The following is a 56023-nucleotide window of genomic DNA, read 5'->3' as shown; positions in this document are numbered from 1 at the left end:
TGGGAGGCGGGCAGCCGCCTCCCTCCCGGAATGCCTAGGGGTTGATTCTTATCGGGGTAAGGGGGTAGATTCGGCATAGCGGTTCTCATCGCTGCGCCTTAAACAGACCCCGGCCTGCCAGCCGGGGTTTGTCTTTTCTGCCCCAGAGAGTCTTCTTAGCTCATCTGGAGGACCTCCATGGGCAGATTGGGATCATTGAGCGGTCCGCCGACTGGTTACGGGATCTGCGCCGCGTGATGCATTGAACAACCATTGGGCGAGATCCCTGGATCGGATCATGCGCCCCTTCCTGCCGGGAATGGTCGAGGTTGCTATTCCCAGGCGGTTGTCATACGCCGCGCGCCTGGCCGCGCTGATGCTGTTGTAGCCAAGCAGCATCCACACTTCTGAGAGCCGGACATAGAGCCCGTACTCCTCCGCCACCTGCTCGGCGAGCTGGTCAGGAGTCGTTGCGCGAAGTGCTAGCGTTTGTATCGACAAGGGCACCATGTAGGCGAGCATCACTCACTCTCTTTCATATTGCAAACAGCGAGCACATCTTCTTGCTTGTGGGGCGCAGATTATCTGATCACGTATCAGATCATCTGATATGCATGCTGCTACAGCGGCTGGCATGTCAGATGATTTAGTACGCAATACAGTTTGTGGATTGCGCTAGCATGGGCATGCTGCCGACTGTTGAAAGAGATGTCGGCGCACCTGTAGGCGTGGGGTTGTGCTGCGCCACGATGTGCCTCTAAGGGAGGTTGATTGGAAGATGAGTACATGATGACCATCCCTACAGATGAGCTCAGTCGCGAAGAGCTTTCAGGCTCAGCATTGAGAGCGTTCTTCAACCTCGCTGCGCGATGGCAACTGTCCGGACCTCAGCAGAGAGCTTTGCTTGGAAGCCCACCCGATGCTTTTTATGAGGCATGGGCGCGAGGGGCCTACGAGCATATCGATGCCGAGGTCCTGGTGCGGATTAGCTATCTACTCGGCATTTACAAAGCTCTTCATATCCTTCTGCCTGACCCCATTCAGGCGGATGGCTGGATAAGGCGACCTAACATGGCGCCCATGTTTGCTGGTAACACCGTGCTGGATTTTATTTGTCGCGGAGGCTTGCGCGAACTTCGGGATGTGCGATCTTACTTGGATGGGCAGCACGTCAGCACCTAGGCAAGGGGTGCCATTTACCATGGACGCTGGAATACGGTCGTACTGCTGACTGTTGTTCATGCGCACCTGAAGCGGTCTGACTTTCGTGCAGGTCTGGCTAAAGATCAGAGGGATGTATGAGACCAACCATTCTTGCAATGGACCTAGAAGGAACGCTGATCTCAAATGCGGTCAGCCAGATCCCACGCCCTGGCCTGTTCGCGTTCCTGGAAGCGATGCGGATCAAGTTCAGTCAGCTAGTACTCTTTACGACTGTTCCGGAGTCAAGAGTGCGAGAAATCTGTAGGCTTCTCGTAGCGGAGGGTGTGGCCCCGAGCTGGTTTGGGAAGCTTCACTACGTTTCATGGTACGGACCAACTAAGGACCTGCGATTTGTTACATCTCACGCCGGGGAGGCCCTTCTGCTAGACGATCATGCGCCTTACGTACACCCCGGTCAGGAATGCTGGTGGGTAGAGGTCCCGTTGTTTGGCTCACCCTACGCCAACGATGACACGGGGTTGGATCTGGCGCGGTTAAGAATCGATGAGCGACTAGCTCAGCTCTCGCTTGGGGGAGGGCATTGAAGCAGCTCGGGAAGACTTCAAAGTTGAAAGGTTTCGCTTGGGGTGCAGTCAATTCGAATGCTATGACAGTGTCGCGCTCTCCCCCAATGACATACAGAACTTCCTTCTTGCGCCGCGCATGTGCCCGATGCAGCCGACACTAAACCGGCCTTGAAACGGCGCTAACAATGCGCGATGTGGAGGCTTAGGCAAAGGCATAGCGCTTCGCTGCGAAAGGGAGCGCTTGCAGCGGACATCGGCTTTTCGTCAAGCGGGGATAAGGTGGCTCGGTCGTCGACAAGGTCTCAACCATGTCTCAACCCAGTCGTTTGCAGGACTTTATGCCCGCTACAACGCCCGGACAGATAAGCGGGAGATTGATATGCAGCAGAACAGTGCGATGGAGGGGGTTGCCGCGCGGTGGCCAGAGCGGATCTGGGTGGTACGGCATGGCCAAAGCGCCGGAAACGTTGCGCGAGACCACGCTGAGGCAAATAACATCACCTTAATCGAGTTGGAACACCGCGACGCGGACGTGCCTCTCTCCTCGCTGGGGGAGCGCCAGTCGCAAGCACTGGGTGCTTGGGTACTGGGACTTGCCGAGCACCAACGCCCGCAAATCGTGCTGACTTCTCCATACATGCGTGCAAGGCAGACCGCCCAAGCCGTGGCCGACGCGGTTGGCCCTGGCCACCGTCTAATCATTGATGAGCGCCTGCGTGAGAAGGAGTTCGGCGTTCTGGACCGCTACACCTCCAGTGGCATCGTCGCTACCTTCCCGGAACTGGCCGCGCAGAGACGGCTGGTCGGAAAGTTCTACTTTCGCCCACCGGGCGGAGAAAGCTGGTGTGATGTCATCTTGCGGCTACGCGGCGTTGTCGGGGATCTCCAACGGAACCACGCCGGTGCACGCGTGATGATCGTCGCGCATCAAGTGATTGTGAATTGCATGCGATACCTTCTAGAAGGCATGGACGAGGATGCCATCCTCGACCTTGACCGCGAAGGCGATGTGCCCAACTGCGGGGTCACCGAGTACTACGCTGCTGAAGGTGGGCAGCTTGCCTTGGTGCATGCCAACTTCATTTCGCCTGAACTGGCCGAGGCCCCAACCACCGCTTCGTCGGATCAGCCCGCTGGAGCCAAGTAAGGTACAGCGTCGGGACCCGACCACCTAACCGCCATCTCTCTGCAGACATGCTCGCTACTCGTGCAGAACGTCCGGTTCTGGCCAGAAGCGGGCACTGAGGCAGGTTTCGGCCCGAGCGATGCTAGCCTCCAGTTTCGACTCCAGGGAGACCTCCGCTGAAGGGCTCGCTCCCGCCCTGTTCGTGGTGGGGGTATGCATGTGCTTGATACCCGGACGCAGCGGACATAAGATCGAGCGGTATCAGGGGATAGCCTGCCACAAGGTGCGCTGTGAATAATTCATTTGACCGGACTCTAGGGTCCGGCTACTAGGTAGTCAGGGTCTATGGCAGTAACTAATCCTCTGACAGAATAAGAGCTGGTCGCGCATAGGCGAGGCAAGTGGTCTGTAGCCGGAGTGCCGCATCGCGGCTGGACTTGCGTAGATATTGAGGATCTTGGAGAGCCGCAGATCGATTGCGAGATGTGCGAGTCGCAAACCATCCGCTACGTCCATCACATGGAGCACCCAGATTACCCGAACGTTCTCGAGGTTGGGTGTGTATGTGCCGGCCACATGGAAGGCGACCTGGCGGCCTCGCGAGCCCGTGAAGCCTCTATGAAAAGCAGCGCAGCAAAGCGCAAGCGTTGGACTGCGCGTGCGTGGAAAGTTTCGGCAAATGGGAATCCGCATATCACTTCGGATGGATTCCGCATTACCGTTTACCCGCGCGGCGGAGAATGGGCCTGTACCTTGGCTGCGCTAGACGACTCAACTGTCCTGCACGCTCGCCGCAACTACAAGTCTCAAGCGGAGGCGAAACTCGCTGCCTTCGACCACATCACTCGTCTTCAATCCAAAGCTGGCGCATAGCAGTTCATTCAAGTTGAATCGCCACAAGGTTTTGTGGACTGTGATTGCTAGCATACGCGTAGGTTCCGGCCGAAAGCAGACGAGCTGGCGCCGACGACGCGATCAGGAATGCTAGGGCCCCTATTCGACCCGAAGCGAACACTGCCATGGATGCGAGGTGGCTACAGACAGGCGATCCACCCAAAGGGTGCGGTCCGGGTTGAGCATGATTTCCACGACGTCGGGGTCTTCGAGCGCGGTGGCGATCAGCGGCCCCATTGCCGTGCGCAGCATCTGGATGCGCCGGTCGAGCGACGTGGCGCTCATGGATTGGGGAACGGCGCTCATGACGCACGCTCCCGTGCTTGAGCGGCTGCCGCTGCGTCCTCCATCCGCATCGGGTCGGGGTGCAGTTCCTCCACCACGTCACGCACCAGGCTGCGCCCGCGCATCAGGTGGCGGCCAAGCTGCTCGGTGAACTGCTCGAATCGCGCCTTGCCCTGCGCGCGGGCCGCGTCTTGGTGCGCTTCGGGAACCGGCGTGCTGACGGTGAGGTAGTAGCGGATGAACAGCGCCAGCGTTTCGATGGCGACGTTCTGATCGCGCTCCATGCGCTCGGCTTGGCGCGACAGCCGATCCAATCGCTTGGCGATGGCTGCCTCGCGCTGGTCGGCCGCGTCCGGCGACAGCCAGGACGCCAAGGCGGCGGCGACGATGCTGGATTTGGACACGCCTTATCTGCTGCGGGTGGTCGTCAAGAACATGGCTCACTACTCTCGCTTCGTGCTCGACACGCTGCTCAAGCACCCCAGCGTGCAGGACTGCAAGACAAGCTTCGTGCTGGATCGGGTAAAGAGCACCACGGCCTTGCCCCTATGAGCATTCGGCCGATTGGTGTAGCGGGGATGCAAATAGCGCTTGACCTTCCAACCTTGGCAAGGACCAGACTTCAAACACCCAAACCCGAAAGGAGTTTTCCATGCAATTCCATCTCGAAGACATGACCTGCGGCGGCTGCGCCCGCACCGTTACGAAAACGATCCAAACGATCGACCCCAACGCTAAGATCGTCACGGACCCGCCGACCCGCCGTGTCGAGGTCCAGACCTCGGCCTCGCAAGAGCAGATCGCCGCGGCCCTGAGCGAAGCTGGCTTCCCGCCGCGCGCGTAGTAACACCGCGTCGTGGCCGGCCTGCACACAGGACAACCGATGCGAGCACGTGCGCTGTGCCGTACCTGGCGCGGCGCTCAGTGCATCCCAAGGTAGGCGACCTTGGCCCACATCCACAGGGCCATCGCCACCATCATCAGGTTCTCGGTCAGGGACACGAAGCCCAGCGGCACGTTGCTGTCCCCGCCCACACAGGCGCACTTGAGTTCCCGGCGATCGACATAGACCGCCTTGAAAACCGACACGGCCCCGACGGTCCCGATGAACAGCGCCAACGGAATCGACACCCACATCCCCACGCCCGCGACCATCAGGACGCCTGCGATGGCCTCCGCGAACGGGTAGAAATAGGCATACCGAACCCAGCGCTTGGCCAGCAGGTCGTAGTTGAGGAACATCGTCGCGAAGCCGTCCACGTCCTTGAGCTTCTGCAGCGCCAGGAGACACATGGCAAAGGCCACGAACCACTCTGCCGCCTGAATGCTCCAGAGCTGGCCGAAGGCCGCCCAGCTCGCCGCCAGCGCCATCGCGGCCGCCATGGCGAACAGCGCGATCACAGGGATGTAGGTCACGGCGTTCTTGTCCTTCACGGACATGCCGAAGAATTTGCGCAGGTCGTCGTAGCCGCCCACGCGCCGCCCGTTTATGAAGACCTGGGGCGTGGTCTCGACGCCATGCTCCTTCTTGAACGCATCCGTCTGCTCGCGGCTCGCCAAGTGTTTGTCCTCGACCTCGTAGCCCTTGCGGTTGAGCAGATCGAGCGACTTCAGCCCGTAGGGGCAGGTATGGCCGGGCATGACCATCCGGTAGAGCGTGGCTTGTTTGGGCGCAGACATGCTGGACTTCTCCTGTGGGACTTTTCATGGGCCGGCCGCAGCGCCGACTATCACGGATTGAAGGACTTTGACGACATTTCCAGCCTAACCGGCGGTGGTGCAAGGGGGTGTAGACATCTGGCTCGCGGGTCGGTCGTCAGGCTGCAACGCCGTCAGTCCTCCGTCTGCCAGAGCAACCCCGCCGCAGGCCGGCGCGCCCGCGGCGGCACGCTGGGTCCTAGTGGTTCTCCTTGGCATGGTTGATCGTGTATTTCGGGATCTCGACGGTCAGGTCCTCGTTCGCCACGATGGCCTGGCAGCTCAGGCGCGATTGCGCCTCTAGCCCCCAGGCCCGGTCAAGCAGGTCGTCCTCGCACTCCTCGACCTCGTTGAGGGAATCGAACCCCTTGCGCACGATGCAGTGGCAGGTCGTGCAGGCGCAGCTCATGTCGCAGGCATGTTCGATCTCGATGCCGTTGTCTAGCAGCGCCTCGCAGATCGAGGTGCCGACCGGCACGTTCAGCTCGGCGCCCTCGGGCGCCAGTTCAGGATGGGGCAAGACGGTGATCTTGGGCATGTCTCTCCCGGCTGCTCAGTGCGCACGCGGCTTCGTTGCCGCTGCGTTGCCACTTGTACGCCGTGGCACGGCGCCGGTGCGCGCTTCGGGCTCGTCGTCGCTGGTATCGAGTTGCTCCAGCGTGTGCAGGATCGGGCAGTCGGGCCGTTCGTCGCCGGCGCAGCACCGGATCAGCGCCTTGAGCGTCTCGGCCATCTCCAACATGCTCGCGATGCGCCGGTCCAGCTCGGAGATGTGCTGCTGCGCCAGGCGCTTGACGTCGGCACTCTGGCGCGACTTGTCGTTCCACAGTCCCAGCAGGTCCGTGATCTCGGCCACCGAGAAGCCGAGGTCGCGCGCACGCCGGATGAAGTGCAGCCGGTGTACGTCGTCCTGGCTATAGGCGCGGTAGCCCGAATCGTTCCGGTCGGCCGGGGGAATCAAGCCGATCTGCTCGTAGTAGCGGATCATCTTGGCCGAGACCTTCGAGGCCTTGGATGCTTCACCGATGTTCATGGTGTTCCTCCTTTCTCAATGAGCGGTATCCGCCGCCAGCGGCGGCTGGAAGCGGCGCAGGCGCAGCGCGTTGCCGAGCACGAACACGCTGGACAGCGCCATCGCTCCGGCCGCGAAAATTGGGGACAGCAGCACACCGTATGCGGGGTATAGGACGCCAGCAGCTACCGGGATCAGGGCCGTGTTGTAGCCAAACGCCCAGAACAGGTTCTGGCGGATGTTGCCGATGGTGGCCTTGGACAGCGCGATGGCGTTGGGCACACCCTGCAGGTTGCCGGACATCAGCACCACGTCGGCCGACTCCACCGCCACGTCGGTGCCGGTGCCGATCGCCAGGCCCACGTCGGCCTCGGCCAGCGCCGGCGCATCGTTAATGCCGTCACCCACGTAGCCGATCTGGCCGTGGGTGGCCTTTAAGCGGCGCACGGCTTCGACCTTGCCCTCGGGCAGCACTTCGGCCACCACCTCGTCGATGCCCAGTTGCTTGGCGATGGCCTGCGCGGTACGCGCGTTGTCGCCGGTGATCATCGCCACCTTCAGGCCGAGCTGGTGCAGCGCGGCAATGGCCGCGGGCGTGCTGGATTTGATCGGATCGGCCACCGCGATGATGGCGGCCAGTCGGCCGTCGATCGCGGCGTACAGCGGCGACTTGCCCTCATTGCCCAGGCGCTCGGCCGTGCGAGCGAAGCCGCTCACGTCCAACCCCAGCTCACGCATGAAGCGATCGGCACCGACCTCGACACGCGCGCCGTCCACGGTGGCACGCACACCCATGCCCGTGACCGAATCGAAGTCGGTCATCGTCGGCAGCGCGATGCCACCTTCCACGGCCGACTCGACGATGGCGCGTGCGATCGGATGCTCCGAGCGCGATTCGACAGAGGCGACCTTCGCCAGCACCTGGTTGCGGTCAAAGCCGTCGGCAATCTCCAGGTCGGTCAGGACCGGGCGGCCCTCGGTCAGCGTGCCGGTCTTGTCCACGGCCACCACCTTGGCGTCCTTGAGCAGTTGCAGGGCTTCACCCTTGCGGAACAGTACGCCCATCTCGGCGCCGCGGCCCGTGCCGACCATGATGGAGGTCGGCGTCGCCAGACCCATGGCGCACGGGCAGGCAATGATCAGCACCGCCACGGCATTGACCAGCGCGAAGGACAGCGCGGGCGACGGGCCGAACACCAGCCAGACCAAGAAGGTCAGCACGGCGGCCAGCATGACGGCGGGCACGAACCACAGTGTCACCTTGTCCACCACGGCCTGGATCGGCAGCTTGGAACCTTGCGCCTGCTCGACCATGCGGATGATCTGCGCCAGCATGGTCTGACCGCCCACGGCGGTGGCACGCAGCGTCAGCGCACCCTTCTGGTTGACGGTGCCGCCGACCACGGTGCTGCCTTCCGCCTTTTCCACGGGAATCGGCTCGCCGGTGATCATCGACTCGTCCACGAAGCTGCGGCCCTCGGTCACTTCACCATCGACCGGCACGCGCTCGCCGGGGCGCACTTCCACGATGTCGCCCTGCGCCACGTCGTTGATCGGGATGTCCACGATGCGGCCGTCGCGCAGCACGTGCGCCTCCTTGGCCTGCAGGCCGACCAGGCGCTTGATGGCCTCGGAGGTGCGGCCCTTGGCCCGTGCCTCAAGAAAGCGGCCCAGCAGGATCAGCGCCACGATGACGGCGGCCGCCTCGTAGTACACGTTCACCGTGCCGGCCGGCAGCAGACTGGGCGCGAATGTGGCGACCATCGAATAGCCGAAGGCCGCGGCCGTGCCGACCGCGACCAGCGAGTTCATGTCGGGACCCAGGCGGAACAGCGCCGGGAAGCCCTTCTCGTAGAAGCGCCAGCCCGGAATGGCGAGCACCAGCAGGGTCAGCACGAACTGCAGATACCAACTCTGCTGGATGCCGATGGTGGAAGCCACCCACTCATGCATGCCGGGAATCATGTGCGAGCCCATTTCGAGCACGAACACAGGCAGCGCCAGCACGGCGGCCAGGGTCAGGTCGCGCTTGAGTTCGGCGCGCTCGGCGTCCTTCTTCTCGGCGGCTTCCTCGTCGGCCTGCGCGCCGGTATCCACCGGGTTGGCCTCGTAGCCGACCTTCTCGATGGCAGCGATCAGGTCCGCCACGGCGGCCACGCCGCGCACGGTGGCACGCTCGGTCGCGAGGTTGACCGTGGCCTCGGTGACGCCGGGCACGGCCTTGAGTGCCTTCTCGACGCGGCCCACGCAGGAGGCGCAGGTCATGCCCTCGACCGCCAGTTCGACGGTGCCAGCCGGCACGTCGTAGCCGACCTTCTCGACCGCCTGGATCAACGCGATGCGATCGACAGGACCGGCCAGGCGGATGTCCGCCCGCTCGTTGGCGAGATTGACGGAAACGCTGTCCACGCCCGGCACCTTGGCCAGGGCGGCCTCGACTCGGCCGACGCAGCTCGCGCAGGTCATGCCCTCGATGGGTAGGCTGATCGCTGCTGCGGTGGCACGAGCATCACTCGTTATTGGCATGCTCATGGTTGTTTCCCATAGTTGATATTCGACACGGGGGGAGCTTGGGGTTTACCATCGTGGGAAGGTCAAGCGCTTTTTTCGGGTACTGTCAGGTTTCAGAAATGGCCCGGCGCACGGGGGAAACGAGGGGCCTTGGTCGCCAGGCTCGCCCTGGTCCCGGGCTGTGCGCGCGCTCAAGCGGTCGCAGCCTCGTTGATCCTGAAGGGCACGAACAGCCGTTCGAGGGTAGGAATTTTTGAGAGATGACTCCACGCAAACCAGTCAGTGCCCCACCGAAGGGCCCAAGCACCGATCTGGCCTCCCTGTCACAGAATGACGTGACCATCCTGGCCGAGACTTTCCGGCTCCTGGGCGATCCGTCGCGGCTCAAGGTCATGCTGTGCTGCATGAAGGGGTCCACGTCGGTAAGCGACATCGCGGAAGCCGTCGAACTCTCGCAGTCGTTGGTCAGCCATCACCTTCGACTGTTGCGTGGAGCCCGTCTGGTCAGGGGCGTGCGCCAGTCCAAGCAGATCTTCTATGAGGTAGCGGACAAGCACGTGAGCCAGGTGCTGCTGGACATGGCCATCCACATCGTTGAGGACAACAGCGACGACTAGCCTTGGTGCGAAACAGCCCTTACCGCGTCCCGTGAGGCCTATCCTTTCGGTCAGATCCGGTGCAAGTCATCCACGACCAGCACGTGATGGTGCCCGCCTTGGTTCGCGTGCTGACGCAAGTGGGGGTGATCCGCCGACAGGTTCGGATGGTCATGGGCCAAGTCCGACGGGTCGCTGGCCGGCCACAGCCGAAGCGCCAGCGCCACGCCAGCCAGGCCGATCAAGGACATGACGACGAACGTCGATTGCAGCCCCGTGGCCGCGCCGAAGCGTCCGGCCAGCGGGTAGCAGATGAGCCAGCAGGCGTGCGACAGCGCGAAGTGGGCCGCGAAGATCGCTGGACGGTCCTCGGCGTGGGCCGAGCGGCGCAGAAGACGGCCGGATGGCGTCTGCGCCACGCTGTAGCCAAAGCCGATCACCAGCCACAGCGGCAGCAACAGCACATAGCTCGGCAGCAGTGCGCCGATCGCCGTGCCCACGACGAGGACAGCGGCGCCGGTGAGCATCGCGGGTCGGTCGGCTACTTTCTCCAGTAGGGACGGCAAGACGAAGGCGGCCACCATCGAGCCGCCTCCGAACGCCGCCAGTGCCCACGCCACCTCGACTTCGCCCAGGCCGAAACGCGCCTTCACGAGCACCACCGTGTTCACGAACACCATCGCGCCTGCCGCCGAGACGGCCAGGCTGATCGCCAGCAGGCCCCGCAGGCGTGGCGTGGCGAGGTAGATGCGCGTGCCGCGCGTCGTTCGCTCCCAGATGCCGCGGCGCCGGCCGGGGACGGACGTGGGCAACCGCACGCTGACCACGAGAGCGGCTGAAACGAGGAAACCGAGCACCGTTCCTGCGAACAGGTTGTGAAAGTTGATGACGGTCAGCAGCGCGGCGGCCAGCATCGGGGAAATCAGGCTTTCCAGGTCGTAGGCCAGCCGGGACAGCGACAGCGCCTTCGTGTAGTCCTCTTCGTCGGGAAGGATGTCCGGGATGGTGGCCTGGAAGGTCGGCGTGAAGCCGGCGGACGCCGCCTGCAGAACGAAGATCAGCAGGTAGATCTGCCAGACCTCGGTGACGAAGGGCAGGGACAGCGCGACGGCCGCTCGCACGAGGTCCAGCGCCACGAGCAGCGAGCGCCGCGGGAGCCGGTCGGCGAAGGCCTGCGCGACCGGCGCGACCCCCGCGTACGCCAGCATCTTGATGGCCAGCGCCGTCCCGAGCACCGCGCCTGCATCCGCGCCGGCCAGCTCGTAGGCCAGCAGGCCGAGCGCCACCGTCATCAGGCCGGAGCCGACGAGCGCGATCACCTGGGCGGTGAACAGGTGGCGGTAGGTGCGGTTCTTCAGCACGGAGAGCATCGGACGGCCTCAGAGCAGTTTGGTCAGCGCCTTCATTTCGGTCAGAACGGAGTCCTCGTCATGGGACAGGCAGTGGTCGATGTGGTCGTGGATCAGGACGCGCTTGGCCGCCGTCACCGCGCTTTCCACCGCCGCGAGCTGGCGGGCGATGTCGAGGCAGGTTTCTCCCCCTTCGATCATCCCGATGACGTGCCGCAGATGCCCCTCGGCGCGCTTGAGCCGCTTCACCAGGTCGGGATGGGTGGTGTGCTTATGCATGTCTTCCATGCTGAAATCATATCCCCCCAGGGGGGATATTGCCACTGGATGTTAGATCAACGGCTGCTTGCCAAGCGTGGGGAATGGTCGCCGAGCCAGGCTAAGGCAATTGCCCGGAGCGGCATCCCGGCCGTGGTGAGACGCGGACACAAATGTGCAAATCAATTCACATGAACACATATTCATGTGTTATATTTTGAGCCACAGTCAAAGACCCAGTTTCCCGAGGCCCCATGTCCCAATCCCACGCACATGACCATGACCATGACCATGGTCACGATCACGATCACGATCACGATCACGATCACGATCACGATCATGACCACACCCCGACCGTGACCAGCGCCAACGAGCGCAAGGTCCTGCTGTCCTTTTTCCTGATCTTCGGCTTCATGGTTGTGGAGGCCGTCGGAGGCGTGCTGTCGGGCTCGCTGGCCTTGCTGGCCGACGCGGGCCACATGCTGACCGACGCCGCGGCGCTCGCACTGGCCTACGCAGCATTCCGGTTCGGCCGCCGCGCGGCCGACAGCAAGCGCACCTTCGGCTACCTGCGCTTCGAGGTCATCGCCGGTTTCCTGAACGCCGTGACCCTGTTCGCGATCGTCGCCTGGATCGCGTACGAGGCGTGGGAGCGGCTGCAGGCGCCGCCCGTGATCCTGGCCGGCCCGATGATGATCGTCGCCGTGCTCGGCCTGCTGGTGAACGTGCTCGTGCTGTGGATCATGACCCGCGGAGAGACCGATCACGTCAACGTGAAGGGGGCCATCCTGCACGTGATGGGCGACCTGCTCGGCTCGGTCGGCGCCATCGTCGCTGCGATCGTCATCTACCTCACGGGCTGGACGCCGATAGATCCCATCCTGTCGGTCCTGGTGGCGGCGCTGATCCTGCGCAGCGCATGGAAGCTGCTCGCCAAGTCGATCCACATCCTGCTGGAAGGCGCGCCGGAGGATGCTTCGCCGGAAAAGGTGGAGCAAGGCCTGATGGGCGCCGTGCCGGGCCTGGCGGCCGTCAGCCACGTTCACGTGTGGCAGCTCACCTCCGGGCGCACGATGGCCACGCTGCACGTTCGCCCCAACGTGGACGAGGAAGCACGCGCCGTGGTCAAACGCGTCGAAGCGGTGCTTCGAGAGCAATTCAGCATCGAACACGCCACGGTCGGGATCGACTGGAACTCGGGCACCGACGAGAACGTCTGCAGCTTGCAGCCCACGTCGGAGCGTCAGGACCACAGCGGCCACGATCACAGCGGTCATGACCACAGCGGCCATGATCATGGCAATCACAAGCATGGCGGCGGGCACAGCCACGGCCATGACCACGACCATTCCGCTCCTGGTCACAGGCATTGAGGCCGCGCGAGCCGGCTCGCACTCCACTTGAGGATTTGCATCCATGACGTCCCGCGAAACCACCAGCGCCGACACCTCGCAATGCTCGACCACCAGCCACGACGCGGCGACCGATGCCCTCGCAATGTCGCAAAGTGACGTCGCTGTTCTGGCCGAGACCTTCCGCCTGCTGGGCGACCAATCGCGATTGAAGATCCTGCTGCAGTGCATGCATGGCTCGGTCGCCGTGGGGGACATCGCCGAAGCGCTCGACCTGTCGCAGTCTCTGGTCAGCCATCACCTGCGGCTGCTGCGCGGAGCGCGCCTCGTGCGCGGCGAACGCCAAGCCAAGCACATCTTCTACAGCATCGCGGACCAGCACGTCAGCCAGGTGCTGCAGGACATGGCGGTCCACATTTCCGAGGACAAAGCCGACGACTGACCAGGCCCAAGCACCCAGGCGAATGGCAGGTTGCGAGGCGCCGGTACCCACGCCGCCGGTTAGCCTCAAGGACGTCCTCGATGCGGCCTGGGCGCAACAGCCTAAATCGCGGGCCCTGCCTGGGCGCCGGGATGCCGCGCAGGCACAGCAATGGGCGGCGGCAGCTTGGACGCCTGAGCCTCCCGCGCTCGCAATCACCCACAAGACCGACCGGTTCAACCGCATAACGGCATTCGTGAGCTGGATGTCGGAGTGGCCACGGCGACGACGCGGGGTTCCCCACCACCTTGTCCATGCAGCCTGCCCGCTAGGGCAACCCAAAGGGCTTGACCTTGCCTTCGTTGTAACGCCCAGCCTCCACACAAATTTCTGCAGAGCGCTTCGGAAGGGCCGGAGTCCTGCATCCAAGAAAGGGGCACTTCCATGCGTAAAAAAATCAGAATCGTTGTGGTGGCAGGCCTCATCGCAGCCGTCGGGGGCATAGCGATTGCCGCCCGCGACGCCAAGGACGAGAGCAAGGCCGCGGCACCCCCGGCGGACGCGCCGATGGCGCCGCAGGTGCCCGTGGCCGAGGTCATCACCCGCACGGTCGCGCCATCGGCCGAGTACACCGGCTTCCTGGCCGCGCCCAAGACCGTCGAGCTGCGCTCGCGGGTCGGCGGCGCCGTCGATGCTGTGAGCGTCCCCGAGGGCAGACTGGTGCGCAAGGGACAACTGCTGTTCCAGATCGACCCCCGGCCGTTCCAGGTCTCGCTCGACACGGCTGCGGCGCAACTGCAACAGGCCGAGGTGCTGGCCAGTCAGGCCCAGGCCGACTTCGACCGCGCCGAGCGCCTGGTGGCGACCGGCGCTGTCGCGCGCAAGACCTACGACGATGCCGTCTCCGCGCGCAGTGCGCGCCAGGCCCAGGTGCAAGCGGCCAAGGCCGCCGTCGCTGCGGCGCGGCTGGATCTGTCCTACGCCCGCGTCACGGCGCCCATCGCCGGGCGCGTTGACCGCGTGCTCGTGACCGAGGGCAACCTGGTCAGCGGCGGTGTCGCCGGCGCGGCCACGCTGCTGACCACGGTCGTGTCCATCGACCCGCTGCACGTGTACTTCGACATCGACGAAGCCACGTACCTCAACGTCGTGAGCCGCTCGCGGCCCGCTGCGGACGCCGGCGGCAAGGCCTCGCTGCCCGTGCAGGTCGGGCTGACCACGGACAAGGGTTTCCCGCACAGGGGCGCGCTCGACTTCGTGGGCAACACCATTGACCGAAGCACCGGCACGATCCGCGTGCGCGCCGTTGTGCCCAATCCGGATGGGCGCATGGCACCCGGCATGTTCGTCCGGGCCAAGCTGTCCACCGGCGCGGCGCGCGAGGCCGTCCTGATCGACGATCAGGCCGTGGGCACCGACCAAGGGCGCAACTACGTGCTGGTTGTGGGCGAGAACAACCAGGCCCAGTACCGGCCCATCGAACTGGGGCCGGTGGTGGACGGGCTGCGCGTCATCAACGGCGGCCTGCAGGCCGGTGAGAAGATCATCATCAAGGGCCTCGTGCGCCCCGGCATGGCGGTCACGCCGCGCATGGTGCCCATGCAGGCGCCCGCGGCACCGGCCGCAGGCGCGGCCGGCGCGACCAAGGCTGCGGCAAACGCTCCGGCTCCCGCTGCGGCGCCTGCCAAGGCCGGCGGCGCGGACCCCGCCAAGGCTGACGGCGCGGCCGGCTCGGCGGAGGCCCGCAAATGAATTTCCCCCGCTTCTTCATCAACCGGCCGGTCTTCGCCATCGTCCTGTCGCTGCTGATGCTGATCGCGGGCGCGATCAGCTACTTCCAGCTGCCGCTGAGCGAATACCCGCAGGTCACGCCTCCCACGGTGCAGGTCACCGCTAGCTATCCCGGTGCCAACCCGCAAGTGATCGCCGATACCGTGGCATCACCGCTGGAGCAGGCGATCAACGGCGTAGAAGGCATGATGTACATGCAGTCTCAGATGTCCACCGACGGGAAAATGGTGCTCACCGTCTCCTTCGAGCAGCATATCAACGCCGACATTGCGCAGATCCAGGTGCAAAACCGGGTCTCGCGGGCGTTGCCGCGCCTACCGCCTGAAGTTCAGCGCATCGGTGTTGTCACCGAGAAAACGTCGCCGGACGTTCTCATGGTGGTGCATTTGCTTTCGCCTGGAGGTCGATATGATCCGCTGTACGTCTCCAACTACGCCACACTTCATGTGAAGGATGAGCTGGCTCGTACGCCAGGCGTCGGCGATGTCCTAGTCTGGGGCGCCGGGGAGTATTCGATGCGGGTCTGGCTCGAACCCGCCAAGGTCGCTGCTCGTGGGCTGATCGCGAGCGACGTGGTTGCCGCCATCCGCGAGCAGAACATACAGGTTGCCGCTGGTTCGGTTGGTCAGCAGCCGGATGCCTCGGCGGCGTTCCAGGTCACGGTCAACACTCTGGGCCGACTGTCGAGCGAGGAGCAATTCGGCGAGATCGTCGTGAAGACGGGCGCCGACGGCCAGGTAACTCGCCTGCGGGATGTCGCCCGCATCTCGATGGGGGCCGATTCCTACTCTTTGCGCAGCCTGCTCAATGGCGAGCCGGCGGTGGGGATACAGATCATCCAGAGCCCGGGCGCGAACGCGCTGGATGTGTCTAGCGCGGTGCGCGCGGCAATGGACCGACTCCAAGCCAAGTTCCCCGACGGCATTGAGTATAGCGTCGCCTACGACCCCACGGTCTTCGTGCGCGCCTCGCTCCAGTCCGTCGCCGTCACGCTGCTGGAGGCCATCTTCCTGGTGGTGATCGTGGTGGTGCTGTTCCTGCAATCCTGGCGCGCGTCGATCATCCCGCTGATCGCCGTGCCGGTCTCGCTGGTCGGCACGTTCGCGGTGATGCACATGTTCGGTTTCTCGCTGAACACACTGTCGCTGTTCGGACTGGTGCTGTCCATCGGCATCGTGGTGGATGACGCCATCGTGGTGGTGGAGAACGTGGAGCGCCACATAGCGCTGGGCGAATCACCCAAGGACGCGGCGCGCAAGGCGATGGATGAAGTGACTGGCCCGATCCTGGCCATCACCTCGGTGCTGGCAGCGGTCTTCATCCCCTCGGCGTTCCTGTCGGGGCTGCAGGGCGAGTTCTATCGCCAATTCGCGCTAACCATCGCGTTCTCGACCATCCTGTCGGCGATCAACTCGCTTACGCTGTCGCCAGCGCTGGCCGCCATCCTGCTCAAGCCGCACCACGGCGCGGCCAAGCCCGATCGCGTCACGCGCATCATCGATGGCGTGTTCGGCGGCTTCTTCCGCCGCTTCAACAGCTTCTTCGACCGCGCCTCGAATTCCTACGTCGGGGGCGTGCGCCGCGCGGTGCGCGGCAGCGCCATCGTGCTGCTGCTCTACGTCGGCTTCCTGAGCCTGACCTGGCTGGGCTTCCACAAGGTGCCTGCGGGCTTCGTGCCCGCCCAGGACAAGTACTACCTCGTGGGCATCGCCCAGCTTCCGACCGGCGCCTCGCTGGATCGCACCGAGGCGGTCGTCAAGGAGATGACCAAGATCGCACTGGCTGAGCCGGGCGTCGAAAGCGTGGTGGCCTTCCCGGGCCTGTCGGTCAATGGACCGGTGAACCAGCCGAACACCGCGCTGATGTTCGCCATGCTCAAGCCCTTCGATGAGCGCAAGGACCCGTCGCTGTCGGCCTTCGCCATCCAGGGCAAGCTCATGGGCAAGTTCAGCCAGATCCCGGACGGCTTCGTCGGCATCTTCCCGCCGCCGCCGGTGCCGGGCCTGGGTTCTATGGGCGGCTTTAAGCTGCAGATCGAGGACCGGGCGGGCCTGGGTCCCGAGGCGCTTGCACAAGCACAGGGCCAGATCATGGGCAAGGCCATGCAGGCGCCCGAGCTGGCGAACATGCTCGCCAGCTTCCAGACCAATGCGCCGCAGTTGCAGGTGGACATCGACCGGGTGAAGGCCAAGTCGCAGGGCGTGTCGCTGACCGAGGTGTTCGACACCCTGCAGGTCAACCTTGGCTCGCTCTACGTCAACGACTTCAACCGCTTCGGTCGCACCTACCGGGTAATGGCCCAAGCCGATGCGCAGTTCCGCATGCAGGCTGAGGACATAGGCATGCTCAAGGTGCGCAATGCAGCGGGCGACATGATCCCGCTGAGCGCGATCGCGACCATCGAGCGCAGTTCCGGCCCCGACCGGGTGATGCATTACAACGGCTTCCCCTCGGCCGACATCAGCGGCGGGCCAGCGCCGGGCTACTCATCCGGCCAGGCCACCGCCGCGATTGAGAAGATCGTGAGCGAATCGCTGCCGGACGGTATGACCTACGAATGGACGGACCTGACTTTCCAGGAAAAGCGAGTTGGCAATACTGCTATCTATATCTTCGCGCTGGCGGTGCTGCTCGCCTTCCTGTTCCTGGCGGCCCAGTACAACAGTTGGTCGCTGCCGTTCGCTGTGCTGCTGATTGCACCCATGGCGCTGCTCTCGGCGATCGCCGGCGTCTGGCTCTCTGGGGGGGACAACAACATCTTCACGCAGATCGGTTTCGTGGTGCTGGTCGGCCTGGCCGCCAAGAACGCGATCCTGATCGTGGAGTTCGCCCGCGCGAAGGAAAGCGAAGGGGCCGATCCGCTGGCAGCCGTGCTTGAAGCCGCGCGCTTGCGGCTGCGCCCGATCCTGATGACGTCGTTCGCCTTCATCGCTGGCGTGGTGCCGCTGGTGCTGGCCAGCAGTGCGGGCGCCGAGATGCGCCACGCCATGGGCATCGCGGTGTTCGCCGGCATGCTGGGCGTGACGGTATTCGGCCTGGTGCTGACGCCGGTGTTCTACGTCGTGGTGCGCAAGCTGGCGCTGCGCCGCGAAGCGCGCCATGCCCGTGTCGGCATGACCGACCAGCACGCATGACGGCCAGGAGGACATACGACATGAAAACATCTTTCGCATTCACACGACCCGCCAGGACGCTGGCGCCGCTCGCCCTCGCGACGGCGTTGACTGGCTGCTCCATGGCACCGAAGTATGACCGGCCCGCATCGCCGATCGACACGGCTTATCCCTCGGGCGCGGCCTATGTGGAACCGGCGGCCGCGACGCCCGACGACGCGATCACGGCCGAGATCGGCTGGCGGGACTTCTTCCGCGACCCGCTGCTGCAGCAGTTGATCGGCATTTCACTGGAGAACAACCGCGACATGCGCAAGGCCGCGCTCAACGTGGAGGCGGCTCAGGCGCTGTACCGTATCCAGCGTGCCGAGATGCTGCCGAACCTGGGCGTTTCCGCCCGCGGCGCGTCAGAGCGCGCACCGGCCGACCTCAGCACCACGGGGCAAAGCGACGTGCTCCGGCGCTACGACGTGGCCGGGGTGACGGCCGCCTGGGAACTGGACCTGTGGGGCCGCGTCCGCAGCCTCAGCGACCGGGCGCTGGCGTCCTACCTGGCCCTCGACGAGACCCGCATCGCCACGCAGATGAGCCTGGTGTCCGAGGTGGCCAGCGCCTACCTCACGCTGCGTGCCGACCAGGAACTGCTGCGCCTGACGAGCGACACCCTCGCCACGCAGAAGCGCTCCTACGGGCTGACCACCCAACTGGTGGAAGTGGGCAACTCCACGCAGCTCGACCTGCGCCGCGCAGAGATCGCGCTGCGCACCGCCGAGGCCAACCATGCCGCCTACACGCGGCAGGCGGCCAAGGACCGCAACGCGCTGGTGCTGCTGTTGGGCCAGCCGCTGACGCCGGAGCTGTCCCGGCAGCTTGACGAGGCCATGGCGCTGCCGGACGACATCGTGCCGACCGGCCTGCCGAGCGGCCTGCCGTCCGAACTGCTCGCGCGCCGGCCGGACATCCGCGCCGCCGAGCAGATGCTGATCGGCGCCAACGCCAACATCGGCGCGGCGCGGGCCGCGTTCTTCCCGATGATCAGCCTCACGGGCTCGGCGGGCACGGCCAGCGCTTCGCTGGACGGCCTGTTCGATTCGGGCTCGCGGGCCTGGAGCTTCCTGCCGCAGATCACGCTGCCCATCTTCCGCGGCGGCGCGCTGCGCGCCAACCTGGACGTGGCGCACGTACAGAAGCGCATCGAGATCGCCAACTACGAGAAGTCCATCCAGGCGGCCTTCGCCGAGGTGGCCGACGGCCTGGCGGGCAAGCGCACGCTCGATGAGCAGATCCGCGCGGAGCAGCTCCTGGTGGCGGCCAGCCAGAAGGCCTACGAGCTGGCCGAGCAGCGCTTCCAGGAGGGCGTGGACAACAACCTCACTGTACTCGACGCGCAGCGCACGCATTACGGCACGCAGCAGACCCTGGTGCGCACGCGCCTGACGCGGCTGAACAACCTCATCCATCTGTACAAGGCGCTGGGCGGCGGCTGGACTGAGCACACGGTGCAATCGGGCGCCACGGCGCAGCAGCCCGCCCGGTCGCCGGGATGAGGGCCGGCGCGCAGCGGTGGCGTCCCCCATCGCTGCGCGCGGAGAGCTGGATGAGGATTGGTGAACTCGCGCGCTTGACCGGCACGCCCCTGAGAACATCAGGTTCTACGAACGGGAGGGCCTGCTGCCCGCTCCCGAGCGGTCCCGCAACAACTACCGGCGCTATGGCCCGGCCCATGTCGAGCGGCTTTACCTGATTCGCAACTACCGCGCGTCGGGCATCGGCCTGGATGACATGCGCAACTTGCTGGGCTGGACGCATCGCGAGTCCCCGGAACCCGAGCTGCTGACGCAGGCTGTCCGGGACCATCTCGCCTGTGTCGAGGAACGCATGGCGCAACTGACCCGGGTGAAAGAGCACCTGCTCGCATTGGAACGGCAGGCTGTTTCTTCTGCCGCTCGGGAGATTTGCGAGGAGCGACCAGGCTGCGGCGGTTCATGAGCATCGTATGGCCGAATCATGGTCTAATAACTGAACATATATTCATGTGTGTAATAATTCCGGCCAGACAAACGAACAAGAAGGACCGCCCATGACCGACCAGAGCATCACGCGCCGAAACATCGGCGTTCTCACCGCCGCGCAGGCGCTCGGTGGCGCCAGCGCGCCCATCGTGATGTCGCTGGGCGGGCTGGTCGGCCAGCAGCTTGCCAAGGACTCGGCCTCGATCACCTTGCCTGTGAGCCTGTTCGGCCTGGGTCTTGCCATCGGCACCTTGCCTGCGGCGTTCATCATGCGGCGCCATGGCCGCCGCAACGGATACGTGGTCGGGGTCGGCTTCGGCGTGGCCTCGGGCCTGATCGCCGCGCTGGGCATCATGCTGGCCTCGTTTTGGATCTTCTGCGCCGGCACCTTCCTGGCGGGCTTCTACGGCGCGTATGTGCAGAGCTACCGCTTCGCAGCCGCCGACACCGCCGAGGACGCGCTCAAGGCCAAGGCGATTTCCTGGGTGATGGTGGGGGCTCTCGCGGGTGCCATCATCGGGCCGCAGTTGGTGATCTTCACGCGCGACGCGGTAGCGGGCACGCCCTACGTCGGCAGCTTCCTCAGCCAGGCGCTGCTGCCGCTGATCGCCCTGCCGATCTTGCTGATGCTGCGCACGCCGCGCCAGACCCCGGCCGAAGCCGCCGCCGACAGCGGCCGCACGGTGCTGCAGCTCCTGGCGATGCCGCGCTACGCGCTGGCCGTGGCCGCAGGCGTGGTGTCCTATGGGGTGATGGCGTTCGTGATGACCGCCGCGCCGGTGGCGATGGTCAACCACGGGCATTCGGTGGACAACGCCGCCCTGGGAATCCAGTGGCACCTGCTGGCGATGTTCGGGCCGAGCTTCTTCACTGGGCGGCTGATGGTGCGCTACGGCAAGGAGCGCGTGACCGCCGTGGGCATGGTGCTGCTCGCCGCCTCCGGGGTGGTGGCCCTGGGCGGGCTCGGCCTGTCCCACTTCTGGGGCTCGCTGGCGCTGCTGGGCATCGGCTGGAACTTCAGCTTCATTGGCGCGACGGCGATGGTCACCGATTGCCACACCCCGGCCGAGCGCAGCAAGGCGCAGGGCATGAACGATTTCTTCGTCTTCGCCGCCACGGCAGCCGTGTCGTTCCTCGCGGGATCGATCCTGCACAACTCGGGCTGGCAGGCGGTCAACTGGATGATCTTCCCGGCCCTGGCGCTGATCTTGGTGCCGCTGCTGTGGCAGACCGCGCGAAAGCCGGTGCGGCTAGGTCCGGGCTGATCGGGCCGATGCGGAAGGTGTTCCATCTAGCGGTCACCTCAGGCGCTACATCACCTGCCTCCACCGCTGCAGCTTCGACAGCGCGTTGTCGTAGGCGGCGGAAGTGAAGGACTGGATCTTGCGCCGAGGGTTTTCATCGGCATCAACGGCGAAATGAGGGCCTTGACCTTCCAACAATGGGAGGCCCTACAGTGACTCCATCAACCTCATTCAAGGAGTTTTTCATGAGAGTCAACAAGTTCAGCCTGTTGTTCATTGCGGGCGCCGTCGTGGTCGCCATCGGCCTGAGGGCCGTTCAGAAGAAGGTGGTCCCGTCGGGTGAAGTGATGCAGGCCAATGCGAGCGGAGGTCACCATGGGCACGCGATGCCCTCCAGCGCCTCGGCCAATGACAGTCCTTCCACGACCGCGTATCGCGCCGTGAACGACCAGATGCACGCGGGGATGGGAGCGCAGTTCACTGGAAACGCCGACGTCGATTTCATGCGCGGCATGATCCCGCACCACCAGGGCGCGATCGACATGGCCAAGGTGGCGTTGCAGTACGGCAAGGACCCGGAGGTCCGCAAGTTGGCCGAGGAGGTTATCTCTGCGCAGGAAGGCGAGATCGCCATGATGAATAAGTGGCTTGGAGAACGCGGCCAACAGGCGGGGACCGGCAGCTCGGGCGACGCCTCGACGACCGCCTACCGTGCCGGCAATGACCGCATGCACGCCGACATGATGATTGACTTCAGCGGCGATGCCGATGTGGACTTTATGCGCGGCATGATCCCGCATCACCAGGGCGCGATCGACATGGCCAAGGTGGCGTTGCAGTACGGCAAGGACCCGGAGGTCCGCGAGTTGGCTCAGGAGGTTATCTCTGCGCAGGAAGGAGAGATCGCCATGATGAAGAGCTGGCTTGCCGCTCGGGGAAAGTGAAGGCACGACCATGAACCAAGCCAGCACCCCGCGCATCATCATCTATAGCACTCCAGCCTGCCCGGACTGCCGGGTGCTGAAGGAGTGGCTGTCCCAGCAGAGCATCGTGTTTGAAGAACGCGACCTGACCGACCCGAAGATTTCTGCGGAAGCCAAGTCACGAACCGGCGTGCGCGTGGCTCCGATCACGCTCATCGGTAATGAGGTCTTCTATGGCACCTTTGCGAGCCAGAAGCCGGGGCTGATGAAGGCGCTCGGCCGTTCGACAAGTAGATGAAGGGTCTCAAGAAATACTTGGCCCGCGCTGCCGTCCAAGCTCCCAAGATACGCCGCCACCGCGCACCACGGCGGCGATATGCTGCCCCAGCCGCTGCTCGATCATCGGCCGCCACGGCACCAACCTGAATCCCATGCCGTCGTCCAGCATCGCGTAGCGCCCGCTGGCGAGCATGACGCTGCGCCGGTAGATGCCAGCCACACGCTGCCCGTCGGCCACCGGGCGATGCTCCAGGCCGGTTTCAGCGGCAATGTCCTTCGCGGCCTGTGCCAGTTCCCGGTTGCGCAGCGTGCCCAGCAGGTTGCGCGCCAGGATCACGCGCTGCCCGCGCCGCTCGGCCAGCGCCTGTTCGGCCAGGAAGTCGGCGCGCTGTTGCATGGCCTGGCCTCGCCACCAAAGCCTAGGTCGCCCAGGCCCGAGCCGCCGCCGATCAACTGCTGGTCGAGCCACGTGGCCCCGATCACGCGGGCCTGCCGCTCGATGGGCAAGTGCGATTTCAGCTCCACGGCCACGCCGCCCAGGCGCTGCGCGTCGTACTGGCGGCCACGCTCGGCCAGGTCGTCCGGCACCTTCCATAGCCCTTCGGCAACGCGCTCCACAATGCCGGCCCGACGCAGGGCCCATTTAGTAGATGGAGTGCCGCCGGTCTTAGCCGCATGCAGCGTTAAGGCGGGCTTGATATTAAGGCCTCTGAGAAGCGTCGGAGGTAGCCTAGCGATGTCAGCTTCTGGCATGAAGCAGCCGTGAACTTCAAGAGGAGCGAGGCGCGTCAGCGTACGGCCCGTAGCGGACGAGACTCTAGCGATGTCGACCACTACTAGTCCTGAGTCGCTAAGGCCAACCGCATGCTTCGTCCGACTCCCCGCGAACCCTCGTAGGGCACCTAAAGGGGCTCCTTACTTGTTAAGGACCGACAAGGTTGGACCGATGTCACGGCGGCGCTTGCCTCCTGGGCTGTTGTCGAGGGCCAATCAGCCGCGGACGTCAGCTCTGCCCCTAAGTCACTGCAACCATAGGTTCTCAGCCCTTGCGCAACCATAGGTTCAGCCAAAACGCAAACCTATGGTTGCCCGTCTACAGCAATGCCATGCGGAGTTCCCTGAACGCCAGCCTTATTTATACACCAGTCAGTTCAATATTCAGGGTTGATTAGACCCCCTAACGGATAATTCACACCTGTCGACCGCCTCCTCTCTCTCCCCCTCCCGGGAGGCGGTCGACGAAACCAAAATAATTAAAGGTGTGTCCCGATGAACAAGAATTCGCTGCTTGCCCTGGGTCTTCTGGCTGCTCTGCCGTTCGCTGCATCGGCAACCGATGGCCTGTCGTACAACTACGTTGAAGGCGGCTACGTGAACACCGATGCCAAGGGCGGCGACGCCGATGGCTGGAAGGTGAAGGGTTCCGTTGCGGTGCACCCGAACTTCCACGTCTTTGGCGACTACAGCGCCCAGGAAACCGACAAGTTCAAGAATGACGTCGACCAGTGGCGCCTGGGTGTCGGCTACAACTACGGCATCGCACCGAACACCGACCTGGTGGCCCGTGTTGCGTACCAGAAGTACGACGAGAAGCGCGGCCTGGACTTCAACGGCTACTCCACCGAAGTGGGCGTGCGCACCGCGTTCAACCCGTACGTGGAAGGCTACGTGATGGCCGGCTACGAAGATTTCAGCAAGAAGCACGGCATCAACCCGGACGGCGAGTTCTATGGCCGTGTCGGCGCCACCGCCAAGTTCAACCAGAACTGGGGCCTGAGTGGCGAAGTGAAGCTGGCCAAGGCCGGCGACCGCGAGTGGTTCGTGGGCCCGCGCTTCACCTGGTAACAAACGCCTGTCGTTAGTGCGTGTTGTGCTGGCGTGTGACTCTCTCTCTCTCCCACACGCCAACCGAAGCCCGGCCTCGCGCCGGGCTTCACTTTTATGGGCCCCGTGGCGCCACAATGCGGCATGGGCGACCCTTCCTCTCTTGCAGGCACCGGCACGACCTACCAGGAGCATCTGGCGCCTGCGCCGCTGCGCGGCCACTTCGGCCAGCTGTGGCAGAGCCAGCTCCCTGCCGATGCCGATGGGCACATCACCGTATTGCCCGATGGCTGCGTGGATATCCTCTGGCGCGACGGCGGGCTGTTCGTGGTCGGCCCGGATCGGGTGGCTGCACATCCGGCACTGGCACCCGGTGCACAGGTACTGGGGGCACGCTTCCGACCTGGCCAGGCATTGGCCGCGCTTGGCCTGCCCTTGGCCGAGATCATCGGCCAGGCGGTGCCACTGGCCGATCTGAAGGGCACGTGGGCGAAGAAAGCTGCGGCTTCCATCGGTGACACCGCGCCTGCGCAGCGCCTGCAGCGGATGGCGTACTGCCTGCAGCAGCATATGGGCGCGGCCGCACTCGACACCCCGGCGCAGCGTGCACATGTCCTGTTCCAGGCGCTCGCCGGGGGTCACGCCACGCTGGATACGCTGGCGGCGCACTTGGGCCTGAGCCCGCGCAGCCTGCGGCGTTTCAGCCAGTCGCAGTTCGGCTACGGCGCCAAGACGCTGGAGCGCATCCTGCGCCTGCAACGCTTTCTTCGCCATAGCCGCGCGCTGCCACTGCATTCGTTGGCGATGCTGGCCGCTGATGCCGGCTATGCCGACCAGGCCCATCTCAGCCGCGAGGCGCGTGAACTGGCGGGCATGACCGCCAGCGAGCTGCGCCTGGAGTGGGGACAATGATGGCCGTTTTGTTCAAGACCACTGTGCTGCATTGATCGATGCTGGGCTCCCACCACGGAGCCTCGCCATGAATCCTGCCGCGCCCCACGATGCCGAACGCCGCATCGATAACATCGAATTCAACGTCGCCGACATTGACCGTAGCACGCGCTTCTACGGCGAGGTGTTCGGTTGGCGCTTCACCGACTATGGCCCGGCCTACACCGAGTTCGACGACGGCCGTCTGAAAGGTGGCTTCGTGGCCGACGCGGCGGTGCGTGCCCACGGGGGGCCGCTGGTGATCCTCTACTGCACGGACCTGGCGGATGCACAGCAGCGCGTGGTCGCCGCCGGTGGCGAGGTGGTGCAGGCGGTGTTCGCCTTCCCCGGTGGCCGTCGCTTCCACTTCCGCGATCTGGATGGCTACGAGCTGGCGGTCTGGAGTGATATGGATTGAGGTCTTCGTACCTTCGCCGGTGGACGGAACGAGAACCGCTCCGTCCCCGGTCAGGCGGTTCCGTTATGATCGCCCGCACATCGCCACGCGCGATGCGCCCGCCTCAAGCCAGCAGGAACCGCCGTGAACTCCCAGCCCGCACCGATCACCGCCCTCAACCACACGCTCGACAACGAGCCGCAGCAGATCACCGCGCCGCTCACCCATTCGGCGGCGTTCCTGGTGCTGAAAGTGAAGGATGACGAGGCGTCGATCGCCAAGGCGCGCGAGGTGCTGGCCAGCACCGACGACCTGATCAAGAACACCGCCATCCGCGAGATCGAGCGCACCTTCACCTGCAACGTGGCCATTGGCCACCGCGTGTGGCAGCCGCTGGTGGGTACCACCCCGCCGCGTGAGCTGGCGCCGTTCCGCGAGATCAAGGGCGCGACCCACACCGCGGTGTCCACGCCGGGCGACCTGCTGTACCACATCCGTGCGCGCACCATGGACCTGATCGTGGCGTTCGAGCGCAACCTGCTGATGGCGTTCGGTGATGCGGTGGAAACGGTCGATGACGTGGCCGGCTTCCGCTACTTCGACGGCCGCGACCTGCTCGACTTCGTCGATGGCACCGCCAACCCGGAAGGGCTGTCGCTGCCGGAAGCCACCATCGTGGGCGATGAAGACCCGGCGCATGCCGGTGGCAGCTACGTGGTGGTGCAGAAGTACCTGCACAACCTCGATGCCTGGCGTGCGCAGAAGACCGAGGCACAGGAAGCGATCATCGGCCGCACCAAGCACGACAACATCGAGCTGGACGATGCACCGGCCGATGCGCAGAAATCGCACAAGACGCTGTGCACCATCGAGGATGCCGACGGCGAGCACGAGATCCTGCGTGACAACATGCCCTTCGCCAACCCGGGGCGCGGCGAGTACGGCACCTACTTCATCGGCTACACGCGCCGCCTGTGGGTGATCGAGAAGATGCTCGAGCGCATGTTCATCGGCAATCCTGCGCCGCTGCATGACCGCATCCTCGACTTCTCCACCGCCACCACCGGCGTGACCTTCTTCGCGCCCTCGCGCAAGGTGCTGGCCGACCTCGGCGATTGATCGCGCCGGGCAGTGCCGACCGCCATCTGCCTGTCATCTACCGCGCCGACCATCAGACGTTGGATGGAGGCGCAGGAGACGGGCGATGGCCATGGCAGGAAACAGGACCGGCGTGCGCCGCTGGTGGCGGCCGTTGGCCGCATTGTTCGGTGCGCTCGCACTTGGTAGTGCCAGCGTTTCCGCGCAGGAGGCTCCCGCACACTGGATGGCCTATGCCGCCGCCGTGGGCGGCCAGTTGCAGCAGCGCCTGCAGCAGGAGCAGAACCCGCAGGCGCAGCGCGTGCTGGAATGGCTGCAGGCACACCCTGATGCACCGACGCCGTTGCCGGTGAGCGTGTGGATCGCGGCGGATGGCCGCATTTCGAAACTCGAATTCGACAGCCTGGGCGACGCCCAGATCGACGCCGACCTGCGCGCGACATTGCAGTCCGCGCCGTTGCAGGCCGCGCCACCAGCCGACATGCGTCAGCCGCTGCGGCTGGGCCTGCTGCTTACCCAGTAGATCCACGCCATGCGTGGATGCGCCTGGTAGATGCCGACCTTGGTCGGCACGCGCACGCCAACCAAGGTTGGCGACTACCGGTAGGCCCCCAGCCACGCATGGCGTGGCGCTACTGATCTTGCGGGTGCAGTAGATCCACGCCATGCGTGGATGGGCCTGGTAGATGCCGACCTTGGTCGGCAGGCGTGTGCCAACCAAGGTTGGCGACAACCGGTAAACCCCGGCCACGCATGGCGTGGCGCTACTGCGTTGCTACCTGTGGTTCACGGGCTGCCGCGCTCCATGCGCGCAGGCCGAACACGGCCAGGCCGAGGAAGAACACGTACAGCGCTGCGGTCACGTGCAGCGACTTGAACAGGTAGGCACCCACGTACACCACGTCCACCGCGATCCACACCCACCAGCAGGCCACGTGGCGGCGCGCCTGCCACCACTGGCCGACCAGGCTCAGCGCGGTCAGCATCGCGTCCAGCCACGGCAGCGCGGCATCGGTGAAGGTGTGCATGGCCGCACCCAGCGCCACGCCGCCGCACAGGCCGATGGCCAGGTCGCGCAGCAGCTTGCCGCGCGCCAGCGGCACGATGCGGACGCTGCCCTCGTCGGCGGCGTGCTGCCGCCAGTTGAGCCAGCCGTAGACCAGGAAGCCACCGAAGGCGACCTGCAGCAGGGTGTCCGAGTACAGCTTGGCCTCGGCGAAGACCAGCCCGTACAGCGTCACCGACAGCAGGCCGACCGGCCACGCTACCAGCCGGCGCTTGGCCATCAGCCAGACGCCGAGGATGCTGCACAGCGCGGCGGTCCACTCGAGCATGACGCCGCTCACAGCGCGAACGTCACCGACAGGCGGGCCTGTCGCGGTGCGCCGGGGAACAGGTAGTAGTCACCGCCGCTGCTACCGGTATCGCGCCAGTAGACGCGGTTGAACACGTTGTCCACCGACAGGTTCCAGGTCACCGCGCGCTCGTGCAGGCGATGCTGGAAACGCAGGCCAGCGTCGAACACCGAGTAGTCAGGTGCGCGCACGCCACCGTCGGCGCGGGCAACGTTGGCACCGGCATAGCGCCAGCCGCCGGTCACATCCAGGCCCTGCACGAACGGCAGCGCATAGGCCACGTGCACGCTGGCGCGCACCTTCGGCACGTTCACCAGCTGATGGCCTTCATAGGCCGGGGTGCCGGTGTCGCGCGCGCGCGCCTGCAGCACGCTGGCGCTGGCCACGATCTGCAGCGCATCGGTCAGCTGGCCGTTGGCGGTCAGCTCCAGGCCGGTGTGGGTCTGCGTGCCTTCCTCGACGAAGGTGTAGCCGACGTCGCTGTTGTCCGGCCTGGCGTACTGGTACGGCTGCGAAATGCGGAACACGGCTGCGCCCAGCGTCAGCGCTTCGACCGGCACGTACTTCACGCCCACTTCCAGCTGCCGCGACTGCACCGACGGCAGGAAGGTGTCGGCGTTGCTGGTCCAGAAGGGCGCTTCCTGGCCCAGCGAGATGCCGCGCACGTAGCTGGCATAGGCGTTGAGCTGGTCGGTAGCCTTCCACACCACGGCGGTCTGCGGCAGGAAACGCGACAGGCGGCTGTGCCGCTGCGGGGTGCCACGCTTGTCGTAGGCACGCTCGTCCAGGCGCACGAAGCGGCCGCCGGCCAGCCACTGCCAGTCATCACCGAAGCTCATCCGGTCCAGCGCGAAGAACGCGGTCTGGCGGCTGTCCAGGCGTCGTGCGGACGGCCCTGGCATCTTCGGCGACGGCGCGAACACCGGCACCTGTGCGTCGTGGATGTTGCTGGTGCCGACGTACTCGTTGACGCTCGGGCGCTTGTCCACGGTGCGGCGGAAGTAGTCGGCACCGATGGTCAACTCATGGCCGACGCTGCCGGTCTCGAAGCGGCCACGCAGCTCGGCACGTGCCTGCTGGTTGCGGCGGGTGTCGTCCGGGCTGCGGTAGTCGTACACGTCGTAGTCGCCATTGGGCGCGAAGTAGTTGCCCGGCACGCTGCCATCGGCGCATTGCGTGGCGTAGTAGCAGCCGTAGGCGAAGGCGACGTTGTCATCGATCACCGAGCGGCTGTGGCCGACCGAGACGCGCGACTGCCAGGCATCGTTGAAGTCGTAGGTGTGCAGGGCGGTGATGTTGGTGCTGGCGATATCCACCGGGCGCTGCCACGGCTGGTAGCCGAGCAGGTGCTCGCGGTCGACGCCGCGCGGCAGGTCACGCGCGCCCAGCAGCTGGTAGCCGGACACCGAACGCTGCGAGCTGGTCTGGTAGTTGGCATCCACTTCCAGCTTGCCGCGTTCGCCAATCAGCCAGTCGGCGGCCAGCGAGTAGAAGTTGCGACGGCCATCGGCGTGCTCGACGTAGGAATTGCTGGCATCCCATGCGGCATTCAGGCGCAGGCCGAAGCGCGGGGTGATCCAGTGGCCGACATCGACGGCGACGTAGCGCGAGCCTTCCGAGTCGGTACCGAGCGTGGCGGTGCGCACTTCGGCCGGGCGCTTGCCGATGTAGTTGATGATGCCGCCGGGCGCCATCACACCCGCGGCCAGGCCGGCTTCACCCTTGAGGATCTCAACCGACTGCACGTTCTCCAGCGCCAGGCGCTGTTCGCCGACGATGGACAGGCCGTTGAAGCGGTAGCCGGTGGCGGCATCCAGCGCAAAGCCGCGGATGGCGACGTTCTGGTAGTAGCCCACCGGCGCATACGCATCACCCAGCGAGGCATCGTTGCTGGCCAGCTCGGACAGCGAACGCACCTGGCGGCGGTCGAGGTAGTCGCGCTCGAGCACGTTCACCGAGGCCGGGGTGTCCTTCCAGGACCCACCACCGAAGGCGTTCACGCGTGAGGTATCGGCCTTGGGTTTGCCGGCCTGCACGCGCACTGCCGCCAGTTCGGTGGGCGAGCGCTCGGCGCCGGTGGCAGCCGCATCGGTGGCAGCGTCGGCCTCGCTGGCATGCAGCGGCAAGGCGGCGCAGAGGGCGAGGGAGAGCAGGGTGGGGCGCAGGCAGCGGTTCATTCGGTTCGTCTTCGGACAACAAGGGAGACGAAGCGACGGCGCGCAGGTGCACCGGCCCATGACGGGGGTGTGGCTGCGGCTCAAAGCTCCCTACGCCGGTGCAAACCGGATCAGGTTCCAAGGGACTCTCTCAGCCTGGCAGATCCAGGCACCCCCGCTTCAGGTGACCATTTCACTACAAATGGTACGGATTTGCGAGCCGGTGCCCTTCAGGCTGCCGCGTGCAACGCCTGCAGCAGTGCCTGTCCCGGCGCGCTGTGGAACCACGCCGGATGCCCCAGCATGAACGGCTGCCACGCCACATCCGCGTTTGCGGTGGAGCCAGTGATGCCTTCGAAGTACTCCACTTCGGACAGTGCGAAGTCGAAATGGACCATCGGCAGCAGGTCGGCCAGCAGGTGCACGCGTGCCGCCGACAACGGCAGCAGCTGGCGGTAGCCGTCGAGCAGGGCCAGTGCGATATCGATGCGCACCGCCTCCATGCCGCGCTCCAGTTCCAGCCACGCCACCGCGTTGCGCTCGATGGCGGTGGCGAGGTCGAACAGTGCGCTGGTGGGGGAGGCCAAACCGAAATCCAGCACGGTGCTGACCTGCCCGTCGCGCCACAGCAGGTTGGAGACATGCCAGTCGTTGTGCGCCCACAGCCGTGGCTCGTCGCGCAGGCGTTCGGCCAGGCCCGTGTGCCAAGGCAGCACGTCGCGCTGCAGCTGCGCTTCCCAGGGAATGCGCGCGAGATAGCGGGCCAGCCCGGGGCGCTTGTGCAGCCCCGCCTTGATGGCCGCGATCGGATCGTCGGCGCGGATCAGATCGTCGCGCGCGACCAGCACATGGGTGCTGCGCTGCGCTGCGTGGTAGCTGGCCGCAGCGCGGTGCAGCTGTGCGAGTGCACGCCCGGCTTCGCCGGCCTGCGCGACATCGGTCAGCAACGACCACGACACGGCATCGCGGTACAGGTCCTCGCCCACGCCCACGGCATGCAGTTCGAAGGTCCATTCGCCGTGCTCTACTGCGGTGTGGCCATCGGTTGCCGCCAGCACCTGCACCACCGGTACGCCGGCGGCAGCGAGATGGGCGATGAAGTGGTGTTCTTCTTCCAGGCAGGCGGCGCTGCGAACGCTGTGGTGGTGGCGCTTGATGAACACCGGTCCGCGCGTGCCATTGACGATGGCGGCGGCCGACAACGGTCGAGGACTGTGCCAGTGCGGCTGGCTGCCCGCATCCAGCTGCGGAAAGCGCTGGCGCAGCCACGCGAGGTCTGCGGTGCTGATCGGCGGCCAGTCGGCAGCGACCTCGTCGTTGTTGAGGCCCTGCACCCGGTGGGAAGAAGAAGTCATGCCGCAGCCCCAATGGGGAAAGTCACATCCAAGGCTGCGCATTCAACGCCATGCACGCGGCCAACGCAAACGGGCGGGTCATCGACCCGCCCGTCCGTGCATCGGCATGGGAGATGCCGCGCTGCTTACCAGCCGCGATGGCGACCGCGGTCGTGGTAGTAGCGGTTGTCGTAGTAGCGCTCGCGCTGCCAGCGACGGTCATCACCGCGGTCGTAGTAGCCGCTGCGGTAGTAGCCACGGTCGTAACGGCGATCGTAGCGGTCGTCGTAACGGCGATTGTCGTAGTAACGGCGGTCGCGGCGGTCGGAGGTGGTCAGGTTGCCGATCGCGCCGCCAGCCACGGCACCGCCGACAGTGGCAGCGGGATCACCGTTGGAGAGCAGGTTGCCGGCCACGCCACCGACCACGGCGCCGACCAGGGTGCGCTTGTCCTTCCTCGACATCGCGCTGGCATCGCTGACCACGGCCACACCGGCCACCAGTGCCAGGGCCATCGCCAGACCGCGGAAGCTGAGTGCGGAAGTACTGAGCATGTTCGTTCTCCTGTGAGGTGCTTGCCACGCTGGGCAGGGAGGGCGCGGGGCGCCCCGGCTGCCGTGATGTCCACGCTGGCGTTCCAACATTGCCGGAACATTGCCTGGTCCACCGTGCGGCTTGCGCATTCATCTAGCGGCAGGCGGCATGAAGCAAGGCTGAAAGCGGCCCCGGCCGCTCAGCTGGCAGAAAGGGAAAAGGCCACGCGAACGTGGCCCTCCCTTCTCTCCCAAGGCGCCGCGGGCCTAGACGCCCATCGCCTTCTGCGCCTGCCGGGCCTGCTCCTGCTGCGTCTCCTGCTGCTGGTGCAGCACGTTCGGCGCGCCCTGCACGGCACCGCTGCTGAGTGCCAGGCTCTGCTCGCTGGCGGCACGGGTCTCCACCGCCACGCGGCTGGCGGCCGGGTCGCCGATGGTGCCCTGCACGGCGAACAGGCGCTCACCGTTCGGGCTGGGCACCACCGAGTCGATGCGCTGCAGGCCGGCGGCATGCGCCTCCCTGGTCAATGCCGCAGCAGCGCTTTCCAGCGCGTGGCGGTCCTTGAAGGTCCCGGCCGGCAGCAGTTCCAGCCCCTTGCTGGCCTGGATGAACAACGGATTGCGCGGGTGCCGCTCGTCGTTCAGCAACGGCCGTTCGCGTGCGTCCTTGATTGCCTCCAGGGTCTTCGCCCCGACAATGCCGTCGACCACCAGGCCGTTGTCCTTCTGCAGCTGGCGCACTGCCGCGTCGGTGTTGCGGCCGAAGCGGCCATCTTCGACCAGCGGCTTGCCGTCGGCGCCGACGTAGCCCAGGTGGCCCAGCTGCTCCTGCACCTTGCGCACGCCCTCGCTGTGCGCGCCCTGCTTGTACAGTTCGGCGTGCGGCGTGGCAGCGGCCTTGTGCTCGGCCGCAGGCTTGCCCTGGGTCTGCTCGTGCGACTGGGTGCGGTTTTCCAGCAGGTCGCGCGCCTTGGACAGCGGATCGGAGGCGTACAGCTTCCAGTTCGGGTGGTCCTTCACCTGCTTGAGGTAGTCCTCGACCGGCATGGTGTGCACGCCCTTGCTGCCGGTGGACTGGCTGATCAGCAGCTTGTCGGTGTTGGGGTCGCGCACCACCATCACGATGTGGTCGATGCCGTTCCAGTGCTCATGGCGGGTCCTGGCCGTATCCAGGCCGATGATCATGCCTTCCTTCAGCGCATCGGGCTTCAGGATCGCGTCGCGGTCCAGCAGCACGCCGGACTGGTCGAACGCCTTGCGCACGATCCCACCGGAACCGAGGTTGCCCAGGTCGATGCGATCAGCCTTGCTGAACACCGCGTGCCCGGCCTTCTGGTTGATCTCGTCCATGGTCCGGTTCTGCAGCGTGCCGACCCAGCCGGAACAGTCGATGTAACCCTGCTCCACGTTCTTGCCGGTCTTGCCCGGTACGTACAGCGCGTGGCCCGGAATGTTGATGGCGTACTTGACGTCGTCGTACTTCACGCCGGCCTCGTAGGCGGCCTGCAGTTCAATGCCTGGCTTCGGTGTGGCAGCTGCCGTTGCGGTTGCCGCCAGCGTGGCTGCACCCGCCGCCACGGCTGCGCTGGCCTGCGCAGGTGCTGCCGGGGTCTGGCCCTGGCCCTGCACTACCGCCTGCGGTTCGATGTTCTTTTCCGGAATGCTGATCGCTGCGTACTTGTGGATGTAATAGCTGGAGAACGTCCGCGCCAGGTCGCCGTCGTTCATCCCGCGCATCTCGGCCAGGGTGTGGCCGGTCAGCGCCTTCGCGTCGGAGCCGATCTGGTTCAGCACGTTGCGGCGCATGTTGATTTCTTCGCCGTGGCTGTTGCGGACCACGCCGAAGGTGCCGGTGGCAATCGCGGTCTGTACCGAGCCATAGCCGGCGCTGCCCTGCTGGTGGGCCAGGTACAGGTCCAGTCCGGTGGGCGTGTTGCCCCCGGACAGGTACGGGTTGCCGGTGCGCTCGTTGCGGCGCGCCATCGAGTCCAGGTTGTCCTGGTACATCTGTGCGGCCGCTTCGGTGTTGCGGGTGGGGTCGAACTCGTGGCCGGTCAGGTGGTACTGGCGCGCGGAGCCGGGCACGAACTGGAACAGGCCCTTGGCGCCGGATGAGGTGTTGTGGGCGCGCTCGTTGAAGGTGCCGCCGGTCTCGATGTGCGCGAAGCGCATGAAGTCATCCACAGGGATGCCCTTCTGCCTGGCGACCTGCTCGACGATGTCCAGGACTTCCTTTCTGCTGTAGTCATGCTGTGCCATGACGTTTTCCTCGGGGTTGATGGAGCGGCGCGTGCCGCGAATCGCCAACCGGACTCATCCGTGAGTCAAGAACATGTCGGTCAACAGGGAACCCGCGCGTGGCGGGTGCTATCAGGGCGCGACGTACTGCTGGGTCGCGCTGTCGAAGGTGTAGTGCACGGCGTCGCCGGCACCCAGTGCGCGGGTCTTGCCGGGGCCTTCGATGGTGGTGCCCTTGAAGGTCACGGTCAGTCGCGGCAGGCCGTTGCCGTCGGCAGCGAAGGCCAGTTCGCCATCGCTGTCGGTGCAGGGCATCACGTTGCCGTCGTCGCAGGCGGCGCTGTTGTCCTCACCCGTGCGCACTGAACCGACATAGCGCCAGACCTTGCTGTCCACGTCGTCTTCGCTGCGCCTGGGGTTGAACAGCAGCAGCGCATAGCCGGTGCTGCTGATGCCGCGGTCGAAGCTGCTGGTCGGCACCGCCAGCAGCAGGCGACCATCGGCCGTGCGATGTTCAAGCGGCTTGCGCCGGGTATCGACATCGTCGGCCTTGTCGTACGCGCCCAGTGCGCCGATGGTCCATTCCTGGCCACGGAACTTCCATGGCTTCCTGGCGTCGGTGCCGGCCAGCACGAAGGTGGCCTCGGCAAGGTTGGCGCGGTCATCCGGACCGGCCGGCGTCTGCTCGCCCGGCTTGCCGTAGTGCTCGCGGGTATCCCAGGAGAAACCCGTGTAGTACGTGGTGCCATCGAGAGTGAAGGTGTGGCCGAACCAGAAGGTCGCCACGCTGCCGTTCTGGACCTCATAGGAGGTCGCGCCATCGCCGTCCACCTGGTAGGTGAAATACATCACGGTCGGCGCGTCGGGCGGGGTGGCGGCGGCATCGGGGGTGGGGGTCTGCATCGGGGCAACATCCTGTCGGGGCGCATTGGCAGCCTGCGCAGGGGCGCCGGGCTGGGAGGACGAGGGGGCCGGATCGGCGGCGCTGCAGGCGGCAGCGGAAAGAGAGACGAGCAGGCACGCCGCGAATGCGCGCAGAGGCCGCAACGGCAGGGTCCAACGTAGCTTGGGGGGATGATGCATGCGCCTCTCCATGGTCAGCGTTGCCGGGCCAGACGGCCGGCAGGAAACCGCGCCACGTCCACCAGGGACGGGAGCGAGGACATGAGCCGGTCGATTCCTTCGACCTCGCATTGAGAACTCATGCCGTACCATCTTGGCACAGATCGGCGGCCGGTCAAAGAGGGCGGTGGCAGCTGCCCTTCTTGTGTGATCTGGCTCTCAGATCTTGCCGTCGCGCAGGTAATCGAACAGCTCGGCGTCGCCCTTGAGGCCCAGTTTGAGCATGGCGTCACCCTTCTGCCGGCTGATGGTACTGACGCTCTTGTGCAGCTGCAGCGAGATTTCCTTCACGGTCATGCCGGTGCCCAGCAGCCGCAGCACCTCCACCTCGCGTGGCGACAGTGGCTTGCCGTCGCCCTCGCGCATGCGCCAGCTGCCAGCGGCCTCGACCCGCTCGCGCAGGCTGCGGCTGATGTAGGGCTGGCCCCGGTAGACCGCCTGGATGGCCTGTGGCAGTTCGTCCATCGACGAACTCTTGTCGACCAGGCCGAGCACGCCGCTGTCGAGCACCATGCGCAGGATCGCCAGGTTGTTGGAGACACTGAGCATCAGCACCGGCAGGTCGGGATGACGGCGGCGGATCATGCCGATCATGGCGAAGCCGTCGGCCTGGGGACTGCCCGGCATGGAGTAGTCGGTGACCAGCAGGTCACAGGGTTGGCTGCCGAGCAGGGCCATCAGCGCCTGCGCGCTGTCGGCTTCGCCGACCACGCGGCCCACCCCGCTCGATTCGATGACGGCACGGGTACCGATACGGACCACCGGGTGGTCGTCTGCGATGATGATGCGCAAGCTCATGCTCTAGTATGGCCACCGGGCACGCCGGACCGCGACCATCGCGGTTCCTGGCAGATTCTAGGAGATCAACGCCGATGCGTAGCTGGGCTGTTCGCGGGCTGGTCCTGCTGCTGGCCGTGCTGGTGCTGCCTGCGGCGCTGGCACAGGCGGTGCCTGGGCTGTTGCCGCTCAGCCCGCTGCAGCGCGAGTACCTTGCCGCGCATCCGAGCATCGTCGTGGGCCAGTATGACAGTGGCTGGCCGCCGTTCGAGTCCCTCCGTGATGGCCAGCAGGTCGGCCTGGGCCCGGATTATCTGTCGCTTCTCGCCCGTCAGCTGGGCGTGAAGGTGGAGGCACGGCGCTATCCCGACTGGACATCCGTGCTGGATGCGGCATGTCGTGGCGAGATCGATGTAGTGATGAATGTCGGTCTCAGTGCCGACCGCACCCGCTGCATGGTCTATACCGCCGCCTATGGCGAGGCACCGCTGGCCCTGGTGGGACGCCCGGATGACCTGCGTGCCTCCGACATCCCCGACCTGGATGGACTGCGGGTGGTGATCGAGCAGGACTTCCTGACCGGCCCGCAGGTGCGGGCGCGCTTTCCCCGGGCACGACAGCTTGTCGCAAACAGCTCGTTGGCGGCGCTGGAGATGGTCAGAGACGACAAGGCAGACGTTTACATCGGCAATGCCTACGTGGCCACCGAACTGATCGCACGCGAGGACCTGCAGGGGGTCGTGCTGCTGCGTCCCAGCGATCTGCCGCCCGAACGGCTGCACTTCGGTGTTCCCAACAGCAAGCAGCCGTTGGCCGAAGCATTGGACCTGGCACTGGCTGCGACCAGCCAGGCCCAGCGCGATGCGCTGGTGCAGCGCTGGCTGCCACCTCCGCAGTGGTCGGCATCGGCACAGCTGGCGTTGAGCCAGGCCGAGAAACGGGTATTGGAGCAGCCGTTGAAGATCGGCTTCGCGCCGAACGCGGCGCCGCTGTCGTTCGCGGACCAGGATGGCAACCCCAGTGGCCTGGCCAGCGAATACCTGCGGCGCCTGCTGCAGGCTGGCGCCAACCTGCAGGTGGAAAACAGCCACGACTGGTACGAGGTACGCGAGAAGGCGCGCCGCGGCGAGCTGCAGGCAGTGATGGGCATTCCTGCCGATTCTCGCTACCTGGGCCCGGACTGGGTGTTCAGCCAGCCCTTCATCAGCGTGCCGAACGTGATCGTCAGCCGGCGTGACAGCCCGGCGTTGCTGGGCCTGTCCGACCTGCAGGGCAAGCGGGTGCTGCTGTCCGATCCGGAACGTGTGCGTGGCTATGTGCTGCAGCAGGCGCCGCAGGCGCGGATCATCGCGGCACGCAGCGCGGAACAGGCCCTGCAGCGCCTGATCAATGGCGACGCCGATGCCTACGTAGGCAACCTGGCACTGGTTGACCATCTGCTGCGCAACCGCTTCCCGGGGCGCCTGCAGGTGGCGGCACCGGCAGGTTTCAACGATCAGCTGGTGCTGGCGGTTGAGCGCCGCCATGCCGCCCTGGCCACCACCTTCGACCGCCTGCTGCTGCAGATGACGCCGCGCAAGCGCGAGGCCCTGCGCGGGGACTGGCTGGCCGTCGAGTACCGCAACGGCCTGGACTGGAACAGCGCGATGCGCTGGGGCGTGCCGCTGCTGCTGGTGCTGCTCACCGCGCTGCTGGTGCACGCCATCGGGCATTGGCGGCTGCGCCGCGAGGTGGCCGGACGGCGTCACCTGGAACAGCGCCTGGCCGAAGTCACCGACAACCTGCCCGCCGTGGTCTATCAGGCTCGCCGCGCGGCAGACGGAACCCTCAGCTTCCCGTTCATTGCCGGTGACCTGCAGGCGTTGTTCGGGATCAGCCGGCAGCAGGCCGAACAGGATGCAATGTGCCTGCTGGAGCGCATCGAGGAAGACGACCGCGAGCACATCCTGCATGCGGTCGAGCAGGCGGCGCGCCAGTTCGCACCGCTTGTTCTCGAGTTCCGGCTGCGACCTGAAGGCACCGGCGCGCGCTGGGTGCGCAGCCAGGCCCATCCCTATGCGGCGGAAGCGGGCGTGGTCACCTGGAGTGGATACTGGGTGGATGTCAGCGAGGCGCGTGCACAGGCCGAGGCCCTGACTGCGGCCAAGGCTGACGCCGAACAGGCGGCGGAGGCGAAGTCGCGTTTCCTGGCGACCATGAGCCATGAAATCCGAACGCCGATGAGTGGCGTGCTGGGCATGCTGGAAGTGCTGGCGCATTCGCCGCTGGATGCCGAGCAGCAGCGCATCCTCGGGGTGATCGAGGATTCGGCGCAGATGCTGCGGCAGATCCTCGACGATATTCTTGACTACTCGCGGCTGGAGGCCGGCGCGCTGCGCCTGGAACCGGTGCCGCAGCCGCTGCGGCCATTGCTGGAAAGCGTGTGCCGGTTGTTGTCGGCGCAGGCCAGTGCACGTGGGCTGGACCTGCACGTGCAGATCGACCCGCAGCTGGCGGCCGCGCACGAAGTGGATGGCGTGCGCCTGCGCCAGATCGTGTTCAACCTGCTCAGCAACGCCATCAAGTTCACCGTGCGCGGCGAAGTGCGGCTGCAGCTGGACGTGCTGGGGCCGACCGCCGAAGACGGCAGCCAGCCGCTGTGCCTGAGCGTCACCGACACCGGTATCGGCATCGCGCCGGAACAGCTGCAGCACCTGTTTGCGCCGTTTACCCAGGCTGGTGCCTACATCCAGCGCGACCATGGGGGTACCGGCCTGGGCCTGAGCATCTGCCAGCGCCTGGTGCAGATGATGGACGGCGAGCTGGAGCTGCACAGCACGCTGGGCGAAGGAACCCGCGCCGAGGTGCGGCTGTCGCTGGTGGAAGCCGGCAGCGGTGATGTGGAAGCGCTGGTCGCCGAGCAGGAACAGGCCTCGCTGCTGCCGCCGGCGCTGCGCCAGGCGCGGGTGCTGGTGATCGAAGACCACCCGACCAACCAGGCGATGATGGCCTGGCGACTGCAGCAGCTGGGGGTGCCACATGTGATGGTCGGTGACGGCCAGCAGGGCTTGGATCGGCTGTCGTCGGAGAGTTTCGATCTGGTGATCACCGACTGCCGGATGCCGGTGCTCGATGGCTTCGGTTTCACCCGCCTGCTGCGCGAACGCGAGGGCCGCAACGGCCAGCCGCGGCTGACCGTGCTGGCGCTGACCGCCAGCGTGCTGGATGACGATGCACGGCGCTGCCGCGAGGCCGGCATGGACGAAGTGCTGGCCAAGCCGCTGTCACTGGCCACGCTGCGCACCGCACTGCTGCGCTGGTTGCCGCAGGCGCAGGGACAGTCGTTCGAGGAGCCGCAGGCCGGGTCCGCCGCCGACGATGCTGGGACGCTGCCCGATCTGGACAGCCTGCAGCGGCGCTTCGGCTCACGTGCGGTGGCCGAGCAGCTGCGCGACAGCCTGTTGCAGGCCAGCGAGGGCGATCTTGCCGCCGTGCAGCGCGCGCTGCAGGCTGGAGATCGCGAGGCGGCCGCACTGCACCTGCATCGTCAGGCCGGTGGGTTGGGCGCGGTGGGAGCGACAGTGCTGGCCGGGCAGGCCAATGCGTTGGTGGAGCGTCTGCAGGATGCGGCGGAAGCCGATGTGGCGCCGTTGTTCGCGGCGGTGGCGGAATTTGTGGCACGGCTGCAGCGACAGCTGCAGCGCCTGGCTCACTGAGCCGACTGCTGCTGCAGGTAGGCGATCACCAGTGCGCGGCGTTCGGCGCTGGGGAAGGCGTTGTACATGCGCGTGCCGGGTACCATGTGGGTGGGCGACTGCAGGAACGCATCCAGGGTCTGCGCGGTCCAGGTGATATCGGCGCGGCGCATGCCGTCGGAATAGCCATAGTCCGGCAGGCTGCCAGCGCGGCGGCCGATCACGCCGTGCAGATTGGGTCCGAAGCGGTGGATGCCACCAGGTTGCACGGTGTGGCAGCCGGCGCACAGCTCGAACGCGCGCTGCATGGCCTGCTGCTGCGCCTGTTCCGGCGTGGCCGGTGCCGCAGGCGGGCGCTGGCAGGCCGTGGCCGCCAGGGTCAAAGCAATGGTGATGAGCAGGCGGAAAGCACGCATGGGCGGGCAGGATAGCGACGCAGCGGGGCAGGTGGGCTGCGACACGCGGTCGCAGCCCGGAGCAATCACATGCCCGAATAGTTCGGGCCGCCACCGCCCTGCGGGGTCACCCAGACGATGTTCTGGGTCGGGTCCTTGATGTCGCAGGTCTTGCAGTGCACGCAGTTCTGCGCGTTGATCTGCAGGCGCGCGTTATCGGCTTCACCGACGAACTCGTACACACCCGCCGGGCAGTAGCGGGCTTCCGGGCCGGCGTACTCGGCCAGGTTCACCTTCACCGGAATGCTGGGGTCCTTCAGCGTCAGGTGGCTGGGCTGGTTCTCGTCGTGGTTGGTGCTGCTGAGGAACACCGAGCTGAGACGGTCGAAGGTCAGCACGCCATCCGGCTTCGGGTAGGCGATGCGGGTGTGCTTGGCCGCCGGCTCCAGGCAGACGTGATCCGGCTGCGTGCGGTGCAGGGTCCACGGCGGATTGCGCACGCCCAGCTTCGGCAGCAGCCACTGCTCCACGCCGGTCATCAGCGTGGCCACGGTCTGGCCCTTCTTGAACCACTGCTTGAAGTTCTTGGCCTGCTGCAGTTCGGTGAACAGCCAGCTGGCTTCGAACGCCTTCGGGTAGGCGCTCAGTTCATCGTGCTGGCGGTCGGCGGCCAGCGCGTCGAACGCGGCATCGGCGCACAGCATGCCGGTCTTGATCGCGGCATGGCTGCCCTTGATGCGGCTGGCGTTGAGGTAGCCGGCCTCGCAGCCGACCAGCGCGCCACCCGGGAACACGGTCTTGGGCAGCGACAGCAGGCCGCCGGCGGTGATCGCACGCGCGCCGTAACCGATGCGGGTGCCACCCTCCAGGTGCTTGCGGATGGACGGATGGGTCTTGAAGCGCTGGAACTCTTCGAACGGGCTCAGCCACGGGTTCCTGTAGTCCAGGCCAACCACATAACCGATGGCGACCTTGCCGCCGTCGGCGTGGTACAGGAACGCACCACCGTAGGTGTCGCTGTCCAGCGGCCAGCCGGCGGCGTGCACCACCAGGCCCGGCTCATGCTTGGCCGGGTCGATCTGCCACAGTTCCTTGATGCCGATGCCGTAGGCCTGCGGGTCCTTGCCTTCATCAAGCTTGTAGCGCGCGATCAGCTGGCGGCCGAGGTGCCCGCGTGCGCCTTCGGCGAAGATCGTGTACTTGGCCTGCAGCGCCATGCCCCGTTCGAAGGCCGGGCCGATGCTGCCGTCCTTCTCGATGCCCATGTCGCCGGTGGCCACGCCGATCACTTCACCGTTGTCGCCGTACAGCACCTCGGCTGCGGCGAAGCCGGGGAAGATCGCCACTTCCAGCGCTTCGGCCTGCTGCGCCAGCCAGCGGGTCACTTCACCCAGGCTGATGATGTAGTTGCCTTCGTTGTGGAAGCACTCCGGCAGCAGCGCATTGGGCGTGCTGCGTGCGCCGGTTTCGCTGAGGAACAGGAATTCGTCGCGGGTGACCTTCTGCTTCAGCGGTGCGCCGCGCTCGGCCCAGTCCGGGAACAGTTCGGTCAGTGCGCGCGGATCCATCACGGCGCCGGAAAGGACGTGCGCGCCCGGTTCGGAGCCCTTCTCCAGCACGCACACCGACAGGTCGCGGCCGGCTTCGATCGCGCGCTGGCGCAGGCGGATCGCGGTGGCCAGGCCGGCGGGGCCGGCGCCGACGATCACCACGTCGAACTCCATTACTTCACGCGGGGGCAGGGCGTTGGCTTCAGCGCTCATCGATTGCATGACTCGTGGGTAGGGCCGGCATCGGGGCCACCGGCGGTGCCTGGGAATCGCGCGTGCAGCCACGAGCGAAACGGTTGTTTGAATGTGTCAGGGTACCGGGCCGCGCGTGATCGAGCTAGATCGACGATGTTCACGTCATGATTGCTGCGGTGCAGCGTAATGCACGTGGCCGGGTAGGTGCCAACCTTGGTTGGCACATTGTTTCACCGCCCGGACCCGCTTCCGTGTGGACCAAGGTCCACACCTGCCAGACGCGATGCTTGCGGATGACCGACAATGGCCGGGTCCTGACTGCGCGTGAGTGCCATGGCTTTGCATCCGTACGATCTGTTCGATGTCCGTTCCCTGCTCAACGAGGAAGAGCGCGCGGTGCAGGAGAGCGTCGCCCGTTTCACCAACGAGCGCGTGCTGCCGATCATCGGCGATGCCTTCGACCAGGCCCGCTTCCCCGATGAACTGGTGCCGGAGATCGCGTCACTGGGCCTGCTCGGTGCGACCCTGCCGACCGAGTACGGCGGTGGTGGCCTCGGCGCGGTCAGCTACGGCCTGATCTGCCAGGAGCTGGAGCGCGGCGATTCGGGCCTGCGCAGCTTCGTCTCGGTGCAGAGCTCGCTGTGCATGTACCCGATCTATGCCTACGGCAGCGAGGAGCAGCGCCAGCAGTGGCTGCCGGCGATGGCGCGCGGTGAGCTGATCGGCTGCTTCGGCCTGACCGAGGCACACGGCGGTTCCGATCCGGCCAGCATGAAGACCCGCGCGGTGCGCGATGGCAGCGACTGGCGCATCAGCGGCAGCAAGATGTGGATCACCAGCGGCCCGGTGGCCGATCTGGCCATCGTCTGGGCGCAGACCGAGGACGGCATCCAGGGCTTCGTGCTGGAAAAGGGCATGGCCGGCTTCACCACGCAGGAGATCAAGCACAAGATGAGCCTGCGCGCATCGCTGACCGGCGCGCTGTTCTTCGACGACGTGCGCGTGCCCGACAGCCACCGCCTGCCGAACGTGAAGGGCCTCAAGGGACCGCTGGGTTGCCTGACCCAGGCCCGCTACGGCATCAGCTGGGGCCCGATCGGAGCGGCCATTGCCTGCCTGGATGAGGCGCTGGGCTATGCCAAGGAACGCGTGCTGTTCGGTCGCCCGCTGGCGGCCACGCAGAGCGCGCAGATCAAGCTGGCCGAAATGGCCCGCCGCATCACCACCGCGCAGCTGCTGGCGCTGCAGCTGGGCCGCCTGAAGGAAGCTGGCCAGCTGCAGCCGCAGCAGGTCAGCCTGGCCAAGTGGAACAACTGCCGCATGGCCATCGACATCGCCCGTGAGTGTCGCGATCTGCTGGGCGGCGCCGGCATCACCACCGAGCATGTAGCGATCCGGCATGCGCTGAACCTGGAATCGGTGATCACCTATGAAGGCACCGAGACCGTGCACCAGCTGGTGATCGGCCGCGAACTGACCGGCATCAGCGCGTTCTGAGCGGTGCGGGGAACACCATCCACGCATGGCGTGGATCTACTGCACATGGCACCTGCCACTACAACCTGGGATGTGCTTTGGTAGGTGCCAACCCTGGTTGGCACATTCCTTCAGCGCGCGACCGGGCATCGGTGCGGACCAAGGTCCGCACCCACCAGAAGCGATCCACAGCCATCAGAGGTTCTCGGCGGCGGCCTGGACCTGCCTTTGGTAGGTGCCAACCTTGGTTGGCACATTCCTTCAGCGCGCGACCGGGCATCAGTGCGGACCAGGGTCCGCACCCACCAGGAGCGGTCCACACCCACCTGAGGCGGTTTACGCGCCGCCAGCAAACCCGTGCTGCCGCCATGCTTCGTACATCACCACCGCAACGGTGTTGGAAAGATTGAGGCTGCGGTTGTCCGGCCGCATCGGCAGGCGCAGGCGGCGGCCATCGGGCAAGGCATCGAGCACGTCCTGCGGCAGGCCGCGGCTTTCCGGGCCGAACAGGAACGCATCACCGTCTTCGAAGGCCACGCTGTCATAGCGGACGCTGGCACGCGTACTCAGGGCGAACAACCGCTTCGGTGCGATCCGCGCCAGCGCGGTGTCCAGGTCGGGGTGGACCTGCAGGCGCGAATACTCGTGGTAGTCCAGGCCGGCGCGCTTGAGCTGCTTGTCTTCCAGTGCGAAGCCGAGTGGCTCGACCAGGTGCAGCTGCGCGCCGGTGTTGGCGCAGAGCCGGATCACATTGCCCGTGTTGGGCGGGATTTCCGGTTGGAACAGGATCACGTGGAACTGGGGCGCGGCATTCATCGGCGCAGTGTACCTGCGACGACCGCCGCCTTTACGGCGCACGCCCTGCGCGAGGCAGGGCGGCACCGCTTACGGGCGCAGCAGGACCTGGGCGGTTTCGGTGGCCAGGGCCTGCAGGTCGGCGGCGCTCGGACGCACCTGCAGGGCCGGCAGGTTGACGATCACCTGGTTGGCGACGCTGGTGGCGGCGGCAGCCAGGGTCGCGGCGTAGCGCTGGGCTTCCAGTTCGGCGGCCAGGGCGACGCGCTGTTCCAGGCTCGGGCGCACTTCCACCGAGGCCAGGGTGGTGATCGGCATCGCGGCGGCGACCGGGGCGGCGACGTAGCCGCTGCGCTCGGCCAGCTGGTCGGCACTTGGGCGCACTTCCACGGTGGCCAGGGTCGGGATGCCGCTGGCCTGTTCCCAGGCCTGCTGGGCCAGCTGGTCGGCGGCCGGGCGAACCTGCACGGTGGACAGGGTCTTGATGGATTCGGAGGCCTGCACCGACGAAACAACCGCGGTGCCGGCGATCAGGGCGATGGCGATGGCGATGGCAATGGTCTTGGCGTTCATGACGGGGCCTGTTTAGTGTTGGTGATCAGTGGTGTGGTAGTAAGGTAGTACACCAATTCTGGGCTTGCAAGGAAAATTTTCGATTTCCTGCGTTTGTTCAGTCTTCAGTCAGCTTTTGTCTGAAGCCCTTCCTGGTGCAGGAAGTACCAAGCAATCCCCGTGCCAACTTTTAATCATTGATTTGCAAGGGTTTTATGGTCATCGAAAAGTGTCCGGCGGGCGGACACCTGTCCATTCGATGTGCTGCGGACACTGTCCGGACGTTGCTGGCGGGTGCTTGTGACGGCTCGGACAGGGCAGATCGGCGCTGCGGATGGCGCACAGGGGCAAACACCCCCAGTGACTGGCGACCGATTCCTGCCGTTGCGCGCGCACGCTAGGATCGGGGTTCACCTATGTGACCAAGGATCCGGATATGTCTCTCGCCCTTCGCCCGCGCACTGCGCTGCTGGCCGTCGCCCTCAGCACCGCCCTGGGCACGCTTGTGCCTTCCCATGCGTTGGCGGCAAAGCCGGCCGCACCGGCCAAGGTCGATATCCCGTATGAGCAGTTCACCCTGCCCAACGGCCTGCGCGTGATCGTGCACACCGATCGCAAGGCGCCGATCGTCGCGGTCAACGTCTGGTATCACGTCGGCAGCAAGGACGAACCGGCCGGCCGCACCGGCTTCGCGCACCTGTTCGAACACCTGATGTTCCAGGGCAGCGAAAACCACGACGGCGAGTTCTTCGAGCCGTTCAAGCAGGTCGGCGCCACCAACCAGAACGGCACCACCAATACCGACCGCACCAACTACTTCGAGAACGTGCCCACCACTGCGCTGGACATGGCGCTGTGGATGGAATCGGACCGCATGGGCCATCTGGTCGGTGCGATCGACCAGGCGGCGCTGGACGAGCAGCGTGGCGTGGTGCAGAACGAGAAGCGCCAGGGCGAGAACCAGCCCTACGGCCAGGCCTGGGACCAGCTCAACAAGGCGCTGTATCCAGTTGGCCACCCGTACCACCACGGCGTGATCGGTTCGATGAACGATCTGAACGCGGCGTCGCTGGATGACGTGAAGACCTGGTTCCGCACCTGGTACGGCCCGAACAACGCCGTGCTGGTGCTGGCTGGCGACATCGACCTGGCCACCGCCAAGGAAAAGGTTGGCAAGTACTTCGGCAGCATCCCGGCCGGCCCGACCATGGCGCAGCCGGCGGTGAACGTGGCCAAGCGCAGCGCCGACACGCGCGAGACGATGACCGACAAGGTGCCGCAGGCGCGTATCTACCGCGCCTGGAACGTGCCGCAGGTCGGTACCACCGAGGTCGATCAGCTGCAGCTGTTCGCGCAGGTACTGGGCGGTGCCAAGTCCTCGCGGCTGAGCCAGCGCCTGCAGCACCAGGACAAGCTGGTGGACAGCATCGCGGCAGGCCTGTCGACGTCGCAGCTGGGTTCGAACTTCGTGATCATGGCGACGGTCAAGCAGGGCCAGGACCCTGCCAAGGTCGAGAAGATCATCGACGAGGAACTGGACCGGCTGATCAAGCAGGGCCCGACCGCGGCCGAGCTGGAACGCGCCAAGACCGGTGCCCGCGCCGGTTTCATCCGCGGCATCGAACGCATCGGCGGCTTCGGCGGCAAGGCCGACGCACTGGCCGAGTGCGCGGTGTTCACCGGCGACCCGGGCTGCTTCCGCACCTCGCTGGCCAACATCGAGAAGGCCAGTGCTGCTGATCTGAGCCGTCTGGGCGCGCAGTGGCTGGACAAGGGCAGCCACACCCTGGTGATTGCACCGGGTGAGCGCGTGGCGCTGAAGGAAGACCCGAGCCAGGCGCCGAAGCCGTTCAGCGTGCCGGCGGTGGATCCCAAGTACAGCACGCTGCCCGAGCAGGTCGACCGCAAGGCCGGCGTACCGCAGACCCGCGAGTTCCCGCAGCTGAAGTTCCCGGCGCTGCAGCGCGCCACGCTGAAGAACGGCACCCAGGTGATCCTGGCCGAGCGCCACGAGATTCCGGTGGTGCAGTTCAGCTACCAGTTCCCGGGTGGCTTCAGCGCCGACCAGGGCCGCAAGCCGGGCACCGCCAACTTCACCATGAGCCTGATGACCGAAGGCGCCGGCAAGCTCGGCTCGCTGGCCTTCGCCGATGCTGCTGACGCACTGGGCGCCAGCCTGGATGCCTCGGCCGGCCTGGACTCCATGAGCGTGGACCTGTCGGCGCTGAAGGAAAACCTGGCACCGTCGCTGGCGCTGTATCGGGACCTGCTGCGCGAACCGCGCTTCGAGCAGGGTGAGATCGACCGGGTCAAGGCGAGCTGGATTGCCGGCATCCAGCAGGAGAAGGTCAACCCGGGTGCGGTGGCGATGCGCGTGCTGCCGCCGCTGCTGTACGGCAAGGGCCACCCGTATGCCATTCCGTTTACCGGCAGCGGTGACGAAGCGGCGATCAATGGCCTGACCCGCGAAGACCTGGTCGACTTCCACCACGATTGGCTGCGTCCGCAGAACGGCACCCTGATCGTGGTCGGTGACACCACCCTGGGCGAGATCGTGCCGCTGCTGGACAAGCAGTTGGGCGATTGGAAGGCGGCCGGCGACGCCCCGCAGGTGAAGGCCGCCACCGACGTGGCATTGCCGAAGGGCCCGCGCGTGTTCCTGATCGACCAGCCGGGTGCGGTGCAGGCCAACCTGTTCGCAGGGCAGGTGGTGGCGCCGTCCAGCGCCACCAGCTCGACCCGCTTCGATATTGCCAACGGCGTGATCGGCGGCGACTTCACCTCGCGCCTGAACATGAACCTGCGTGAGGACAAGCACTGGTCGTACGGTGCGCGCAGCAGCGCGATCAATTCGGTGGGCCAGCGCCCGTGGATGGCCAGCGCGCCGGTGCAGATCGACAAGACCGGCCCGGCGATGGCGGAAATGCGCAAGGAAATCGCCGCGTTCGCCGACGGCAGCAAGCCGGCCACCGCCGCCGAGGTCAACCGCATCCGCAACATCCAGACCCTGAGCCTGCCCGGTGCCTATGAGACCGCCAGCGCGGTGGCGTCGACCATCGGTTCGATCGTGCAGTTCAAGCGCCCGGATGACTACGTGCTGCGCCGCAAGGCCGAGATCGAGGCGATGACCCCGGCACAGGTGCAGCAGGCCGCCGCCGAGATCAAGCCGCAGGCGCTGACCTGGGTGGTGGTGGGTGATCTCAAGCAGACCGAAGCGGCCGTGCGTGCGCTGAACCTGGGCGAGGTGACGGTGATCGACGCCGAAGGCAACCCGGTCAAGAAATGAGGGATGCGCCTGCCCGCCCCCGCGGGCAGGCCTCCCCAGGTAGTGCCGGCCGCTGGCCGGCAACCTTGCTCTGGTAGTGCCGGCCGCTGGCCGGCAACCTTGCCGTGGTAGTGCCGGCCGCTGGCCGGCAACTCCGTGACCCGAAGGCGGGGTCAGGCTCCCCTGCGGGGGATCTGACCCCACCCACCGGCTACCCCCGATTCAGGCTGTTCAGGCAGAATCCCCCCATACCCTTCCAGGATCTGCCCATGCGCGTTCTGCTGCTTTCCTCCCTGCTGCTCACCGTCACCGCCTGTACCTGGGTGCCGATCGAACCGGCCGGCAAGGCGACCCGCGTGCTGCCGGCAGGCCCGGTTCCCGCTGGCTGCATCGCCAAGGGCGAGGTGGTGGTCACCGTGAAGAGCAAGGTCGGCTTCTACAACCGCAACCCGCTGCGTGTGCAGGAAGAGCTGGAAACCCTGGCCCGCAACGAGGCCCCGAGCGCAGGCGCCAATGCCGTGCAGGCCGCCGCCGCTCCGGCCGATGGCAGCCAGCGCTTCGCCGCTTTCCAATGCCCGCCGCGCTGAACGCTTCACCATACGGCCAAGCCTGAATTCGTAAAGATGCGGTGAAGGCCCCGGGGGTTATAGAATAGCGCCCCCTTTTGCCTGAGCCTTGGCGCTAACCTCGATGCTCTTCAAGAATGTCTCGATCGCCGGCCTGGCACACGTTGATGCGCCGCACACGCTGACGACCAAGGAAATCAACGAGCGGCTGCAGCCGACGTTGGATCGCCTCGGTATCCGCACCGACGTGCTCGGCGATATCGCCGGCATCCATGCCCGCCGCCTGTGGGACAACGGCGTGCTTGCGTCCGATGCCGCCACCATGGCCGGCCGCAAGGCGCTGGAAGACGCGGGCATCGATGCAACGCAGGTCGGCCTGCTGGTCAACACCTCGGTCAGCCGCGACTACCTGGAGCCGTCCACGGCCTCCATCGTGTCGGGCAACCTCGGCGTCAGCGACGAGTGCATGACCTTCGACGTCGCCAATGCCTGCCTGGCCTTCATCAACGGCATGGATATCGCGGCGCGCATGATCGAGCGCGGCGACATCGACTACGCGCTGGTGGTGGATGGCGAGACCGCCAACCTGGTGTACGAGAAGACCCTGGAGCGGATGACCGCTCCGGACGTCACCGCCGACGACTTCCGCAACGAGCTGGCCGCCCTGACCACGGGTTCGGGCGCCGCCGCGATGGTGATGGCGCGCTCGGAACTTGTGCCGGATGCGCCGCGCTACAAGGGTGGCGTGACCCGCTCGGCCACCGAGTGGAACCAGCTGTGCCTGGGCAACCTGGACCGCATGGTCACCGATACCCGACTGCTGCTGATCGAAGGCATCAAGCTGGCGCAGAAGACCTTCACCGCCGCCAAGATCGCCTTGGGCTGGGCCGTGGAAGAGCTGGACCAGTTCGTCATCCACCAGGTCAGCCAGCCGCACACCGCTGCGTTCATCAAGAACTTCGGCATCGACCCGAAGAAGGTCATGACCATCTTCGGCGAGCACGGCAACATCGGTCCGGCCTCGGTGCCGATCGTGCTGAGCAAGCTCAAGCAGCTGGGCAAGCTGAAGAAGGGCGATCGCATCGCGCTGCTCGGCATCGGCTCGGGCCTGAACTGCTCGATGGCTGAAGTGGTCTGGTAAAAAAAGTCACCGCTGACCTGCTGCACGATGGGCAGCGATGATTTTTCCAAGTGTCCAGGGGCCGGTTCTACCGGCCCTTTCTACAGGTGCGATTCGATGTCCCAGCTTCCCGGTTACCCCGCCCACCCGCAGCGCTTCGAGGTCCGCCCCGGCCTGTCGATGAACTATCTCGACGAAGGCCCGCGCGATGGCGAAGTGGTGGTGATGGTGCACGGCAACCCGTCGTGGAGCTATTACTGGCGCACGCTGGTGGCCGGCCTGTCGGACACGTACCGCTGCATCGTGCCGGATCACATCGGCATGGGCCTGTCGGACAAGCCCGATGACAGCCGCTACGAGTACACGCTGCAGTCGCGCGTGGACGACCTTGATGCGCTGCTGAAGCACCTGGGCATCACCGGTCCGGTGACCCTGGCCGTGCACGACTGGGGCGGCATGATCGGCTTCGGCTGGGCGCTGTCGCACCACGACCAGGTGAAGCGCCTGGTGGTGCTCAACACCGCCGCGTTCCCGATGCCGGCAGCGAAGAAGATGCCGTGGCAGATCGCGCTGGGCCGGCACTGGAAGATCGGCGAGTGGATCATCCGCACCTTCAACGCGTTCTCGTCCGGCGCCTCGTGGCTGGGCGTGGAGCGCAAGATGCCGGCCGATGTGCGCCGCGCCTACGTGTCGCCATACAACAGCTACGCCAACCGCATCAGCACCATCCGTTTCATGCAGGACATCCCGCTGTCGCCGGCCGACAAGGCCTGGTCGCTGCTGGAGCGGGCCGGCAAGGCGCTGCCGTCGTTCGCCGACCGCCCGGCCTTCCTCGGTTGGGGCCTGCGCGACTTCGTGTTCGACCACCATTTCCTGAAGGGCTTCCAGGCCGCGCTACCGCAGGCCCAGGTGCATGCCTTCGAGGATGCCGGGCATTACGTGCTGGAAGACAAGCACGAAATGCTGGTGCCGGAAATCCGCGCGTTCCTGGACAAGAACCCGATCTGATCGGTTCCCGGGGCGGATCCCGGTAGTGCCGGCCGCTGGCCGGCAACCTCATGAACCCGGCGCGCATAGCGCGCTTGCCGGCCAGCGGCCGGCACTACCACTACGCCGCGATCGGCGCCTGCGGTGACGGGCTGTTGCCGTTGTCGTCCGGGTGGTCGTCGTCGTTGCCCGCTTCATCGCGCCAGCGCCAGTCGGCCAGGGTCAACGGATCCAGGCCATAGGCAATGCGCGCCTTGTCGCACTGCGGGCTGGCCTTGCCGTACTCCCACGATGCATCCACCTCACGGCACACGCTGGGCCGGTTGGGGTGGATGGTGCAGCGTGAATACACGCCGATCTGCGCATCCAGCGCCACGCAGCGTACCGGCTTGGAGTGGGTGCCGCGCATGCACAGGCGATGCGGGTCCAGCACCTCGGTCAGCTGGTGCGGTACGCCGCCGGGGGTGACCTCGTCTGATTCCATCCAGTGGAAGGCCACGCGGTATTGGGTGCAGCAGGCGCCGCAGGTCATGCAGGGATGTTGCATGGGCAAGCCGCCTCGGGCGGCAGTCGGAATCAGGAACGAGGGTGCGGATTTTCCACGAAGTTGGCCGCCGCGCAAGAAATTCCGTAAGCGGCGACAATGAACGGATGAACCGACCCTGCAATATTGCCGCCCGTTTGCCTGAACTGGCGCGTGAACGACCCGACCAGATCGCCATCCGCTGCCCGGGCCGCCGTGGCGCCGGCAACGGCATGGCCGCCTACGACGTGACCCTGGATTACCGCCAGCTGGACGCCCGCAGCGACGCCATGGCGGCTGGCCTGGCCGGCTACGGGATCGGCCGCGGGGTACGCACGGTGGTGATGGTGCGGCCGTCGCCGGAGTTCTTCCTGTTGATGTTTGCCCTGTTCAAACTGGGTGCGGTGCCGGTGCTGGTCGACCCGGGCATCGACAAGCGCGCACTGAAGCAGTGCCTGGACGAGGCGCAGCCGGAGGCCTTCATTGGCATTCCGCTGGCGCACGTGGCGCGGTTGGTGCTGCGCTGGGCGCCCTCGGCGACCCGCCTGGTTACCGTCGGCCGCCGCCTCGGCTGGGGCGGGACCTCCCTGGCTGCGCTGGAGCGCGCCGGCGCCAACGGGGGGCCGATGCTGGCCGCCACCGATGGCGAGGACATGGCCGCGATCCTGTTCACCAGCGGCTCCACCGGCGTGCCCAAGGGCGTGGTCTACCGCCACCGCCACTTCGTCGGCCAGATCCAGCTGCTGGGCAGCGCCTTCGGCATGGAAGCGGGCGGGGTGGACCTGCCGACCTTCCCGCCGTTTGCCTTGTTCGACCCGGCGCTGGGCCTGACCTCGGTGATCCCGGACATGGACCCGACCCGGCCGGCACAGGCCGACCCGGCACGCCTGCATGACGCCATCCAGCGCTTCGGCGTGACCCAACTGTTTGGCTCGCCTGCGCTGATGCGGGTGCTGGCCCGTCACGGCCGGCCGTTGCCGACGGTGACCCGGGTGACCTCGGCCGGCGCCCCCGTGCCGCCGGATGTGGTCGCCACCATCCGCAGCCTGCTGCCCGCCGACGCGCAGTTCTGGACCCCGTACGGCGCCACCGAGTGCCTGCCGGTGGCGGTGGTGGAGGGACGCGAGCTGGAGCGTACCCGCGCGGCCACCGAGGCCGGCGCCGGGACCTGCGTGGGCAGCGTGGTGGCGCCGAACGAGGTGCGCATCATCGCCATCGATGACGCACCGTTGGCCGACTGGTCGCAGGCGCGCGTGCTGGCCACCGGCGAGGTGGGCGAGATCACCGTGGCGGGACCGACCGCCACCGACAGTTACTTCAACCGCCCGCAGGCCACCGCGGCGGCGAAGATCCGCGAGACGCTGGCCGATGGCAGTGCCCGCATCGTCCATCGCATGGGTGACGTGGGTTACTTCGATGCGCAGGGCCGCCTGTGGTTCTGCGGTCGCAAGACCCATCGCGTGGAAACCGCACAGGGGCCGCTGTACACCGAACAGGTCGAGCCGGTGTTCAACACCGTGCCCGGCGTGGCGCGCACGGCACTGGTTGGCGTTGGCCCGGCGGGTGCGCAGGTGCCGGTGCTGTGCGTGGAACTGCAGCGTGGCCAGAGCGACAGTCCGGCGTTGCGCGAGGCGCTGCGCGCCCAGGCCACCCTGCGATTGCCCGAGGCGAACCTGCAGCACGTACTGATGCATCCCGCGTTCCCCGTCGATATCCGTCACAACGCCAAGATCGGCCGCGAGAAGCTCGCCGTCTGGGCCAGCGCCGAACTGGAGAAGCGCGCATGAAGATCCTGGTCACCGGTGGTGGTGGTTTCCTTGGCCAGGCGCTGTGCCGTGGGCTGGTCGAACGTGGCCACCAGGTGCTGGCGTTCAACCGCAGCCACTACCCGGAACTGCAGGCCATGGGCGTGGGCCAGATCCGTGGCGATCTGGCCGATGCGCAGGCCGTGCTGCATGCAGTGGCCGGCGTCGATGCGGTGTTCCATAACGGCGCCAAGGCCGGCGCCTGGGGCAGCTATGACAGCTACCACCAGGCCAACGTGGTCGGCACCGACAACGTGATCGCCGCCTGCCGCGTGCACGGCATCAGCCGGCTGGTCTACACCTCCACGCCCAGCGTGACCCACCGCGCGACCCACCCGGTGGAAGGCCTGGGGGCTGATGAGGTGCCGTACGGCGAGGATTTCCAGGCACCGTATGCGGCGACCAAGGCGATTGCCGAACAGCGCGTGCTGGCGGCCAATGACGCCTCGTTGGCGACGGTGGCGCTGCGCCCGCGCCTGATCTGGGGCCCGGGCGACCAACAGCTGGTGCCGAGGCTGGCCGAGCGTGCGCGGCAGGGGCGCCTGCGTCTGGTGGGTGATGGCAACAACAAGGTGGATACCACCTACATCGACAATGCCGCGCTCGCGCACTTCCTCGCTTTCGAGGCATTGGCGCCGGGCGCCGCTTGTGCGGGCAAGGCCTACTTCATTTCCAACGGCGAACCGCTGCCCATGCGCGAGCTGGTCAACAAGCTGCTGTCCGCGGTGGGGGCACCAACGGTGGACAAGGCGATCAGCTTCAAGACCGCTTATCGCATCGGTGCGGTCTGCGAGCGGCTGTGGCCGCTGCTGCGCCTGCGTGGCGAGCCGCCGCTGACCCGCTTCCTGGCCGAGCAGCTGTGCACGCCGCACTGGTACAGCATGGAGCCGGCGCGCCGTGACTTCGGCTACGTGCCGCAGGTCAGCATCGAGGAAGGGCTGCGCAGACTGAAGGCTTCATCTGCCGCATAGGTCGCCATCACTGGTTGCACACCGCCAGATCGGGAGGATGGACCCACGCCATCCAACGGCCCGGACATCTGCGAGGAGCACCATGCTGCATTACGCCGTTATTTTCTTCGTCATCGCCATCATCGCTGCCGTGCTCGGCTTCTCCGGCATCGCCGGTGCCGCCAGCAACATCGCCTGGATCCTGTTCGTTGTGTTCCTGGTACTGGCAGTGATTTCGATGTTCCGCAAGCGCGGCTAGAAGACCGCAGGGTAGTGCCGGCCGCTGGCCGGCACGCCCTTTTTGTAGCGTCGAGCCATGCTCGACTCTACAGAGACACAGAGCGCCCCTACACGGCGCTGTGCAATCCGCGATCAGCTTCATGGCGCTCCAGCGCCAGTTCGATCAGGCGCGTGATCAGCGTGGTGTAGTCCACACCGCTGGCGCCCCACAGCTTCGGGTACATGCTGATGCGGGTGAAGCCCGGCAGCGTGTTGACCTCGTTGATGACGATCTCGCCGTCTGCGGTGAGGAACACATCCACGCGCGCCATGCCCGCACACTCCAGCGCCTGGTAGGCCCGCAGCGCGATCTGCTGGATACGCGCCTGGGTTGCAGCATCGATATCCGCCGGCACCACCACCTCGGCGCCATCCTCGTTGATGTACTTCGTGTCGTAGGCGTAGAACTCGTCGTGCACCACCACCTCGCCGCACAGGCTGGCCTGCGGCTGTTCGTTGCCCAGCACCGCGCACTCGATCTCACGGCCGACCACCGCCGATTCCACCAGCACCTTGTGGTCGTAGCGCAGCGCCAATGCCAGCGCCTCGGCGAAGCCCGCCGCATCCTTGACCTTGCTCACACCCACCGACGAACCCTGGTTTGCCGGCTTCACGAACAGCGGCAGGCCGAGCTGCGCGATCACCGCATCGACATCGACGTCAGCGGCCTGGTGACGTCGGATGCACAGCCACGGCGCCACCTGCAGGCCAGCGTCGCGCAACAGGCGCTTGGTCACGTCCTTGTCCATCGCCACCGCCGAGCCCAGTACCGGAGAACCGACGAAAGGCAGGTTGGCCATGCGCAGCAGCCCCTGCAGCGCACCGTCCTCGCCCAGCGGCCCGTGCACGATCGGCAGCACCACATCGATCTGGCCCAGCGCGCTGGCCGCATCGGAGGGCTGCAGCTGTGCCTGTTCCACACCCGGGCGCACCGCCAGCGACGTACCGGACCGATGCAGCGCGATGCGCGACGGATCATCGGCATTGATCAGGAAGGTATCCGGCTGGCTCAGATGCCACTGGCCCTGCTTGTCGATACCGACCAGCACCGGCTCGAAGCGCTCGCGATCAAGCGCATCGAGGATGTTCTTCGCCGACTGCAGCGAAACTTCGTGCTCGGAGGACTTGCCCCCGAAGATGATGCCGATCCGGGTCCGTGCCATGGTGTTGCGATGTCCTGTGCGTTGCGTGGCCGTACAGCATGAACCTTCCATTGCCGCACAGGTGAGGCACAGATGAACCGCCCGGCGGCCGGCTCGAGTAGCGGCCAACCTTGGTTGGCACCCTCGGAAATCCAGCGCCGACCAAGGTCGGCATCTACCAGAGCACGTTCCGGCAGATCGCAGGAACCTGTCGAAGGCGGGGTGGGGCCGGTTGCGGGGGCGTGAGCCGCATGGGCCCGAGGCATGCCTCGGGCGGGTTGGGCAGGACGCCCAACCCCGGTCTTGCCGTGTGCGCAGGACAGCGCACACGAGCATGCGGCGACCGAGCTTACATGGGTGAGGGCGCTTTGCTTGCGAAGCACTGCTTCGCAAGCGCCCGAACGCACAGCCG

At 66.1% G+C, this 56023-nt stretch carries 48 protein-coding genes, 3 pseudogenes and 1 riboswitch; of the genes and pseudogenes, 28 read left to right on the top strand and 23 right to left on the bottom strand.

From position 1 onward, the window contains the following. Positions 1 to 192: 192 nt before the first annotated feature. The gene (locus ACMZ91_RS08710) at positions 193 to 501 is read right to left on the bottom strand and encodes a hypothetical protein (protein WP_049462213.1); all 309 of its coding nucleotides are present in this window, start codon (positions 499 to 501) and stop codon (positions 193 to 195) included. A 264-nt stretch (positions 502 to 765) separates the two neighbouring features. On the opposite strand from ACMZ91_RS08710, the gene ACMZ91_RS08705 reads away from it, so the two are divergent. After that, positions 766 to 1161 carry a hypothetical protein gene (locus tag ACMZ91_RS08705; protein ID WP_080356540.1) on the top strand — a complete coding sequence of 132 codons (396 nt, stop codon included), beginning with the start codon at positions 766 to 768 and terminating at the stop codon, positions 1159 to 1161. A 927-nt stretch (positions 1162 to 2088) separates the two neighbouring features. Continuing rightward, a complete protein-coding gene (locus ACMZ91_RS08700) occupies positions 2089 to 2856 on the top strand; it encodes a histidine phosphatase family protein (RefSeq protein WP_414577889.1) in 768 nt (255 codons plus the stop codon). Positions 2857 to 3873: 1017 nt separating this feature from the next. On the opposite strand, the pseudogene ACMZ91_RS08695 reads toward ACMZ91_RS08700, so the two are convergent. Together ACMZ91_RS08695 and ACMZ91_RS08690 are read right to left on the bottom strand one after the other, a co-directional pair. Next, a pseudogene (locus ACMZ91_RS08695) lies at positions 3874 to 3981 on the bottom strand (P-type conjugative transfer ATPase TrbB); the annotation flags it as partial. A 50-nt stretch (positions 3982 to 4031) separates the two neighbouring features. After that, positions 4032 to 4421, bottom strand: a pseudogene (locus ACMZ91_RS08690) (CopG family transcriptional regulator); the annotation flags it as partial. Here ACMZ91_RS08690 and ACMZ91_RS08685 point away from each other — a divergent pair. Both ACMZ91_RS08685 and ACMZ91_RS08680 read left to right on the top strand, forming a co-directional pair. Further along, positions 4339 to 4566: an Lrp/AsnC ligand binding domain-containing protein gene (locus tag ACMZ91_RS08685; RefSeq protein ID WP_414489237.1), complete on the top strand. Its 228-nt coding sequence runs from the start codon at positions 4339 to 4341 to the stop codon at positions 4564 to 4566. The pseudogene ACMZ91_RS08690 and the gene ACMZ91_RS08685 sit on opposite strands and share 83 nt — an antisense overlap. Before the next feature lie 100 nt (positions 4567 to 4666). Then, complete coding sequence (locus ACMZ91_RS08680) at positions 4667 to 4858, top strand: heavy-metal-associated domain-containing protein (RefSeq protein WP_049462211.1); 192 nt, start codon at positions 4667 to 4669, stop codon at positions 4856 to 4858. Positions 4859 to 4935: 77 nt separating this feature from the next. On the opposite strand, the gene ACMZ91_RS08675 is transcribed toward ACMZ91_RS08680, so the two are convergent. The 4 genes from ACMZ91_RS08675 to ACMZ91_RS08660 form a co-directional block, all read right to left on the bottom strand. Next, positions 4936 to 5694 (bottom strand): MauE/DoxX family redox-associated membrane protein, encoded by a 759-nt coding sequence (locus ACMZ91_RS08675; protein ID WP_049462210.1) that lies wholly within the window; start codon positions 5692 to 5694, stop codon positions 4936 to 4938. A gap of 217 nt (positions 5695 to 5911) precedes the next feature. Beyond that, positions 5912 to 6250, bottom strand: coding sequence for an ISC system 2Fe-2S type ferredoxin (fdx, locus tag ACMZ91_RS08670; RefSeq protein ID WP_008786744.1), 339 nt, complete (start codon positions 6248 to 6250; stop codon positions 5912 to 5914). A 15-nt stretch (positions 6251 to 6265) separates the two neighbouring features. Then, positions 6266 to 6745 (bottom strand): Cu(I)-responsive transcriptional regulator, encoded by a 480-nt coding sequence (gene cueR, locus ACMZ91_RS08665; RefSeq protein WP_049462209.1) that lies wholly within the window; start codon positions 6743 to 6745, stop codon positions 6266 to 6268. A gap of 15 nt (positions 6746 to 6760) precedes the next feature. Then, positions 6761 to 9256: a heavy metal translocating P-type ATPase gene (locus tag ACMZ91_RS08660; protein WP_049462208.1), complete on the bottom strand. Its 2496-nt coding sequence runs from the start codon at positions 9254 to 9256 to the stop codon at positions 6761 to 6763. A gap of 314 nt (positions 9257 to 9570) precedes the next feature. Here ACMZ91_RS08660 and ACMZ91_RS08655 point away from each other — a divergent pair, with 314 nt between their 5' ends. Further along, entirely contained in the window at positions 9571 to 9852 is a 282-nt protein-coding gene (locus tag ACMZ91_RS08655; protein WP_425523792.1) for an ArsR/SmtB family transcription factor, read from the top strand. Positions 9853 to 9902: 50 nt separating this feature from the next. On the opposite strand, the gene ACMZ91_RS08650 is transcribed toward ACMZ91_RS08655, so the two are convergent. Both ACMZ91_RS08650 and ACMZ91_RS08645 read right to left on the bottom strand, forming a co-directional pair. Further along, positions 9903 to 11201: an MFS transporter gene (locus tag ACMZ91_RS08650; RefSeq protein WP_049462206.1), complete on the bottom strand. Its 1299-nt coding sequence runs from the start codon at positions 11199 to 11201 to the stop codon at positions 9903 to 9905. 9 nt (positions 11202 to 11210) lie between these two features. Next, positions 11211 to 11459, bottom strand: a complete 249-nt coding sequence (locus tag ACMZ91_RS08645; RefSeq protein ID WP_169708473.1) for a metal-sensing transcriptional repressor — start codon at positions 11457 to 11459, stop codon at positions 11211 to 11213. Between the two features lie 233 nt (positions 11460 to 11692). On the opposite strand from ACMZ91_RS08645, the gene ACMZ91_RS08640 reads away from it, so the two are divergent. The 9 genes from ACMZ91_RS08640 to ACMZ91_RS08600 all read left to right on the top strand — a co-directional run bounded on the left by ACMZ91_RS08640 (position 11693) and on the right by ACMZ91_RS08600 (position 22592). After that, the gene (locus tag ACMZ91_RS08640) at positions 11693 to 12811 is read left to right on the top strand and encodes a cation diffusion facilitator family transporter (protein ID WP_414577891.1); all 1119 of its coding nucleotides are present in this window, start codon (positions 11693 to 11695) and stop codon (positions 12809 to 12811) included. Positions 12812 to 12854: 43 nt separating this feature from the next. Continuing rightward, positions 12855 to 13232 carry an ArsR/SmtB family transcription factor gene (locus ACMZ91_RS08635; protein ID WP_049462204.1) on the top strand — a complete coding sequence of 126 codons (378 nt, stop codon included), beginning with the start codon at positions 12855 to 12857 and terminating at the stop codon, positions 13230 to 13232. A gap of 423 nt (positions 13233 to 13655) precedes the next feature. Next, positions 13656 to 14963 (top strand): efflux RND transporter periplasmic adaptor subunit, encoded by a 1308-nt coding sequence (locus tag ACMZ91_RS08630; protein ID WP_049462203.1) that lies wholly within the window; start codon positions 13656 to 13658, stop codon positions 14961 to 14963. Beyond that, the gene (locus tag ACMZ91_RS08625) at positions 14960 to 18136 is read left to right on the top strand and encodes an efflux RND transporter permease subunit (protein ID WP_134952122.1); all 3177 of its coding nucleotides are present in this window, start codon (positions 14960 to 14962) and stop codon (positions 18134 to 18136) included. The genes ACMZ91_RS08630 and ACMZ91_RS08625 overlap by 4 nt, the downstream gene beginning before the upstream one ends. 20 nt (positions 18137 to 18156) lie before the next feature. Then, positions 18157 to 19662 carry an efflux transporter outer membrane subunit gene (locus tag ACMZ91_RS08620; protein ID WP_049462201.1) on the top strand — a complete coding sequence of 502 codons (1506 nt, stop codon included), beginning with the start codon at positions 18157 to 18159 and terminating at the stop codon, positions 19660 to 19662. Between the two features lie 97 nt (positions 19663 to 19759). Then, positions 19760 to 20104, top strand: coding sequence for a MerR family transcriptional regulator (locus ACMZ91_RS08615; RefSeq protein ID WP_223277004.1), 345 nt, complete (start codon positions 19760 to 19762; stop codon positions 20102 to 20104). Between the two features lie 91 nt (positions 20105 to 20195). Beyond that, positions 20196 to 21392 (top strand): MFS transporter, encoded by a 1197-nt coding sequence (locus ACMZ91_RS08610; RefSeq protein ID WP_049462200.1) that lies wholly within the window; start codon positions 20196 to 20198, stop codon positions 21390 to 21392. A 224-nt stretch (positions 21393 to 21616) separates the two neighbouring features. After that, positions 21617 to 22315, top strand: a complete 699-nt coding sequence (gene copM / locus ACMZ91_RS08605) for a CopM family metallochaperone (RefSeq protein ID WP_071228802.1) — start codon at positions 21617 to 21619, stop codon at positions 22313 to 22315. 10 nt (positions 22316 to 22325) lie between these two features. Continuing rightward, positions 22326 to 22592, top strand: coding sequence for a glutaredoxin family protein (locus ACMZ91_RS08600; protein ID WP_008786730.1), 267 nt, complete (start codon positions 22326 to 22328; stop codon positions 22590 to 22592). A 6-nt stretch (positions 22593 to 22598) separates the two neighbouring features. Here the strand turns inward: ACMZ91_RS08600 and ACMZ91_RS08595 are convergent. Then, positions 22599 to 23326 (bottom strand): annotated as a pseudogene (locus ACMZ91_RS08595) (DUF3363 domain-containing protein). A gap of 516 nt (positions 23327 to 23842) precedes the next feature. On the opposite strand from ACMZ91_RS08595, the gene ACMZ91_RS08590 reads away from it, so the two are divergent. The 5 genes from ACMZ91_RS08590 to ACMZ91_RS08570 all read left to right on the top strand — a co-directional run bounded on the left by ACMZ91_RS08590 (position 23843) and on the right by ACMZ91_RS08570 (position 27345). After that, positions 23843 to 24418: an OmpO family porin gene (locus ACMZ91_RS08590; protein ID WP_043034956.1), complete on the top strand. Its 576-nt coding sequence runs from the start codon at positions 23843 to 23845 to the stop codon at positions 24416 to 24418. A gap of 123 nt (positions 24419 to 24541) precedes the next feature. Then, on the top strand, positions 24542 to 25309 hold the full coding sequence (locus tag ACMZ91_RS08585; RefSeq protein ID WP_049460942.1) for a helix-turn-helix transcriptional regulator: 768 nt from the start codon (positions 24542 to 24544) through the stop codon (positions 25307 to 25309). Between the two features lie 67 nt (positions 25310 to 25376). Continuing rightward, entirely contained in the window at positions 25377 to 25745 is a 369-nt protein-coding gene (locus tag ACMZ91_RS08580) for a VOC family protein (RefSeq protein ID WP_049460944.1), read from the top strand. 123 nt (positions 25746 to 25868) lie between these two features. Beyond that, positions 25869 to 26843, top strand: a complete 975-nt coding sequence (locus tag ACMZ91_RS08575; protein WP_032130172.1) for a Dyp-type peroxidase — start codon at positions 25869 to 25871, stop codon at positions 26841 to 26843. Between the two features lie 85 nt (positions 26844 to 26928). Next, positions 26929 to 27345, top strand: a complete 417-nt coding sequence (locus tag ACMZ91_RS08570; RefSeq protein ID WP_049460947.1) for a hypothetical protein — start codon at positions 26929 to 26931, stop codon at positions 27343 to 27345. Between the two features lie 241 nt (positions 27346 to 27586). Here ACMZ91_RS08570 and pnuC read toward each other — a convergent pair whose 3' ends face one another. From pnuC to ACMZ91_RS08535, 7 genes are all read right to left on the bottom strand, one after another. Next, complete coding sequence (gene pnuC, locus ACMZ91_RS08565; protein WP_012509709.1) at positions 27587 to 28156, bottom strand: nicotinamide riboside transporter PnuC; 570 nt, start codon at positions 28154 to 28156, stop codon at positions 27587 to 27589. 8 nt (positions 28157 to 28164) lie between these two features. Continuing rightward, a complete protein-coding gene (locus ACMZ91_RS08560) occupies positions 28165 to 30354 on the bottom strand; it encodes a TonB-dependent receptor (protein WP_414578339.1) in 2190 nt (729 codons plus the stop codon). Positions 30355 to 30424: 70 nt separating this feature from the next. Next, positions 30425 to 30520: riboswitch (TPP riboswitch) on the bottom strand. Between the two features lie 43 nt (positions 30521 to 30563). Further along, entirely contained in the window at positions 30564 to 31688 is a 1125-nt protein-coding gene (locus ACMZ91_RS08555; RefSeq protein WP_414578341.1) for a phosphotransferase enzyme family protein, read from the bottom strand. 125 nt (positions 31689 to 31813) lie between these two features. After that, on the bottom strand, positions 31814 to 32221 hold the full coding sequence (locus ACMZ91_RS08550; protein ID WP_005411889.1) for a glycine zipper 2TM domain-containing protein: 408 nt from the start codon (positions 32219 to 32221) through the stop codon (positions 31814 to 31816). A 246-nt stretch (positions 32222 to 32467) separates the two neighbouring features. After that, a complete protein-coding gene (locus ACMZ91_RS08545) occupies positions 32468 to 34459 on the bottom strand; it encodes an XVIPCD domain-containing protein (protein ID WP_414578343.1) in 1992 nt (663 codons plus the stop codon). A 111-nt stretch (positions 34460 to 34570) separates the two neighbouring features. After that, positions 34571 to 35341 (bottom strand): hypothetical protein, encoded by a 771-nt coding sequence (locus ACMZ91_RS08540; protein WP_049398613.1) that lies wholly within the window; start codon positions 35339 to 35341, stop codon positions 34571 to 34573. A gap of 378 nt (positions 35342 to 35719) precedes the next feature. Beyond that, complete coding sequence (locus ACMZ91_RS08535) at positions 35720 to 36358, bottom strand: response regulator (protein WP_032130138.1); 639 nt, start codon at positions 36356 to 36358, stop codon at positions 35720 to 35722. 74 nt (positions 36359 to 36432) lie between these two features. Here ACMZ91_RS08535 and ACMZ91_RS08530 point away from each other — a divergent pair, with 74 nt between their 5' ends. Further along, the gene (locus ACMZ91_RS08530; protein WP_253145705.1) at positions 36433 to 40032 is read left to right on the top strand and encodes an ATP-binding protein; all 3600 of its coding nucleotides are present in this window, start codon (positions 36433 to 36435) and stop codon (positions 40030 to 40032) included. Here ACMZ91_RS08530 and ACMZ91_RS08525 read toward each other — a convergent pair. Continuing rightward, positions 40026 to 40427, bottom strand: coding sequence for a c-type cytochrome (locus tag ACMZ91_RS08525; protein WP_197616077.1), 402 nt, complete (start codon positions 40425 to 40427; stop codon positions 40026 to 40028). The genes ACMZ91_RS08530 and ACMZ91_RS08525 overlap by 7 nt on opposite strands. Before the next feature lie 65 nt (positions 40428 to 40492). Then, on the bottom strand, positions 40493 to 42169 hold the full coding sequence (locus ACMZ91_RS08520; RefSeq protein ID WP_049461849.1) for an electron transfer flavoprotein-ubiquinone oxidoreductase: 1677 nt from the start codon (positions 42167 to 42169) through the stop codon (positions 40493 to 40495). 315 nt (positions 42170 to 42484) lie between these two features. On the opposite strand from ACMZ91_RS08520, the gene ACMZ91_RS08515 reads away from it, so the two are divergent. Then, positions 42485 to 43648, top strand: a complete 1164-nt coding sequence (locus ACMZ91_RS08515; protein ID WP_032130142.1) for an acyl-CoA dehydrogenase family protein — start codon at positions 42485 to 42487, stop codon at positions 43646 to 43648. A 315-nt stretch (positions 43649 to 43963) separates the two neighbouring features. Here ACMZ91_RS08515 and ACMZ91_RS08510 read toward each other — a convergent pair whose 3' ends face one another. Together ACMZ91_RS08510 and ACMZ91_RS08505 are read right to left on the bottom strand one after the other, a co-directional pair. Further along, on the bottom strand, positions 43964 to 44443 hold the full coding sequence (locus ACMZ91_RS08510) for a tRNA (cytidine(34)-2'-O)-methyltransferase (protein WP_005407625.1): 480 nt from the start codon (positions 44441 to 44443) through the stop codon (positions 43964 to 43966). A gap of 69 nt (positions 44444 to 44512) precedes the next feature. After that, complete coding sequence (locus tag ACMZ91_RS08505; RefSeq protein WP_024956300.1) at positions 44513 to 44995, bottom strand: XAC0231 family protein; 483 nt, start codon at positions 44993 to 44995, stop codon at positions 44513 to 44515. 415 nt (positions 44996 to 45410) lie between these two features. Here ACMZ91_RS08505 and ACMZ91_RS08500 point away from each other — a divergent pair, with 415 nt between their 5' ends. From ACMZ91_RS08500 to ACMZ91_RS08485, 4 genes are all read left to right on the top strand, one after another. Next, positions 45411 to 48260: a M16 family metallopeptidase gene (locus ACMZ91_RS08500; RefSeq protein ID WP_414578635.1), complete on the top strand. Its 2850-nt coding sequence runs from the start codon at positions 45411 to 45413 to the stop codon at positions 48258 to 48260. A 248-nt stretch (positions 48261 to 48508) separates the two neighbouring features. Beyond that, the gene (locus ACMZ91_RS08495) at positions 48509 to 48826 is read left to right on the top strand and encodes a DUF4156 domain-containing protein (protein ID WP_005407628.1); all 318 of its coding nucleotides are present in this window, start codon (positions 48509 to 48511) and stop codon (positions 48824 to 48826) included. A gap of 103 nt (positions 48827 to 48929) precedes the next feature. After that, complete coding sequence (locus ACMZ91_RS08490) at positions 48930 to 49946, top strand: 3-oxoacyl-ACP synthase III (protein WP_014035559.1); 1017 nt, start codon at positions 48930 to 48932, stop codon at positions 49944 to 49946. 96 nt (positions 49947 to 50042) lie between these two features. Beyond that, positions 50043 to 50933, top strand: a complete 891-nt coding sequence (locus ACMZ91_RS08485; protein ID WP_134951101.1) for an alpha/beta fold hydrolase — start codon at positions 50043 to 50045, stop codon at positions 50931 to 50933. 100 nt (positions 50934 to 51033) lie between these two features. Here the strand turns inward: ACMZ91_RS08485 and ACMZ91_RS08480 are convergent, their stop codons facing one another. Next, on the bottom strand, positions 51034 to 51459 hold the full coding sequence (locus tag ACMZ91_RS08480; protein WP_004135417.1) for a YkgJ family cysteine cluster protein: 426 nt from the start codon (positions 51457 to 51459) through the stop codon (positions 51034 to 51036). A gap of 104 nt (positions 51460 to 51563) precedes the next feature. Here ACMZ91_RS08480 and oleC point away from each other — a divergent pair, with 104 nt between their 5' ends. From oleC to ACMZ91_RS08465, 3 genes are all read left to right on the top strand, one after another. Beyond that, entirely contained in the window at positions 51564 to 53222 is a 1659-nt protein-coding gene (oleC, locus tag ACMZ91_RS08475) for an olefin beta-lactone synthetase (protein ID WP_164162952.1), read from the top strand. Beyond that, positions 53219 to 54211: a 2-alkyl-3-oxoalkanoate reductase gene (oleD, locus tag ACMZ91_RS08470; protein WP_414578589.1), complete on the top strand. Its 993-nt coding sequence runs from the start codon at positions 53219 to 53221 to the stop codon at positions 54209 to 54211. The genes oleC and oleD overlap by 4 nt, the downstream gene beginning before the upstream one ends. Before the next feature lie 82 nt (positions 54212 to 54293). Next, complete coding sequence (locus ACMZ91_RS08465) at positions 54294 to 54449, top strand: DUF1328 domain-containing protein (protein WP_004153593.1); 156 nt, start codon at positions 54294 to 54296, stop codon at positions 54447 to 54449. 88 nt (positions 54450 to 54537) lie between these two features. Here ACMZ91_RS08465 and ddlA read toward each other — a convergent pair whose 3' ends face one another. Next, entirely contained in the window at positions 54538 to 55632 is a 1095-nt protein-coding gene (gene ddlA / locus ACMZ91_RS08460; RefSeq protein ID WP_414578591.1) for a D-alanine--D-alanine ligase, read from the bottom strand. Positions 55633 to 56023 lie beyond the last annotated feature (391 nt).

This window comes from Stenotrophomonas sp. FR024, from assembly GCF_047500745.2.
GTDB lineage: Bacteria > Pseudomonadota > Gammaproteobacteria > Xanthomonadales > Xanthomonadaceae > Stenotrophomonas > Stenotrophomonas maltophilia_A.
The sequence above is the reverse complement of the archived record's forward strand: the minus strand, read 5'-3'. Positions and strand labels throughout refer to the sequence as shown.

Excerpts from the sequence above, each read along its gene's own strand:
- ACMZ91_RS08515 (WP_032130142.1), top strand. The coding sequence starts at position 42,485 with ATGGCTTTGCATCCGTACGATCTGTTCGATGTCCGTTCCCTGCTCAAC.
- ACMZ91_RS08540 (WP_049398613.1), bottom strand. The coding sequence starts at position 35,341 with ATGCAGACCCCCACCCCCGATGCCGCCGCCACCCCGCCCGACGCGCCG.
- ACMZ91_RS08490 (WP_014035559.1), top strand. The coding sequence starts at position 48,930 with ATGCTCTTCAAGAATGTCTCGATCGCCGGCCTGGCACACGTTGATGCG.
- ACMZ91_RS08650 (WP_049462206.1), bottom strand. The coding sequence starts at position 11,201 with ATGCTCTCCGTGCTGAAGAACCGCACCTACCGCCACCTGTTCACCGCC.
- ACMZ91_RS08550 (WP_005411889.1), bottom strand. The coding sequence starts at position 32,221 with ATGCTCAGTACTTCCGCACTCAGCTTCCGCGGTCTGGCGATGGCCCTG.
- ACMZ91_RS08620 (WP_049462201.1), top strand. The coding sequence starts at position 18,157 with ATGAAAACATCTTTCGCATTCACACGACCCGCCAGGACGCTGGCGCCG.
- ACMZ91_RS08500 (WP_414578635.1), top strand. The coding sequence starts at position 45,411 with ATGTCTCTCGCCCTTCGCCCGCGCACTGCGCTGCTGGCCGTCGCCCTC.
- copM (WP_071228802.1), top strand. The coding sequence starts at position 21,617 with ATGAGAGTCAACAAGTTCAGCCTGTTGTTCATTGCGGGCGCCGTCGTG.
- ACMZ91_RS08560 (WP_414578339.1), bottom strand. The coding sequence starts at position 30,354 with ATGAACCGCTGCCTGCGCCCCACCCTGCTCTCCCTCGCCCTCTGCGCC.
- ACMZ91_RS08535 (WP_032130138.1), bottom strand. The coding sequence starts at position 36,358 with ATGAGCTTGCGCATCATCATCGCAGACGACCACCCGGTGGTCCGTATC.
- pnuC (WP_012509709.1), bottom strand. The coding sequence starts at position 28,156 with ATGCTCGAGTGGACCGCCGCGCTGTGCAGCATCCTCGGCGTCTGGCTG.
- ACMZ91_RS08635 (WP_049462204.1), top strand. The coding sequence starts at position 12,855 with ATGACGTCCCGCGAAACCACCAGCGCCGACACCTCGCAATGCTCGACC.
- ACMZ91_RS08685 (WP_414489237.1), top strand. The coding sequence starts at position 4,339 with ATGGCTGCCTCGCGCTGGTCGGCCGCGTCCGGCGACAGCCAGGACGCC.
- ACMZ91_RS08700 (WP_414577889.1), top strand. The coding sequence starts at position 2,089 with ATGCAGCAGAACAGTGCGATGGAGGGGGTTGCCGCGCGGTGGCCAGAG.
- ACMZ91_RS08630 (WP_049462203.1), top strand. The coding sequence starts at position 13,656 with ATGCGTAAAAAAATCAGAATCGTTGTGGTGGCAGGCCTCATCGCAGCC.
- ACMZ91_RS08680 (WP_049462211.1), top strand. The coding sequence starts at position 4,667 with ATGCAATTCCATCTCGAAGACATGACCTGCGGCGGCTGCGCCCGCACC.
- ACMZ91_RS08585 (WP_049460942.1), top strand. The coding sequence starts at position 24,542 with ATGGGCGACCCTTCCTCTCTTGCAGGCACCGGCACGACCTACCAGGAG.
- ACMZ91_RS08505 (WP_024956300.1), bottom strand. The coding sequence starts at position 44,995 with ATGAACGCCAAGACCATTGCCATCGCCATCGCCATCGCCCTGATCGCC.
- ACMZ91_RS08485 (WP_134951101.1), top strand. The coding sequence starts at position 50,043 with ATGTCCCAGCTTCCCGGTTACCCCGCCCACCCGCAGCGCTTCGAGGTC.
- ACMZ91_RS08555 (WP_414578341.1), bottom strand. The coding sequence starts at position 31,688 with ATGACTTCTTCTTCCCACCGGGTGCAGGGCCTCAACAACGACGAGGTC.
- cueR (WP_049462209.1), bottom strand. The coding sequence starts at position 6,745 with ATGAACATCGGTGAAGCATCCAAGGCCTCGAAGGTCTCGGCCAAGATG.
- ACMZ91_RS08705 (WP_080356540.1), top strand. The coding sequence starts at position 766 with ATGATGACCATCCCTACAGATGAGCTCAGTCGCGAAGAGCTTTCAGGC.
- ACMZ91_RS08660 (WP_049462208.1), bottom strand. The coding sequence starts at position 9,256 with ATGAGCATGCCAATAACGAGTGATGCTCGTGCCACCGCAGCAGCGATC.
- ACMZ91_RS08580 (WP_049460944.1), top strand. The coding sequence starts at position 25,377 with ATGAATCCTGCCGCGCCCCACGATGCCGAACGCCGCATCGATAACATC.
- ACMZ91_RS08675 (WP_049462210.1), bottom strand. The coding sequence starts at position 5,694 with ATGTCTGCGCCCAAACAAGCCACGCTCTACCGGATGGTCATGCCCGGC.
- ACMZ91_RS08480 (WP_004135417.1), bottom strand. The coding sequence starts at position 51,459 with ATGCAACATCCCTGCATGACCTGCGGCGCCTGCTGCACCCAATACCGC.
- ACMZ91_RS08625 (WP_134952122.1), top strand. The coding sequence starts at position 14,960 with ATGAATTTCCCCCGCTTCTTCATCAACCGGCCGGTCTTCGCCATCGTC.
- ACMZ91_RS08520 (WP_049461849.1), bottom strand. The coding sequence starts at position 42,169 with ATGAGCGCTGAAGCCAACGCCCTGCCCCCGCGTGAAGTAATGGAGTTC.
- ACMZ91_RS08545 (WP_414578343.1), bottom strand. The coding sequence starts at position 34,459 with ATGGCACAGCATGACTACAGCAGAAAGGAAGTCCTGGACATCGTCGAG.
- ACMZ91_RS08530 (WP_253145705.1), top strand. The coding sequence starts at position 36,433 with ATGCGTAGCTGGGCTGTTCGCGGGCTGGTCCTGCTGCTGGCCGTGCTG.
- ACMZ91_RS08510 (WP_005407625.1), bottom strand. The coding sequence starts at position 44,443 with ATGAATGCCGCGCCCCAGTTCCACGTGATCCTGTTCCAACCGGAAATC.
- ACMZ91_RS08495 (WP_005407628.1), top strand. The coding sequence starts at position 48,509 with ATGCGCGTTCTGCTGCTTTCCTCCCTGCTGCTCACCGTCACCGCCTGT.
- ACMZ91_RS08610 (WP_049462200.1), top strand. The coding sequence starts at position 20,196 with ATGACCGACCAGAGCATCACGCGCCGAAACATCGGCGTTCTCACCGCC.
- fdx (WP_008786744.1), bottom strand. The coding sequence starts at position 6,250 with ATGCCCAAGATCACCGTCTTGCCCCATCCTGAACTGGCGCCCGAGGGC.
- ACMZ91_RS08465 (WP_004153593.1), top strand. The coding sequence starts at position 54,294 with ATGCTGCATTACGCCGTTATTTTCTTCGTCATCGCCATCATCGCTGCC.
- ACMZ91_RS08590 (WP_043034956.1), top strand. The coding sequence starts at position 23,843 with ATGAACAAGAATTCGCTGCTTGCCCTGGGTCTTCTGGCTGCTCTGCCG.
- ACMZ91_RS08640 (WP_414577891.1), top strand. The coding sequence starts at position 11,693 with ATGTCCCAATCCCACGCACATGACCATGACCATGACCATGGTCACGAT.
- ACMZ91_RS08710 (WP_049462213.1), bottom strand. The coding sequence starts at position 501 with ATGCTCGCCTACATGGTGCCCTTGTCGATACAAACGCTAGCACTTCGC.
- ddlA (WP_414578591.1), bottom strand. The coding sequence starts at position 55,632 with ATGGCACGGACCCGGATCGGCATCATCTTCGGGGGCAAGTCCTCCGAG.
- oleD (WP_414578589.1), top strand. The coding sequence starts at position 53,219 with ATGAAGATCCTGGTCACCGGTGGTGGTGGTTTCCTTGGCCAGGCGCTG.
- ACMZ91_RS08645 (WP_169708473.1), bottom strand. The coding sequence starts at position 11,459 with ATGCATAAGCACACCACCCATCCCGACCTGGTGAAGCGGCTCAAGCGC.
- oleC (WP_164162952.1), top strand. The coding sequence starts at position 51,564 with ATGAACCGACCCTGCAATATTGCCGCCCGTTTGCCTGAACTGGCGCGT.
- ACMZ91_RS08525 (WP_197616077.1), bottom strand. The coding sequence starts at position 40,427 with ATGCGTGCTTTCCGCCTGCTCATCACCATTGCTTTGACCCTGGCGGCC.
- ACMZ91_RS08600 (WP_008786730.1), top strand. The coding sequence starts at position 22,326 with ATGAACCAAGCCAGCACCCCGCGCATCATCATCTATAGCACTCCAGCC.
- ACMZ91_RS08570 (WP_049460947.1), top strand. The coding sequence starts at position 26,929 with ATGGCCATGGCAGGAAACAGGACCGGCGTGCGCCGCTGGTGGCGGCCG.